Here is a 56,367-nt window from a genome sequence, read left to right on the forward strand (position 1 = left end):
ACAGTGCAATGGTTAACGCCCGGCTGCGCGGAGTCGTTGCTCCGTACGGTGCGTACTACTCCTGCCTCCCTGCGGGGAGTGCCGGGCGCTGCGTTGCTGACCAGGATGAATGCCATCGCGGCACTAGCCCTACTGCTGTCAGAAACGGAAGGGTTCCAGTGCGATTACACGACCGTCCGGCAGGGTCAAGCTGGCTTGCTCGGTGCTGCGGAAACTCATGACCAAGCTGCCTACATTGGGCTCGGTGACCGTGGGTGAACGGAAGGCACCCCGCATGGATTGGCCGTTGGCATAGCGCTGCCAGCGTCCGCGGAAGACCGTGGCGCCGTCCGAATCCGTCAATGTGCCATCGGCCAGAAACCAGACGGGTTCGCCATCGGCTTCGTAGGTAAAGGTCGCGATAAAGGCCTTGTCGCCTTGGAACTCGATGGCGAAGCCGCGTCCGCCCTCGGCGGGATTCCACCACCAATTGGCCAGCGAAGCCTGCTTGACCCCGTCGGCGACAACCGGGAAGCGCTCGATCGCCACCACGCCGCCCGGCCAGGTGAGCGTGCCGTGGTCCGGGCTGTTGAATTGCAGCCGCAATTGGCCCTGGCGGGTGCTGGTGGGCGTCTTGTAGCTGCCGGTCAAGGACTGGCCGCCACGATAGCGGTCGATGCTGCCGTCGCAATCGCCGGCGGCGCTGAGCTTGCATTGGCTGACGAACCAGGTGGCACGGCCGTCATCTTCATACAGAAAGCCCGCCATGAAGATCTGATCGCCCTGCCGTTCCAGCATAAAGCCGCGGCCGCCTTCGGCCGGGTTCCACCACCAACCCGATTCCGGACCGCCATAGCCATACTTTTCGGCTTTGATCCAGGTCCAGGCATTGGTGCGTAAGCTGGCGTAGCTGAGCGGCTGGCCATTGCGGCGGAACACCTGGGCAAAGGCAGTTTCGAAGGAAAGCCCTTGTTTTTGCAGTGCGGCCAGTTTTTGCGTGCTGTCGGCCAGGTCGTGGGCCAGCCCACCCTGCAAGGTTGGCGAGAACAGATAGCGGGCTAGCAACATGGCCGACTTGGGGCCATCCACGTAGCCATTCAATTGTCCGGGCGCCAGATTGAATACATTCAAGTTCGCGCTATCGAGGTAGGTGGACAGAACCGAAGCATTCATCGGGCCGGCGAACTCGGTACCCGCCACCCAGCGAGCGATGCCGAAGCTGTACCAATCGGGGCTTTGGCTGAATTGATTGACCGGCGCAGCGGTTCCGTTGACCTGGGCATTCAGCAGGCTCTGTACCAGCGCGGCCTTGAGCCGGCGGGTATAGCGGTTCGGCCGGGCGATGTCGGCATCCAGATTGCCGTGGCCATTGTCGGCAATGACGGCGATGCCGAGATTGCTGCTGTCGCTCAGCGATTTGCCGCTGCCGTTGCGCCGGCCATCTGCGCAGACATGCAGCTTTACCCCGGCCAAGCCCACGGTGGCGGCGGGGATGGCGAAGCGTTGCTTCACCTCGGCCAGCGCCGTTTCGGCCTGGCCGGCGACCTGTAGGTGGGTGGCATCGTTGATCCCGCTGGCGAATACCACCAGGTCGGCGGTTTCGGCCACGTTCTTGCTCAAGCTGCCGCTATCGCACCAGTTGGCGATGGACGGATCGTTCCGATAGCTGACCGGACCGGGGCCGCGATAAGCCTGGGTGCGCGGGCTGAGCGCCACGGTGGCGGCGGCCGCTGCCGGCGTTGCCAACGAGGCGGCCTTGACCGGCGGGGCCGTTTGCGCGGCGTTGGTATCGTCCTGGCAAGCGGCCAGGATGCTCGCCAAGCCGGCCAGCAAAAGCAAGGAACCCAGGCGGCCCGCACGGCCGGCTGGGTTGGAGGAATTATTTTTCATGTAACGCTGCTTGGATGGCCGGGAAAATCTGTTCGGCCGAGGAAAAAAGGATCGCGATTCTGCCACGGAAGCGCAGCAAAATCAGCCTGTTGGCAGTATTTTACAAACGCGGCTCAGATGCTGTGGTCAAGGGTTTACGGACTGGGCCTTGCTACCACTTCCGATTCGCGGCAATCAGCTCGGTGGCAGCCGTGGCCGGCAAGGGCCTGGCAAAGAAATAGCCTTGCGCAAAATCGCACCCCATCTCACGCATCGTCGCCAATTGCTCGGCCGTTTCCACGCCTTCGGCAATCACCACCCCGCCTAGGCAACGTGCGAGCAGCACAATGGCGCGGATGATCTCGCGGCTGAGAGGGACCTTGTGGGCTTGGCGCACGAAGGAGCCGTCGATCTTCAGTGCATCGGATGGAAAGCGGTGCAGGTAGGACAGCGAGGAATAACCGGTACCGAAGTCGTCCAGCAGGATCTTGATGCCGCGGGCGCGGATCGCTTTCAGCGTGGCAATGACGGCATCGGTGTTTTCCATCAGGATACTTTCGGTAATCTCCAATTCCAGCCTGTCCGGTTCGATGCCGGCTTCCGCGATGGCGGCATCGATCTGTTCGACCAGGTCGGGCTGGCCGAACTGCTTGCTCGAAAGATTGACACTGACCCGCAGCTTTTGGTCGGGAAAAGACCGCTGCCAGGTGGCGATCTGCTTGGCCGAGGTTGCCAGCATCCGGCGGCCGATTTGATTGATCAGGCCGATTTCCTCGGACAAGGGGATGAATTCGGCCGGGCTGACCAGTTTGCCGTCCGGTTTCTGCCAGCGTGCCAAGGCTTCGAAGCCGGCAATGAGGCCGCTTCGTAAATCGACAATGGGTTGGAAAAAGGGCAGGAATTCATGGGCTGCCAGGGCAAGGCGCATTTCCTGTTCCAGCTTCAGCGCCCGCAGCATGGTGCCCTGCATTGTCCGGTCGAACACCTCTATGGTGCCTCGGCCGCGCTGCTTGGTCCGGTGCAGGGCGGTATCGGCGTCCCGAATCATTTCTTCGGGGTGGGCGTAGCCGCCCGACGACAGGGCGATGCCGACACGGGCACCGGGGTAGACTTCGTGGCCTTCCAGGTCGATTGGCTTGGCCAGCCCGGCCAGCATGGCCTCGGTGAAACGCTTGGCTTCGGCTGGCTCGGCGATGGCGTCCAATAGGATGCCGAACTCGTCGCCGCCGTAGCGTGCCACCACATCGCCGGGCCGTTGCGCTTGGGCCAGGCGTTCGGACGTGACTCTCAGAATACGGTCGCCGGCAGCACGGCCAAAGCTGTCGTTGATATAGCGGAAACGCTCCAGGTTCAGGCTGAGCACCGCGCACAGATAATGGCTGTCAAGGTTGGCGCGACCCAGGGCGGATCCGAGCAATTCGGTAAGCAAGGTCCGGTTGGCCAGGCCGGTGAGCTTGTCGTGCAGGGCGTCATTGCTACCCTGGATGGATAGTTCATAGCGCTCCAGGCTTTCGCACGGGGCCGACGTTCGGGATGGGGATTGCGCGGCTTGCTGGTCACGAGCCCGCGCTTGTGCGCCGCTGTCGCCGATTTTTTTAAAGCTCGGAACCAGCATTGCCAGCATCGGATCATTGTCCGCTACACGTTGAATCGATTGATGCACTGCTTGATCGGCAAGGGCCTCCTCTTGTACTGCCCGGTTCGGTGTGGATGTACGGGATAAAGAAGTCATTGCGGGCAGCATCATTTTCTCTCCTGGATTGACAAGGTTCGATCATGGCGAATGCGGCAAACCCCGCCGCGCGGGATGGGCGGTCAGTTGGCAATGCCCAACTCAGTCCTTTTTTACAACGGTCTTTAGTCCGGCCAGTGCCAGGATGGTTCGTCCAGCCGGCCTTGGCCGACCACCAGCGTTTCGCCGAAGTCCTTGTCCAGGACGATGCGATTGCAATCGCGCGCCTGTTCCAGGGCGGCGATCAGGCGGCTGGCATGGGAGACGACCCAGATCTGCGTGTGGGCCGAGCAGGCAATGATCAGACGGGCCAAGGCCGGCAAAAGATCGGGATGCAGGCTGGTTTCCGGCTCGTTGAGCACCATCAGGGTTGGGGGGCGAGGTGTCAGCAGGGCTGCCGTCAAAAGCAGGTAGCGTAGCGTGCCATCCGACAGCTCGGCGCCGGAGAGCGGGCGCAATAGCCCATGCTGGTGAAACAAGAGGGCGAATCGACTGCCCGACTGGAAATCGATGCCGAGGTGGGAGCCGGGAAAGGCGTCGCTGATGGCCGCATCCAGTGCTGCGCCGTCGCCGATCTCGCGGATGGTCTGCAGGGCGGCCGCCAGGTCGCGGCCGTCATGGTGTAGTACGGGTGTGCGGGTACCGAGTTGTGGCTGCCGGGCCGGCGCGTCGCTATCGGTGCGGAAGTGATCGTAAAAGCGCCAGCTACGGATGGCTTCGCGGACCTGCAGTATTTCCGGGCTGCCGCGCAGGCTGCCCAACTCGCTGAAGAGACTGTCGTGCAACGGTAGATGCTGGCTTGCCACCTCCCAGCGCTTGTCGGCGCGCAGGCGGACGACCGCGCCGGTCCGTTCCACCAGCAAGCTGGCCGGGCGGCAATAGCTACCGGCCCAGATTGCTTCGTGTTTGATCTCGGGATCAAGGCGAAAGGCGGTTTCGTCCGGGATAGGCAAACCGAGAGCGATGGCATAGCCGTAGTCCTCGCCGGCAAACCCTAGCCGCAATCGCATCGGACTACTGCGTGGTCCGCCCTGGACCGGCAGTTCACCCCGGCGTACCGCTGCGGACAAGCGCTCCGGCCCGGCCCAGAAAGTGGAGCCCAGACCGCCTTCGCGGGCCAGGGCATTGATCACGCCACCCTGGGCGGTCTCGGCCAGCAGGCGCAGGGCGCGATATACATTGGATTTACCGCTGCCATTGGCGCCGGTAATCACATTGAGCCTGGCCAGCGGCAGGGTGAGTTGCTTGGCGGAGCGGTAGTTTGCGACAGAGAGTGTGGTCAGCATGCGTAAGAAAGAGATTGGCGATTTCGACGCGTATGGGAGGGACAAATCGGCTTCGGTTCACGTTAACATGGTCGCCCCCGTCAATGCCATGCAAAGCCCACCATGAATCCATTGCTTCAAGTCCGGCCGCTGGGCCAACGAATCTGGCTCGATAATCTATCGCGCGAATTGCTGGCAGGCCCCCTGCAACAGCTGATCGCCGAGGATGGCCTGGCCGGTTTGACCTCCAACCCCGCCATTTTCCAGAAATCGATTTCCAGTGGTGCCGGCTATGGCGCCGATCTGGCTCGCCTCAAGACGCTGCCGCTCAGTACCGAGCAACGCTTCGAAGCGCTGGCCGTGCCGGATGTGCAAGCGGCGTGCGACCTGTTCGCCCCGGCTTACCGCGAATCCGCCGGCCTCGATGGTTATGTGAGCCTCGAAGTGTCCCCTTACCTGGCGCGCGATACCGCCGGTACGCTCGCGGCGGCACAGCGGCTGTGGAACGATATCGGCCGGCCCAATGCCATGATCAAGATCCCGGCCACCGCCGAGAGCCTGCCCGCCTTTAGTGCCGCCATTGCGGCCGGTATCAATGTGAATGTGACCTTGATGTTCGGCCAGCGTCATTGCGATGCGGTGTTCGATGCCTATGTGGGCGGCCTGCGCCAGCGCTTGGCGGCGGGTGGCGACTTGCGCGCTGTCCGTTCGGTGGCCAGCCTGTTCCTGTCGCGCGTCGACGTATGGGTGGACGGCAAGCTCGATACCATGGGCGGCGAGGCCTCGGCGCTCAAGGGCAAGGCGGCCATTGCCGTGGCGCGGCAGGCTTATGCGCGCTGGATGGATCGCTGGAACGGCCCCGAGTGCGCCGACCTGCGTGCCGCCGGCGCGAATATCCAGCGTCTGCTGTGGGCCAGTACCGGCACCAAGAATCCCGCTTATTCGGCCGTGATGTATGTCGATGAGCTGATCGGCGCCGAGACCGTCAATACCCTGCCGGACGCCACCCTGGCAGCATTCCGGTCGGAAGGTTCGGCCAAGCCGCGCCTGCTGGAAGGTTTGGCCGACGCGCAAAGCGCGCTGGCTCGGCTGGCGGCGCTGGGTATTTCGCTGGATGGTGCTGCCGAGCAGTTGCAGGTCGATGGCTTGAAGCTGTTTGACGATGCTTTCGACAAGTTGCTGACCTTACTGGCTTAAGTCGCTTGTTCCCGCAAAACGCCCCGGCCGCCACAGCTTGCCGGGGCGTTTTGCGTATCGGGCCTTACATTTCCACCTGCGTACCCATTTCCACCACGCGGTTGGGTGGAATGCGGAAGAAATCGGTGGGGCGCTGGGCATTGCGCTGCATCCAGGTAAACAGCTTGAGCTGCACCCAGTGCATTTCGTAGGCCTTGGCGGGCTGGCGGTCGCAGATGATGGTCTCCCGCGACAGGAAGTAGGAGGTCGTCATTTCGTCGCACACAACCCCGTGGTCGCGCTCGGCCAGGCGCAGGATGTTGGGGACCGAGGGATCCTCGGTAAAGCCATAGGTGGCGATGATCTGCCAGAACGAGTCGGACAGGCGGGTGACCTTCAGCTTCTGCTTTTCCGGCACCCTGGGGATATCGGTGGACTGGATGGTCATGAAGATCACCTGCTCATGCAGCACCTTATTGTGCTTGAGGTTATGCAGGAGAGCGTGCGGCGTGCTGTCGGCGCTACCGGTCATGAAGATCGCGCAGCCTTCCACCCGGTGAGGCGGATTCGCTTCGATGGACTGGACGAACATGGACAGCGGCAGTTCGCCGTCATGGATGCGGTGGAAAAGCTGGCGGCGTCCCCGCTTCCAGGTGAACATCATCCCCAGCATGATCAGGCCGATGGCGACGGGGAACCAGCCGCCGTCGGGAATCTTGGGGATATTCGCGGCCAGCAGCGCGATATCCACCACCAGGAAACAGCTGAGCAGGCTACGGATGGCCAGGTTGCGGCGCGGGTTGTCGCTGCGTTTAAGCGCCACGAAGGCGCACAGCGTGGTCATCATCATGATGCCGCAGATGGCGAAGCCATAAGCAGCCGCCAGATTGCTGGAGGAGCGGAAAGCCACCACCAGCAGCAGTACGGCGATGCACATGGTCCAGTTGATGCCGGGAATATAGATCTGGCCGATCTCGTCGTCGGAAGTGTGGATGATGTCCATGCGCGGCATATAACCGAGCTGGGTAGCCTGGCGGGTAATCGAAAATACCCCGGAGATCAAAGCCTGCGAGGCGATGACGGCCGCAGCGGCGGACAGGATCACCAGCGGCAGCACCAAGGGTTCGGGCGCCAGCAGGAAGAACGGATGGGAAGCGGCGCTAGGGTCGTGCAGGATCAATGCTCCCTGGCCGAAATAATTGAGCAGCAAACCTGGCAGTGCCAGGCCGAACCAGCCGATCTGAATGGGTTTTCGACCGAAGTGGCCCATATCGGCATAAATGGCTTCGGCGCCGGTTACCGCAAGAACCACGGCACCCAGCGAGAGAAAAGCCGGTAGGGGCTGAGCCAGGAAGAAGTCCAGCGCATAGCCGGGCCATAGGGCGCGCAGTACCGAGGGGTCATGCAGGATGCCGCCTATGCCCAAAATACCCAGCGACAGGAACCACAGCACCATGATGGGACCGAAAAAGCGGCCCACCCTGCCCGTGCCGTGCCGTTGCACCGCGAACAAGGCCACGATGATGACCACGGAAAGCGGCACGATATAGCGCTCCAACGCCGGGTTGAGCACCTTCAACCCCTCCATGGCGCCCAATACCGATACTGCGGGGGTGATGATGCCGTCACCGTAGAACAGCGCCGCGCCGGCGATGCCCAGCAGGATAAAAATGGAAAACTGGCCGCGCTTGCGCTGGGTATTGCGCAGCGCCAGGGCCATCAAGGCCAGAATGCCGCCTTCGCCGTTGTTGTCCGCGCGCAACATGAAGAAAACGTACTTGAAGGACACGATGAACAATAATGCCCAGGTAATCAGCGAAAGGATGCCCAGGACATTGCCCGGCGTGGCCTGCAGGCCGTGCTTGGCGTCGAAGCATTCCGCCATGGCATAGAGCGGGCTGGTACCGATGTCGCCGTACACCACACCCAGCGCGGCCAAGGTGGTGAGGGCGAGTTTTTTCGGGTCTTGCTGGTCGTTTTGGACGCTCATGGCGACACTTTCTATTTAGAACCAGAGGGGAGTGGCGGCGGATTATAAGCCTGCGCTACCCAACAGGGAATCGCTTCATGCTGCAATGCAGCAAAATCAGACGGTCGGCGCGCCACCCACGGCTTCCCAGTCGAAGAACGGACCGGGATCGGTTTTGCGCTCCGGTGCGATATGGCAGTGGCCAAGCAGGTGCCGGATGGGAAAGTGCTGCGCCAGCTGCGCCAGTATCAGTTTAAGGCTCCGGTACTGAGCCGCTTCATAAGGCCAGTCATCCCCGCCCTCCAGTTCGATGCCAATGGAAAAATCATTGCAGCGTTCACGCCCTTGCCAGCGCGACACGCCGGCGTGCCATGCGCGCTGCCGGCAAGGTACGAACTGGACCAGTTCGCCGTCACGGCGGATAAAGAAATGGGCCGAGACGCGCATATGCTGCAACTCCTCGAAGCAAGGGTCCGCCGCCGGGTCGCAGCGATTGGTGAACAGCCGCTCCACCCCGTCGCCGCCGAAGCGGCCCGGCGGTAGGGAGATCGAGTGGATCACCACCATGTCGACCACGCTGCCCTCGGGTCGTTCATCGCAATTGGGCGAGACGATGCGCCTCGCACCACTCAGCCAGCCCTGGGCATCGATGGCAGGTGTCATATCGCCTTAGCCTTGTAATCACACAAATCATTCACGATACAGCGCATGCACTCCGGTTTGCGTGCCTTGCACACGTAGCGGCCATGGAGGATCAGCCAATGGTGGGCATCCAGCAGGAATTCGCGTGGGATCACCTTCATCAGTTTGTCCTCGACCGCCCGTACATCCTTGCCCGGCGCCAGCCCGGTGCGGTTGGCCACCCGGAAGATATGGGTATCGACCGCCATGGTGGGCTGGCCGAAGGCCGTATTCAACACGACATTGGCGGTTTTGCGGCCCACTCCGGGCAACGCTTCCAGGGCAGCGCGATCGGCGGGGACCTGGCCGTCATGCTCTTCCAGCAACATGCGGCACAGCTCGATCACGTGCTTGGCCTTGCTGCGGAACAGGCCGATGGTAGCGATATGGCTTTCGAGTCCGGCTTGGCCCAAGGCATAGATCGCCGAGGGCGTATTGGCGATCGGGTAAAGCTTGCGGGTGGCCTTATTGACGCCCACGTCGGTGGCTTGGGCGGACAGTACGACGGCAACCAGCAGTTCGAAGGGGCTGCTGTATTCCAGTTCGGTACGCGGTTCGGGATTGTGGGCGCGCAGGCGTTCGAAGAATTCGCGGCGACTGTCTTTGTTCAAGATGGGGTCTCTGGCTAGCCGGCGGTCTGCTCGACATGACGGATGAAGGATTCGATCAGTTCCGCGGTACTGCGGGGTTCCGAGACGAAATCGAGAAAGGCCAGGCCGATATGGAAACGTCCGGCCAGTTCGGCCGGCCGGCAAGAGGCGATACGGCAACGGGCCTGTACGATATTTTCACGGCCGTTCAGCGGCAGCATGAAGTAGACATGGCAGTCCACCTCGGTCTGTATCACGCGGTCATGCTCGATACCCAGGCCCGATGTGGAGATATCCTCGATATTGCTGAGCAATCCCGGCCCCTGCTGGGGGATGACCTTGACCCAAGTCTTGAAGCGGATACGGCTATGCAAGCGGGTATTGAGTTTCATGATGGCTCACGAGGCACGGCGCTGGCGCAGTGCGGGATATCACACAGTCGGGCTTCTCGCTATCGCGAAGGGCGACTGGGCTTTTTTTTTGGAACCAGCAAGGTTTCGTCCACTTGCCATTGGCGTGCTTCGCGTTCGCGGGCTTCGGCCACGAAGCACCAAATACGCCAGGCACCCCATAACACGGCTGCACCCAGCAACATCATGGCCATGGAAAAGAGGCCTGCCTGTATCAAAAGGATAAACAGGAAGGCTCCGACGACATAGCCTAGTTTAGCGAGATTCATGCTTATTTGCCTTTGCTAGCGAGAGGTTGGGCCAGCCGCTCGGCGGCGCGGGCCATGATGCTGTCCAATTTGGCACGGCGGGCGGCGGCCGCCTCGTCCGGTGCCGCTGCCGGTGGCTGAAGCGCGGGTACGCGTTCGGCCAGCGCGGCGGTAATTCTGGCCTGTTTCTCCGGGGCGGCAAAGTGCGGGTCATCCCGCTTCGCCAGCGCCTTGGATTTCAGCCGGGAAACCCGCTCCTGTCGCTCGCGTTCGGTACGGGCCTGGCGCTGGATATGGCGTTGGCGCCAGTGATCGGCTTGGACAAGCCGGACGCTTGCCGCGGCTGGGCGGCTGGCCGGCACCATGCTGATGCAGTCGACCGGGCAGGGGGCGATGCATAACTCGCAGCCGGTACACTCGGCCGCGATAACGGTATGCATCTGCTTGACCGCGCCGAGGATGGCGTCCACCGGGCAGGCCTGGATGCACAGGGTGCAGCCTATGCAATGGGTCTCGTCGATCAAGGCCAACGCAAACGGCTTGGTGGCGCCGTGCGCCGGGTTCAGTGGAATCACCGGCTTGCCGGTCAGGGCGGCCAGTCCGGCGATGCCGGCTTCGCCCCCCGGGGGGCACTGGTCTATCCCGGCCTCGCCGTCCGCGATCGCCTCGGCATAGCGGCGGCAATCGGGATAGCCGCATTGCGTGCACTGGGTTTGCGGCAGGATGGCGTCGAGGCGGTCGGCGAGCGAGTGGTTCATGGTCAGTGTCCCTACCGCTGCAACTCGCGAATGGCATGGACGGATTCGCCGATCAGGGCGGTGCCGCGATAGATCAGGCCGCTATAGACCTGGACCAGCGAGGCGCCGGCTTCGATTTTCTCGGCGGCGTGCTGGCCTTCGAGAATGCCGCCTACACCGATGATGGGGACCTGTCCGCCCAGTGCCTGCGCCAGGGCACGGACCACGGTCAGCGATTTGGCGCGCACGGGGGTGCCGGAAAGTCCGCCGGTTTCCTTGCCATGCTGGATATGTTCCACGCCGACGCGCGACAGGGTGGTATTGGTGGCGATAACGCCATCGAACCGATACTCGATCAATAGCCGGGCAATCTCGCTGATCTGCTCGCTCTCCAGGTCCGGGGCGATCTTGAGCGCCATCGGCACATAGCGGCCGTGCTCGCCGGCCAGGCGGGTCTGCTCCTCCTTCAATGCGGCCAACAGCCTCTCCAGCTCGTCGCTCTGCTGCAGTTGCCGCAGGTTCTTGGTATTCGGCGAGGAAATATTGACGGTTACATAACTGGCGTAGGGATAGACCCGGGTCAGGCAGCGCAGGTAATCATCATTGGCCTGTTCGATAGGCGTATCGAAATTCTTGCCGATATTGATGCCGAGGATGCCACGGTACTGGGCCGACTCGACATTCTTTACCAGCGCATCCAGCCCGCCATTGTTGAAGCCCATCCGATTGATGATGCCCTCGGCCGCCGGCAGGCGGAACAGGCGTGGTTGCGGATTGCCGGGCTGCGGGCGTGGCGTGACGGTACCGATTTCGATAAAGCCGAAGCCGAGATCGGCCAGTGCGTCGATATGTTCGCCATTCTTGTCCAGGCCGGCGCCCAGGCCGACCGGGTTGGGGAAATTCAGCCCCATGCAGCTCACGGGCAGATCTTCCTCACGGCTGCCGATCACACGGGCGAAGCCCAGCGCATGCAGGGCTTCCAGGCCGGCGAAGGTGAATTTGTGGGCCGTTTCGGGTTCAAGGGCGAACAGCAAGGGGCGCAGCAGGGGGTAAAGCATGGGCGGCTCGATTCAGGGGTTCAGGTTGACGCTGGCGTCGAAGGTATTGCGCATCAGCATGGCGATGGTCATCGGGCCCACGCCACCCGGGACGGGCGTGATCCAGCTGGCGCGCGTGCGTGCGATATCGAATTGCACATCGCCGCACAGCTTGCCGTCCGCCTGGCGGTTGATGCCCACGTCGATCACGATGGCGCCTGGCTTGATCCAGTCGCCCTGGACAAAGTTGGGGATGCCGACGCCCGCCACCACCACATCGGCTGCGCGCACCTTGTCGGCCAGGTCACGGGTGCGGCTATGGCAAATGGTCACGGTCGCCCGCGCCAGCAACAGTTCCAGCGCGGCCGGCCGGCCGACGATATTGGAAGCACCGATCACCACGGCATCCTTGCCCACCAGGTCCACGCCGGTTTTTTCCAGCATCACCATCACGCCATGCGGCGTGCAGGGACGCAGCAAGGGCATCTTCAGGGCAAGGCGGCCGAAGTTGTAAGGATGGAAGCCGTCCACGTCCTTCAATGGGTTGATGGTTTCGATCACCCGCTCCGCGTTCATATGGCTGGGCAGCGGCAACTGCACCAGGATACCGTCCACCGCCGGGTCTTCGTTCAGGCTGCGGACCAGGTCCAGTAGCGCGTCTTCGCTCAGGCTGGCCGGAAATTCGTAGGACAGCGAGCGGATACCGGCGCTTTCGCAGGCTTTTTTCTTGTTTCTGACATAAACGGCCGAGGCGGGATCGTCGCCTACCAGCACCACGGCCAGGGCTGGCGCACGAAAAGCGTTGGCAACGCGAAAATCCACCTTGCTCCGGACTTCGCCGATGATTTCCGTTGAAATCTGTTTGCCATCAAGTAATTGCGCGCTCATGCCGGTACTCCCAATTGGTGCAAAAGAGCCAGATTCTCTCATTAATTGCAGATCGGCCCAAGCTTTGGCTTGACAGCCCGGATCTGCCAACCTATTATGCCGTCCTCGTCGGGGCGTAGCGCAGCCCGGTAGCGCACCTGGTTTGGGACCAGGTGGTCGTGAGTTCGAATCCCACCGCCCCGACCATAGTTTTCACCGGCAGTACAATCAACCCAATTGGCCCCGTGTAGTGCCCGTAGCTCAACTGGATAGAGCAACGGCCTTCTAAGCCGTAGGTTACAGGTTCGATTCCTGTCGGGTGCGCCAACGCTTATGTTATAAGCTGTAGGCCAAAGCAAGTTTCAGTGGTGGCTGTAGCTCAGTTGGTAGAGTCCAGGATTGTGATTCCTGTTGTCGTGGGTTCGAGCCCCATCAGTCACCCCATCAGTACAAGTAAAAAGCCCGGTCGAAAGACTGGGCTTTTTGCGTTCTAGTGCTCCCGGCCAGCAGTAGGGGCGAGGTAGAAGTTTCTTTAGAATTCGGCCGAGGTTTTGCGGGGTATACATAACAAACCCCGCTGGCGCGGGGTTTTTCGATTAGCCGAACTGTAATTTCTTCTTCGGAATTGCCGGCGTAGCGCTTGTCGGCTCGCCAAAACGCGCGCGGGCCTTGCGCTCGAATTCGCGCAAAATCGTCGCCTTGGGTTGCGGCTTGAGCACAGTCGCCACATCGATGGGTACTTGCTTCGATTTCATAGAAGGACTCCACGTTCGGCAAGATAGGCATCCAGGACGCGCCAGTTTCGCTTGCCGTCGATATCGAAAAACATTGTACGCCCGGTACCATTGGCTTTCCCAGAGGCGGTTGCCGCTTACAACGTGCCTGATAATGACGTTTCTTGTCTCCGCCGGCGAGCAATCCAACCGCCCGCCGCCCGACAAGCGATTCCAATATCAGTGATGGTGGCCGTGTTCGCCATGCACGTGCTGGTGGGCGATTTCCTCGCCCGTGGCTGCGCGCACGCTGAGCACCTTGACCGTGAAGCGCAGTGTCTTGCCGCTCAGCGGGTGGTTGCCGTCGAGCAGCACCACCGGGCCTTTGATCTTGGTGACAAAGTAATAACGCGGTTCGCCATCCGGACCGGGGCGGGGGATTTGGCCGCCGACTTTGACGCCGGCCGGGAATTCGGCCTTGGGCATGGTTGTCACCAACGCTTCGTCGTATACGCCGAATGTATCCTCTGCCGCCAGTTCGAGGGTCGTCTGGAAGCCGGCCTCCTGTCCTTCCAGCACGGCTTCAAGCTTGGGAAACAGGTTGTCGTAATCGCCATGCAGGTAGGCGACCGGCTGTTTTCCGTCGTCATACACCGCGCCATTCGCGTCAGCGACCTTCAAACTCAGGGTGACGGCGGTATCTTGGGCAATTTTCATGGGGAGCTTCGCTTTTCTTCTGTAACTTAGGGAAAGAATAAGGGCGACATTTTGAACGCGATGTCGCGGGGCCGCCAGCATCGGGGCGCAGGCTTTTGTCTTTGCTCCCCGTCCCGGCGATAATCGCGGCATATTCTAGCTATCGGATGACTATGGACGACGCTGTGAATGTGCTTGGCTTGCCCTTGGTGGCCTGCAGTTTCAATCCGCTGACCGGTTTCTTCCGGGATGGCTGTTGCAATACCAGCCCGGCCGATAGCGGCCGGCATACCGTCTGCGTGCAGGTAACGGCGCAGTTCTTGGCATTTTCCATCGCGCGCGGCAACGATTTGACGACCCCGCGCCCCGAATACGGCTTTCCCGGCCTTACGCCGGGTGATCGCTGGTGTTTGTGCGCGGCCCGTTGGGTCGAGGCACTGGTCGAGCAGATGGCGCCCCCCATCCTGCTGGCCGCCACCCACGAAGACGTGTTGGAGCTGGTCTCCCTGGAGACCTTGGTGGAACATGCGCTCGATCGACCAGGAAGACCTTGATGCACCAAAACTTAAATCATCTATTTGCCAATAATCGCCAATGGGCGGAGAGCGTCAAGGCCGAGCAGCCGGATTTCTTCGAAAAGCTGGCGCGCCAGCAAAACCCCGAATACATGTGGATAGGCTGCGCCGACAGCCGGGTGCCGGCCAACGAACTGATCGGACTGTTGCCCGGTGAAGTATTCGTGCATCGCAATGTGGCCAATCTGATCGTCCATTCCGATCTGAACTGCCTATCCGCCCTGCAATACGCGGTGGATATGCTGCAAGTGAAGCACCTGATCGTCTGCGGCCACTATGGCTGTGGCGGGGTCAAGGCGGCGCTCAACGATACCCGCATCGGCTTGGCCGACAATTGGTTGCGGCATATCCAGGATTTGCGCCGGGTTCATAGCCGCTGGCTGGATAAATTCCCGCCGGAAATGCACGCCGACAAGCTGTGTGAACTCAATGTGATCGAACAAGTGGTCAATGCCTCCCAAACCACCGTGGTACAGGATGCTTGGACGCGCGGCCAGGCCGTTACCGTGCATGGCTGGGTCTACCGCCTGTCCGACGGGCTGCTGCACGATATGCAGATATCGCTGGATTGCCAGGATGCCCTGACGGAGCACTATCGCGATTTCTTCAAGCGTGATTTGCCCTAGGGGACGTCGCTAATCAAGCGAAATGTCCCGGCTTAACATCCTGATCCTGATCGGAAAACTGGACATTGTTGCGCTTCTTGCGTAGCATCCGCGCCCTTTTTGCCGACAGAATCACGCCCATGAGTCAGCTTTCCGCCCGCGCCTGCGGTATCGATTTCGGCACGTCCAATTCCACTGCCGGCTGGCTTGCGCCGGGCCGGCAGACCCTGCTGGGGCTGGAGGACGGCAAGCTGACGCTGCCTTCCGTGGTGTTCTTCAATGCCGAGGAGGATTCGGTCGCGTTCGGCCGGCAAGGCCTGGCCGAATACCTGGACGGCTATGAAGGACGCCTGATGCGTTCGCTCAAGAGCCTGCTGGGTTCCAGCCTGATCGATGGCCAGACCGAGGTGTTGGGCCGCGCCCTGCCATTCCGGGAACTGCTGGCGCGGTTTATCGGCGAACTGAAGGCCCGTGCCGAAACCTCGGCCGGGCGGGGCTTCGACACGGCGGTCTTCGGCCGGCCGGTGCATTTTGTCGATGACGACGAAAAAGCCGACAAGCAGGCCGAGCAGACCTTGTTGGAGACAGCTCGGGCGGTTGGCTTCAAGGAAGTCAGCTTCCAGCTCGAACCGATCGCCGCCGCTTTCCATTACGAACAGACGATCACCCGGGAAGAACTGGTATTGATCGCCGATATCGGCGGCGGTACCTCGGACTTTTCATTGGTACGGCTGTCGCCCGAGCGCACCCGGCTGGTGGAGCGGCGGGACGACCTGCTGGCCAATGCCGGGGTGCATATCGGCGGTACCGATTTCGACAAATACCTCAGCCTGGCCGGACTGATGCCCTTGCTGGGCTACAAGAGCCGTCTCAAGGGCAGCTCCGAGGTGCCCTCCAGCTATTTCTTCAATCTGGCGACCTGGCACACCATCAACTTCACCTACACCCGCAAGATCTGGATGGAACTGCAGGAGGTCTATCGCGATTCGGTCGAGCGCGACAAGCTGGATCGCTTGCTGCGCCTGATCGAGCAGCGCGCCGGCCATTGGCTGGCCATGCGGGTGGAGGAGGCCAAGATCGCCTTGTCCGACCAAGCGTCGACCACCTTGCAGCTGGACCGCATCCGCGAAGGTCTGACCCACGATATCGACCGCGCCACCTTCGAAACCGCCACCGGCATGCTGGTCGACGATGTGGAACGGACGGTGGCGGGCCTGCTGGTGGACGCCGGCGTACGGGCCGAGCAGATCGATACGGTCTTCTTTACTGGCGGCTCCAGCGGCATTCCCATGCTGCGCCAGCGTATCGCCGCCCTGCTGCCACAGGCCAGGGCCGTGGAGGGCGATCTGTTCGGCAGTATCGGTGCCGGCTTGGCGGTGGAGGCGATGCGGCGGTACGGCACGGTCTAGCGCTCGGAATTTTACAAGCTGCCGAAAGCGTTTGGACGAGTGGTCTGGTAGGGCATCGTTTTAGCTGTACGCAGCTGGGAACTGACGACTTTGCTACTTCGGGTTCTCAGCGTCGTTTTTGGATTTTCGCGTCGATGGCAGAAAATGTGTATGGGCAACGGCTATCATAGGTTTCATGATGCCTACGTCCATGCAGATGGGCAATTTTTCGATTTACGATCAGCCCGCGCAGCCGGCTGATATGTCGACGCCTTTGAAGTCGGCAGTGGTGATGTTCGAGGACAGTGTCCGTTATGACCAACTCGAAACAGGTGCTTTCTTTGACCGAAATGGCACCAAACTTTTGTCGAAACAAGGAAAGCCAAGACAAGTCACGTTCTCGCTCAGTGACCTGGCCAACATGCAAGGAACGATCTTTGCTCACAACCACCCTGGTGGCGGCTGCTTTTCCCCTGTCGACGTTATGACTGCTTGCGATCTGCAACTTGTAGAGCTTAGGGTGGTTACCGATCAGTTCAGATTCTCGTTTCGATGCGGAGGAGGAGCCTGGCCGGCGAGCACTGAAATCGTACCGGCGATAGCCAACTTCAGTGCGTCTGCCAGGAATGAAGTCAAGCATATGCAGCATACGGGACAATTACCGAGGCAACACCAGCAGGCTGAGCTAGAATTTCGATTATGGTTGCGCGTGGCTTTTCACTTCGGGCTGATTTTTAATAGAGAGAGATCATGAACCCGACTCAACTGTTTATCGCTGAATCCCAGGAAGTTATTGACAAGAGCAGGCGCGAAGGCGTTGTTGTGTTTGACGATGGTCCGTACGAACGCCTTGTTCAGGCCTTGTGTAGCGACCTCGACGAAGAGATTGAGCAGGCCGGTGGTGTGGATTTATGGCGCGAAAAGCAAGAAGTGATAACGCGCTGAGCCTGGCATCAATCCATTGTGCCCTTTAGCCGTGCAAGGCTAGGCGTTTTGCCTGCCCTGTGTCTATCACAAGGTCAGACAAAACCTCTCTGTCCTGGCGCTACTATCGCTGGATTTGTCGAGCATCAGACTTCCCTGTGTTCGCTTTGGAGCAGACACTAGGAAATACTCAGGCGCTCCATCCGATACCGTAGCGAGCGGAAGGTCACGCCCAGGATCTTTGCCGCCTGAGTGCGATTGAAACGGGTCTTGTCCAGGGCCTCCAGGATGGCTTCCTTCTCCATCCGGTCTAAATAGTCCTGCAGCGGGTATTTGTCGCCGATGGCGGCCGACGGGGTTGATTCGTCGCTGTCGCTGCGGCTCAGCTGCAGGTCGGCCAGGCGGATCTGCTTTCCGTCGCAGAGCGCCAGCGCCCTTTCCAGGATATTTTCCAGTTCGCGCACATTGCCGGGGAAATCGTAGGCGGCCAATGCCTGCAAGGCATCGGGACCCAGCTTGGGTTCATCCATGCCGTTCTGGCTGGCCAGCCGCGCCAGCAAGCCATGCGCAATCCCCGCCACATCCTCGCGCATCTCGCGCAAGGGAGGCATCTTCAGTTCGATCACATTCAAGCGGTAATACAAGTCCTGGCGGAAGCGGCCTTCGTCCACGCACTTGGCCAGGTTCTGGTGGGTGGCGCAGATGATGCGCACATCGATGGCGGTTTCCTTGGTGTCGCCCAGTTTGCGCACGTGCTTTTCCTGGATGGCGCGCAATAGTTTGACCTGCATGGCCAACGGCAGGTCGGCGACCTCGTCCAGAAAGAGTGTGCCACCATGGGCCGCCTGGAAAAACCCGTCCCGCTCGGTATCGGCGCCGGTGTAGGCGCCTTTCTTACTACCGAAGAACTCGCTTTCCATCAGGTTTTCCGGGATAGCGCCGCAGTTGACCGGGACAAATGGCTGGCTGTTCCGGTTGGACTGGCTATGAATCAGCCTGGCAGCCCGTTCCTTGCCGCTGCCCGACTCGCCGGTGATATAGACCGGGGCCTGGCTCTTGGCCAGGCGGTCTATCAGTTGCAGTGCGTGGCGAATGGCGGGCGAGTCGCCGATAAAGGTGCGATCCGCACTGGTAGCGGGTTTGCTGCCGGCCGGTTTATCCAGTTCCAGGGCCGAGCGTACCAGGGTACGCAGCTGCTCCAGCGAGACTGGCTTGGCCAGATAGTCGAACGCGCCGGCTTTAAGCGCTTCCACCGCATTGTCCAGGCTGCCGTAAGCGGTGATGACGGCGACGGGGATGTCGTAGCCGCGCGCCTCGATATGGCGTACCACGTCCAGGCCGGAACCGTCGCCCATGCGCATATCGGTCAGGCATAGGTCAATGCCGCCCGCGTCCAGGCGGGCCTTTGCCGCGGCCACGCCATCGGCCATGTCGACGTCCAGGCCCATCTTGAGCAGGGTCAATTCAACCAGTTCGCGTAGATCGGGCTCGTCATCGACGACCAGGATACGAGGGGGCTTATTGTTGCGTTTGCTCATGTGGGGCGGGCCGGAAAGATAATTCGGAAGCAGGCACCCGTTTGCTTGGCATGCGACGGCGCGGCGACGTATTCCAGCACGCTGTCATTGCCGGCGCAAATCTCGCGGGCGATAAATAGGCCTAAACCGGTGCCTTTGGCTTCGGTGGTAAAAAAGGGTTCGAACAACTTGGCGATATCGTCCGGTGCGATGCCCGGGCCGTTGTCATGCACGTCCAGGGCCCAGGCATCGTCCAGCCTGACCACCGCCAGTCCCAGGGCACGGTCCTGCCGGTCGCTGTAGCGCCAGCCATTGCGGCAGAGATTCCAAAGCACCTGATGCAATTGTCCTTCATCGAAACGGGCAATGGCGCCTTGCGGGCATTCGACATGAATGGTCGCTGCAATGCCTTCCACCTCGCGGAATTCCGCCACGAAGCCGTTGAGCCAGTCATGCAGGCGCAGATCGACCGGTTCGGCCCGGTCGCGGCGGTTCAGATCCAGTACCGCGCGCACGATCTTGTCCAGCCGGCGGCTATTTTCCACCATGATGCGGGTCAAGCGCAGGCTGGCCGGGTCTACCGCCTCTTCCGCCAGCAATTGCGCGGCATGGCCGATGGCGGAGAGCGGGTTGCGGATCTCATGGGCGATATTGGCGGTCAAGCGGCCCAAAGCGGCCAGCTTGAGTTGCTGGGCTTCGCGCCGCAATCGTTCGATATCCTCCAGGAAGACCACCGTGCCGCTGGCGGAAGCACCGACCTGTACCGGCATAAAGCGCGGCCGCACGGCCTGGCGGGTGACCTCCAGATCGACCGGTAGCAGGCTATAGCCGGCCTTCCAATTGGATAGCGCCCCGGCCAGCAAGGGATTGAAATCGGCCAGGCGGGTCTTGCCGGCGATCATGCCGAAGCCCAGCAAGCGTTCCGCCTGCTGGTTGAATTGACGCACCACGCCTGCTTCATCCAATACCAGCACGCCATCGGAAACATCCTGGATCACCAGCCGGTTGATCTGCGCCATATTGGCCAGTTCGCTGCCGCGCCGCTCGGCCAATCTTTCCGATTCGGTGGCGTAGCGGGCCAGTCTATGGGCCAGCCAGGCGGTGGCAAAGCAGGCGATGGACAGCATGGCGGCCTGGAAGAAATCGGCGCTGCCATTGTCGGAAGAAGCGAATTGCAGACCCTGCTGCAGCAGTAAAGCGATGCTGGCCAGCGCGGCATGGAAGAGGGTGGCCCGGCCCCGGCTGATCAACCCGGCGCCCGCCAGGTAGGGCAGCAGCATCAGGCCGACACCGGTCTTCATCCCGCCCGCCACATGCATCACGCCAACGATAAAGGCGATGTCGCCTGCCACCTGGACCGTCAACAGTAGCCGAAAGCTGGGCCAGCGCCCGCGCAGGCAAAGCGCGTAGATGGCCGCCAGCATCAGATAGCTGGCCGATAGCCAGTTGAGCGCCAGCCGGTCGGCGACGTCCGGGAACAATCTGCTTTGCAACCACCAGCTGACCACCACCAAGGCGATGGCCATCAGGGCGCGAAACAGATTGAACACCTTGGCGGAGCGCCATAGATCGTTGGAAATCAGATTGCGAGGATCAGGCATAAGCCAAGTTTATAGCCGAGGACAGGGGGTTCAGCGGGAATAACGCGGCGGCGCGGCATGGACCGTTACCGCCATATGCGAACGGCATGGCGCGCAGGGCGGCATTCTTATGGTGAATGAGCGCAACGGCAAGATATATATGCGCGTGACCGAACATGCGTGTTTTATGACGGTGGTAAGCTCGACCCTATCATGAATGCACGCCACACCTTGCTTATCCCCCTTTGTCTCGCGGCTACCTGGCTGGTTTGGGGTTCGACCTATCTTGCCATCAAGTACGCGCTGCCCAGCTTTCCGCCCTATGTCCTGTCCGGTACCCGCTACCTGCTGGCCGGCGGCCTGCTGCTCGCCTTCCTCAAATGGCGGGGCGCGGCCTGGCCTACCGGCCGGCAGCTCGGCAATACCGCGCTGATCGGTTTCTTGATGCTGACCCTGGGCAACGGCATGACCTGCATGGCCGAGCAGACCATGCCGTCGGGTGCGGCAGCCCTGATCGTGGCCGGTACGCCCTTGCTGACGGTGGTCCTCAGCCAGTTTCTCGGTGGCCGGGCTTCGAGGCTGGAATGGTGCGGTATCGCCCTCGGCATGGTGGGCATGGTGCTGATCAATCTGGATGCCAGCCTGGCCGAAGACCCGCGCGGGGTGGGCTTGATGCTGGCCGCCTGCCTGGCCTGGGCCATCGCCTCGGTGCTGATGCCGCGCCTCGACCTCCCCGCCGGCCCCATGTCGGCCGCCATGCAGATGCTGGCGGGCGGCCTGATCTCGCTACCGCTGGCCCTGCTGGGCGGCGAACGCTTTCCCGAGTCGCCGCAGCCGCAAGCGATCGCCGCGTTGGCCTACCTGATCGTATTCGGCTCCATCGTGGGCTACTCCGCCTTCGTCTGGCTCCTGCGCAATGTACGTCCCTCGCTGGCCAGCAGTTCCAGCTATGTAAACCCGGTGGTGGCCCTGCTGCTGGGCGGCCTGGTGGCCGACGAGGCGGTGGGCTGGCCCTTGCTGGCCGGCATGGGTGTCATCCTGGCGGGCGTGGCGCTGATCGGGTGGGCTTCGGCACGGCGGGCGTAGTCCATGCCGCCACGGCGCTTACCCCAAAGCAGCCTCCGGCGCGTCATCCAGCGCATCCTCGCAGAGAAATCCACCTGATTGATGCGCCCACAGGCGAGCATATAAACCACCGCGCGCCAGCAAGGCCTGGTGGTCGCCCTCTTCAACGATGCGGCCTTGGTCCAGCACGATCAGCCTGTCCATGGCCGCAATGGTGGAAAGGCGGTGGGCAATGGCCACCACCGTCTTGTTCTGCATCAGCTGGTGCAAGTTGGACTGGATGGCGGCCTCCACTTCGGAGTCCAGCGCGCTGGTGGCTTCGTCCAGCAACAGGATGGGGGCATCCTTCAGCATGACCCGGGCAATGGCTATACGCTGGCGCTGGCCGCCAGACAATTTGACGCCACGCTCGCCCACGTGGGCGTCGTAGCCGACACGTCCGGCGGTGTCGCGCAGGCCAAGGATGAAGTCATGGGCTTCGGCGCGCCTTGCGGCCGCGATCATATCGGCGTCGGTGGCGTCGGGTCGGCCGTACAGCAGATTGTCCCGCACCGATCGATGCAGTAGCGAGGTGTCCTGGGTGACCAGGCCGATCTGCCGGCGCAAGCTGTTCTGGCTGACCTCGGCGATATCCTGGCCGTCCATGCGCACCTCGCCGGATTCGAGATCGTGGAAACGCAGCAGTAGATTGATGATGGAAGACTTGCCGGCACCCGAGCGGCCGACCAGGCCGACCTTTTCTCCCGGCCGGATGTGCAGGGACAGATCCTGGAACACCTTACGCTCGCCGCCATAGCTGAAGCACACCTTGTCCAGCCGGATATCGCCGCCTTGCGCCAGCCGTAGTGGCTTGGCTGACGGTACGTCCAGCACGGCGCGGGGGCTACACAGGGTGTTGATGCCGTCCTGTATGGTCCCGAACTGCTCGAACAGCGTGGCCATCTCCCACATGAACCAGTGCGACATGCCGTTGAGGCGGACGGCCATCGCCGTGGCGGCGGCCACCGCGCCTATGCCCAGATGCCCGTGTGACCAAAGCCCTAGCGACAGGCCGGCACTGCACAGGATCAGCAGCATGTTCAGGCAGTGCAAGGTCACATCCAGGCGGCTTGTCAGCCGGTGGCGCTGGCAATCGCCGGCCAGGAAGTCCTGCATGGCGTGCTTGGCGAAGCCGGACTCGCGATCGGCGTGCGAGAACAGCTTCACCGTGGTGATATTGGCATAGGCATCGGTGATGCGACCGGTCAGCAGGGAACGCGCATCGGCCAGTGATCTAGCCTGGCGGGTCAAACGCGGTACGAAGTAGGACAGTGCCACCCCGTAAAGCGTTAGCCAAGCCGCGAATGGCAGCAACAGCCATACATCCAGACGAGTAGCGAAGACCGCCATGGTGACGAAGTTGATCAGGACGAATACCAGGACGTCGAACAAGATCATGATGACCTCTCGCACCGCCTGGGCGGTTTGCAGCACCTTGGCGGAGACACGGCCGGCGAATTCGTTCTGATAGAAGGCCATGCTCTGGTCCAGCATCAGGCGGTGGAAGAGCCAGCGCAGCCGCATGGGCAGGTTGCTGCCCAGGATCTGATTCCTGTTCAATACGCAGAGCAACAGCAGCAGCGGACTGAACAGAATCATGCTTGCCATCCACAACAAGCTGGCCGGGAAATCGCGCCAAAGGTGCGCGGGGTCCAGTCTGCCCAGGCTATCGACCAGGTCGCCCAGCATCCCCAGCAGGGCGGCATCGAAGGCGCCAACGATGGCGGTGCACAGGGCCATTGCCAGGATGTAAGGGCGGGAGCCGGCGGTACAGGCCCAGAGGAAGGCCAGGAGCCCGGGCGGTGGGATCGTGGGGGTGGTATCGGGAAAGGGATTCAGACGTTTTTCAAAGAAATTGAACATTTATATTCCTGCGGAACGCATTGCAAGTCCCTTAGTCACAAGAGCGGCTCCGCTTGGACGCGAGGCCGCGTTAGGACGTACTTGGACCTAAACCGGCAATGGTGCTTAACCTTGTTCGTGGCAGCTTCCGCAAATGCCGTCGCCGCTATCGAGAACCTCGCAAGATTTTCAATCCAGAGGTGAGTCCCTGGGCTGTCATGCCGGCAACGGTTCTGCGCGCGATAGCCGGTCAGCGGAACCAAACGCTAGCCTGCCCCTCCCAATTCCTGTTAGCTTCCTCCCTCCCGCCGCCTCAAAAAGTTCTGCGCCATGCTCGCTACCGATTATCTGGAACGCATCCTTACCGCCCGCGTCTATGACGTTGCCATCGAAACGTCGCTGGATGAGATGACGAATCTCTCGGCCCGCCTGGGTAACCGGATCCTGCTCAAGCGCGAGGATATGCAGCCGGTGTTTTCCTACAAGCTGCGTGGCGCCTACAACAAGATGTCGCGGCTCAGCGCCGAGCAGCGTGCGCGCGGGGTGATTGCCGCCTCGGCCGGCAACCATGCGCAGGGCGTGGCCCTGTCTGCGCAGAAGCTGGGTTGCCGCGCCACCATCGTGATGCCGGCCACCACGCCCCGCATCAAGATCGATGGCGTGACCCGCCGCGGCGGCGAGGTGGTGCTGCACGGCGATTCCTTCAGCGAGGCCTACCAGCACGCCATGACGCTGGTGGAGGCCCACGGCCTGACCTATGTGCCGCCCTTTGACGATCCCGATGTGATCGCCGGGCAGGGCACGGTGGGCATGGAAATCCTGCGCCAGCATGCCGACCCCATCCGCGCCATTTTCGTCCCGATCGGCGGCGGCGGCCTGGCGGCGGGTCTGGGCGCCTATGTGAAAAGACTGCGGCCCGATATCCGCCTGGTCGGCGTGGAGCCGGTCGATAGCGATGCCATGCGCCGCTCCATCGCGGCCGGCCAGCGGGTGACCCTGGAGCATGTGGGCCTGTTCGCCGATGGCGTGGCGGTCAAGCAGGTGGGCGAGGAAACCTTCCGGCTATGCCGCGAGGTATTGGACGAGATCATCGTGGTGGATGCCGATGCGATGTGTGCGGCCATCAAGGATGTGTTCGAGGATACCCGCTCCATCCTGGAGCCTTCCGGTGCGCTGGCGCTGGCTGGCCTGAAAGCCTGGGCGGCGCGCGAAGGGGTGCGCGACGAAACCCTGGTGGCGGTGGCCAGCGGCGCCAATATGAATTTCGACCGTCTGCGCCATGTCGCCGAGCGGGCGGAGATAGGCGAAGCGCGCGAGGCCATCCTGGCCGTGACGATTCCCGAGCGGCCGGGCAGTTTCCGCGCTTTTTGCGAGCTGCTGGGCAGCCGCGCCATTACCGAATTCAACTATCGCGCCGCCGATCCGCAGCAGGCGCATATCTTTGTCGGGGTGAAGATCCACGCGCGCCAGGAGGCGTTCGACCTGGTCAATCTGCTCAACGCCGCCGGCTTGACCGCCGTGGACCTGACCGACAACGAGATGGCCAAGCTGCATATCCGCCACCTGGTGGGCGGGCGGGCTTCGCAGGTCGAGCATGAGCTGGTCTACCGCTTCGAGTTTCCCGAGCGTCCCGGCGCGCTGCTGAATTTCCTGACCCATATGGGCAAGGGCTGGAATATCAGCCTGTTCCACTACCGCAACCACGGCGCCGACTTCGGCCGGGTGCTGGTGGGCATGGAGGTGCCGCCGGCTGACGAAGGCGCATTCCAGCAATTCCTGGGCGAGCTTGGCTACAGTTATACCGACGAGCGCGACAATCCGGCCTATGCGCTGTTTCTGGCTTGAACCGCGGGCTTCGCAGCTTTATGCGTGTAAAATGGTACGATTGTCCTGTAATTTCATCGGCATGTTCTAGGGCGTTTGCTGTGAAACGTGGTTTTTACTGTTCCCTGTTGACCGTGGTCGCCAGTACAACCGCATCCGCCGGGGCGGATGAGCGGATGGTGTATGAACTGACCACCCCGTTTATCCTCAAGCCGCTCAACCTGCATCTGAAGGAGTATGCCGCGCCGACCCAGCCGGCACCCGCGACGGCGGTATCGCCCATCCTGCGCATCACCGTGCAGCCGATGGCCAGCGGCAAGCCCCTGCAGGATCTGCACGTGCCGGCCGAAGAGCTGGCCGCCGAGCAGATGATACGTTCCATGGAGCAGCAGGCCTGGCAGGCCAGCGCCAATAGCGGGGTCTGTTTGAATCCCGAGGGCAACGAGTCGAGCGGCGGCGGCATCAACTGGTCATTGCAGGATGGTTTTGGCTTTTATGTGCAGGGCAAGGGCTTCAAGCCGCTGCAAAAATTGATGAAGCGCACCGATGTCTGCCGCCCGGGCGATCCCAGTCCCATGTGCAAGACCATGCCCAAACAGATATGCAATTGACGTTAACGTCAATGTTGGTTTGCTAGTCCGCTGTTTTTATTCGAGTTTTTTTGTAGGCTGGCCGCAACGGCCGGTTGTCGCGATGTTCGATGCAGCGCAACATTTCAGCTAGAATCAGTTCCCCCCGATCCCCGCCGTTACTGGATTCAAAGCCACCATGGCCGATGCCCCCCGCTTGCGCGAAATACCCTACAACTACACCTCGTTTTCCGACCGCGAGATCGTTATGCGCCTGCTCGGCGCGGACAGCTGGCAAGTGCTGGACACCCTGCGCGGCGAGCGCAGGACAGGCCGCTCCGCCCGTATGCTGTTCGAAGTGCTGGGCGATATCTGGGTAGTACAGCGCAACCCCTATCTGCAGGACGACTTGCTGGAGAATCCCAAGCGCCTGACCGCCCTGACCGAGGCCATGCGGCACCGTCTGCGCGAGATCGAAACGCGGCGCGGCGAGAACGGCCAGGTCAATGAGCTGCTTGCCCGCGCCCGTGCCGCCATCGATGCATTCGCCCGTTCCTTTCCGGAGACCGCCGAGCTGCGCCGCAAGGTGATGCGGCGCATGAGCGCCTTTACCCGCAAGGACAATATCTGCTTCGACGGCCTGGCCCGCGTCAGCCACGTGACCGATGCCACCGACTGGCGGGTCGAGTATCCCTTCGTGGTCCTCAATCCGGATAGCGAAGAGGAGATGGCCGCTCTGGTCAAAGCCTGTATCGAACTGGACCTGACCATCATCCCGCGTGGCGGCGGAACCGGCTACACCGGTGGCGCGGTACCGCTTACGCCGATGTCGGCCGTCATCAATACCGAGAAGCTGGACCGGCATGGCGGTGTCGAGTACATCGAGCTGCCGGGCGTGGAAGGCAAGGTCGCCACCATCAACTGTGGCGCCGGCGTGGTGACCAAGCGGGTCATGGAGGCGGCCGAGGCGGCCGGCCTGGTGTTCGCGGTGGACCCCACCTCGGCCGAGGCCAGCTGCATCGGTGGCAATGTGGCCATGAATGCCGGCGGCAAGAAGGCGGTGTTGTGGGGTACGGCGCTGGATAACCTGGCCTCGTGGAAGATGGTCGATCCGGACGGCAACTGGCTGTTCGTGGAGCGCATCAACCATAACCGCGGCAAGATCCATGACGTGGAGGTCGCCACTTTCCGTCTGCGCCGCTTCCAGCCCGATGGCCGCACGCTGATCGGCGAAGAAACCTTGAACGTACCCGGCCCGCAGTTCCGCAAGGTCGGGCTCGGCAAGGACGTCACCGATAAATTCCTGGCGGGTCTGCCCGGTGTGCAGAAGGAGGGCTGCGACGGCATCATCACCTCGGCGCGCTTTATCCTGCACCGGCTGCCGGCCCACAGCCGCACCGTTTGCCTGGAATTCTTCGGTACGGTGGCGCAGGCCACGCCGGCCATCGTCGAGATCAAGAATTATCTGGACGCCCATCCCAAGGCCATCCTGGCCGGCCTGGAGCATCTGGATTGGCGTTATGTGCGCGCCGTGGGCTATGCCACCAAGGCCAAGTCCAAGGGGCGGCCGAAGATGGTGCTGTTGGCCGATATCGTCTCGGACGACGAGAACGCGGTGGGCGAAGCGTCCTCGCATGTGGTGCGGCTGGCCAATGCCCGCCATGGCGAGGGCTTTATCGCCGTGACCGCCGAGGCGCGCAAGAAATTCTGGCTGGACCGCAGCAAGACCGCCGCCATCGCCCGCCATACCAACGCCTTCAAGATCAATGAGGACGTGGTGATTCCGTTGCCGCGGCTGGGTGACTATTCCGACGGTATCGAACGCATCAATATCGAACTGAGCATCCAGAACAAGCTGCAATTGCTGGAACGGCTGGATACCTTCTTTACCGCCGGCCGCTTGATGGTGGATGCCGGCGACACCGCCGTGTCGCACGAAGAACTGATCGGCGAACGCCGCGCCGCCGCGCTACAGGCGGTCCGTGCGGTGCAGACGCGCTGGGCCTGGCTGCTGGAACACCTGAACGACGCGTTCGAGCAATACCCGGCCCAGTTTCCCAATGCCCCGCTGGAACCGGCCACCGATATCGATCCGCCGCAATCGGTGTTCCATGCGATGCGCGACTTTGCCCTGCGGGTTTCCTGGAAGCGCGAGCTGCTGGTCGAACTGGACGCCTTGTTCTCCGGCGAAGCCGATGCGCCCATCCGCGCGGCGGTTCGGGCCATCCACCAGAAAACCCTCAAGGGTCGCGTTTTCGTCGCCCTGCATATGCATGCCGGCGACGGCAATGTGCATACCAACCTGCCGGTCAACTCCGACGATTACGCCATGCTGCAGACCGCCCACCGGGCGGTGGCGCGGATCATGGCGCTGGCGCGGGGACTGAACGGGGTGATCTCGGGCGAACACGGCATCGGCATCACCAAGCTGGAATTCCTGCACGACGATGAAATCCGGCCCTTTATCGAGTACAAGCAGCGGATCGATCCGCAAGGCCGTTTCAACCGCGGCAAATTGCTGCCCGGCGCCGACCTGCGCAACGCCTATACGCCTTCGTTCGGCTTGCTGGGCGCGGAATCGTTGATCCTGGAACAGTCCGACCTGGGGGCCATTACCGAGAGCATCAAGGACTGCCTGCGCTGCGGCAAATGCAAACCGGTCTGCGCCACCCATGTGCCGCGCGCCAACCTGCTCTATTCGCCGCGTAACAAGATCCTTGGCGTGGGTTTGTTGACCGAGGCCTTCCTGTACGAGGAACAGACCCGGCGCGGCGTCTCGCTCAAGCACTTCGAAGAGTTGGGCGATGTGGCCGACCACTGCACGGTCTGCCACAAATGCCTGAACCCCTGCCCGGTCAAGATCGACTTCGGCGATGTCACCGTGGCCATGCGCAATTTCCTGCGCAAGACCGGCCACAAGAAATTCAACCCCGGCACCGCCGCGGCCATGGCCTTCCTGACCGTCAAGGATCCGGCCACCATCAAGACCTTGCGGGCCGGCATGATGGGGGTGGGCTACAAGCTGCAACGCATGGGTAACCGAGTGCTGAACGTGGCCGCCAAGGCGCAGACCGCGGCGCCGCCGGCCACTGTCGGCAAGCCGGCCATGCGCACCCAGGTGATCCACTTCATCAATAAGAAGATGCCCGGCAATTTGCCAAAGAAGACGGCGCGGGCCTTGCTGGACGTGGAAGACGCGGAAGTGATCCCGGTGATCCGCAACCCCAAGCTGGCGGCGGAGGATTCGGAAGCGGTGTTCTACTTCCCCGGCTGCGGCTCGGAGCGGCTGTTCTCGCAGGTTGGTCTGGCCACCCAGGCCATGCTCTGGCATGTCGGCGCCACCACGGTACTGCCGCCCGGCTATCTGTGCTGCGGCTATCCGCAGACCTCGTCCGGCTTCGCCGACAAGGGCGAGCAGATCACCACCGAGAACCGGGTGCTGTTCCATCGCCTGGCCAATACGCTGAACTATCTCGATATCCGTACCGTGATCGTCTCCTGCGGCACCTGTATGGATCAGTTGAGCAAGTACCAGTTCGAACAGATCTTCCCCGGTTGCCGGCTGCTGGATATCCACGAGTATCTGCTGGAGAAGAATGTCCGGCTGGCCGGCGTCGAGGGCACGCGCTATATGTACCACGACCCCTGCCATACGCCGATCAAGACCATGTCGCCGATCAAGCTGGCGAATGAGCTGATGGGCGGTGACGTCGCCCTGAACGAGCGCTGCTGCGGCGAGAGCGGCACCCTGGCGGCTACCCGGCCGGATATTTCCACCCAGGTCCGCTTCCGCAAGGAAGAGGAAATGCGCAAGGGCGCCGACCAGCTGCGCGCCGGCAGCAACGACAAGGTCAAGATCCTGACCTCGTGCCCGTCCTGCCTGCAAGGGCTCAGCCGCTACGACGACGATGCCGGCACCAGCGCCGACTACATCGTGGTGGAGATCGCCAAGCATGTACTGGGTGAAAACTGGTTGCCGAACTATGTCGAAACGGCACGCAATGGCGGCATCGAGCGGGTCCTGCTGTAAGGGCGGCGGCATGACGCGCTGACCCTCGCCCTCGGGACGAATTGGCTGTTTCACGGTCTTTCAAGTTAAGCTCCCGTCCAAGCGGCGCCACAGGTGTGGCGCCGCATCTCCTTGGCCTTCCGTACATGTTCCTGCTGCGTCTCCTTAAAATCATCCGCATCGTGTTCGCCTACGGGCTGGACGAATTCATCCTGGGACACGAGCGGGTACGCGGCCTGGAAACCCTGGTGCGGACCGTGCTGTTCTGGCGCCGCTTCAGCGACAGCCGGGCGGTGCGGCTACGCCTGGCGCTGGAAAAGCTCGGCCCCATCTTCGTCAAGTTCGGCCAGGTCCTGTCTACCCGGCGCGATTTGTTGCCGGCCGACCTGGCCGACGAGCTGGCGCATTTGCAGGACCGGGTGAAGCCCTTTCCTTCGCAGCTGTCCGAGCAGGTAATCGAAGCGGCGCTGGGCCGCCCGCTCGCGCAGTTGTTCAAGCGTTTCGACAGTGTGCCGGTGGCCTCGGCCTCGGTGGCCCAGGTGCACTATGCCGAACTGCCCAATGGCCGCCGCGTGGCGGTCAAGGTTCTGCGCCCCAATATCCTGGCGGTGATCGAGCAGGACCTCGCCTTGCTCAAGGTGATCGCCTGGCTGGTGGAAAAGCTGTTTTCCGACGGCAAGCGCCTGAAACCGCGCGAGGTGGTGGCCGAATTCGACCGCTATCTGCACGACGAACTGGACCTGCAGCGCGAAGCCGCCAATGCCAGCCAGCTGCGGCGTAATTTCCACGGCAGCGACAAGCTGATCGTGCCCGAAGTGTTCTGGGACCTGACCTCGCGCAATGTCATGGTGATGGAATGGATGGACGGCATACCCATCTCGCGCATCGAACAGATGCGGGCAGCCGGCATCGATCTGAAGAAGCTGGCGGTCTACGGGGTGGAAATCTTCTTTACCCAGGTGTTCCGCGACGGTTTTTTTCACGCCGATATGCATCCGGGCAATATCTTCGTGGCGCCCGACAACCGCTATATCGCACTGGACTTCGGCATTGTCGGCAGCTTGTCCGACTTCGATAAGCGTTATCTGGCCATCAATTTCCTGGCTTTTTTCCAGCGCGACTACAAACGGGTGGCAACCGCCCATATCGAATCGGGCTGGGTGCCGAAGGGCACGCGGGCGGAGGAACTGGAGGCCGCCATCCGCACCGTCTGCGAACCCATCTTCGATAAGCCCTTGGCCGAGATTTCGCTGGGGCAGGTGCTATTGCGCCTGTTCGAAACCTCGCGCCGCTTCCAGGTAGAAATCCAGCCGCAACTGGCCCTGTTGCAAAAAACCCTCTTGAATATCGAGGGGCTGGGCCGCGAACTGGATCCGCAGCTGGACCTATGGGCGACCGCGCAACCTTTTCTGCAGCGCTGGATGAATGAGCAGATAGGCTGGCGCGCCCTGCTGCGGCAGTTGAAGCAGGAAGCACCCTATTGGGCCGAAACGCTGCCGGCCCTTCCCCGTGCCATCGCCAACCTTGCCGACCCGCAACGACAGGCTAAGCTGGTTGAAGCGACTGAGCATCTGCTCGAAAGCCAGCGGCAGCGCAATGAATGGTTGGCAACCATCGCCGGATTGCTGGCGGCGCTGCTGGTCGTGTTGGCGCTGGTACTGCGCGGCGGCTAAGCACCGTATCTGGCCTTGTGCCATCCATGCCGACGCAGGGCCGACGCACGGTTTCGGGCATCCCACCTGCAACGCATGGAGAGTGACATGCAAAATCTCAAGCCTCTCGCCTGGGCGGTTCTGCTTGGGCTGTCGGCCAGTCCCCTGGCCGACGATTCAGCCTTCAGCTTTTCCGGATTCGGTACAGTCGGCGTGGTCCGCAGCAACACCGACGACGCGCAGTACCGCAATAATTTCCGCCAACCCGACGGCGCGGATAAATCGGCCTCCCTGAAGGTCGATTCCAAGCTTGGCTTGCAGCTGAGCGGCAAACTCTCCCCCGCCTTCTCCCTGACGGCGCAATTGCTGGCCCAGCAGAACGACGAAGACAAGTTCACGCCGGAACTGGAATGGGCATTCGGCAAGTACGCTGTCACCAGCGATTTATCGCTGCGGCTGGGCCGTATCGGTATGCCGGTCTTCCTGATCTCCGACTTCCGCAACGTGGGTTATGCCAATACCTGGGTGCGTCCACCGGTGGAGGTCTATGCCCAGGTGCCCCTGGCCACCTTCGATGGCGTGGATTTCGTCTGGAGCAAAGCGATAGGCGACAACACCCTGACCTTGCAGCCCTATGCCGGCAGTACCAAATTCGACCTGGTCGGCAATCTCAAGGGCAAGGGCAAGCGCCTGATGGGCGTCAATGCCACCTACGAGGTCGGTTCATTGCTGCTGCGCGCCGGCTATGTCAAAACCCGCTTCTATCTGGAAGGCGCGGACACGGCCCGGCTCTTCGGCGGCATGCGCCAGGTAGGCGCCGTATTGCCGGGCTGGACGGCGGCCGCGAACGATATGGAAGCCAAGGACAAAGCCGCCAGCTTCGCCGGCATCGGCGCTACCTGGGACGACGGCAAGCTGGTGTTGCAAGGCGAGTACACGCAACGCCGCACCAAGACCTATGTGGAGGACACCGATGCCTGGTATGGCACGGCCGGCTACCGTTTCGGCAATCTGACGCCCTATATCAGCTACGCCACCACCAAGACCAAGCACAACGACGTGGCCGACCGCTTGTTCGCCCCACCGCCGCAAGCCTCCTGTGCCGTGGCGCCGACCCAGCCGATCTGCATCAAGGGCGCCGCCATGAGCGCCATGTCCGGTGCCGATCAGCACACCACCAGCCTGGGGGTGCGCTGGAACGCCTACAAGAATATCGCCCTGAAAGCCCAGTTCGACCGCGTCCGCGCCGATGCGGGCAAGGACAATTGGTTCAATACCCCGGTGGGCAAGCCCGGCGTGGCGGGCAAGTCGGTCAATGTCTACAGCCTCGCGGCTGACTTTATCTTCTGAGGAGGGCGCCATGAAAGCAGCTTGTTTCGCCCTGATATTGCTGACCGGCGCCGCCCAGGCGGCGGATCTGGCCGTGATCGTCAATCCCAAGGCCGGTGTGGACACCTTGTCGCCCGAGCAGATCGCCAACCTCTTCCTCGGCAAGGCCACCAGCTTCCCGGGCGGTGCGGCAGCCACGCCGGTAAACCAGAACGAAGGCGCCTTGCGCGAAGAATTCAGCAACAAGGTCCTGAAAAAAGACGGCAATGGCGTCAAGGCGCACTGGGCCAAGATGCAGTTCACCGGCAAGGGCTCGCCTCCGAAGGAAGTGGGCGGGAGCGGCGACGTGAAGAAATTCGTGGCCGGCAATCCCGGAGCCATCGGCTATGTGGAGAAGGGCGCCGTGGACGGTAGCGTCAAGGTGGTTGGCACTTTCTAGGCGTCGTTCGAGGCCATGCGGCAAGGCATGGGATTTGCCTGGTGTTCACCTGCTGAAATTCAAACAAGGCGCTTACCGCGCCTTGTTTGAATTCATGTCCCGGGTGCATCGACGCGCTGTAGTGCCACACTATTTCCCTACGCTCGTTCCGTGCATTAATCTCGGGGTCATACCGCAGTGTCCCGTCGACGAGAGAGAATATGGCCCTATACGATAACGCTACCGCCAAGGACCTACCGCTGGAGCAGGATCTTGCGCTGCTGGCCAGCCTGCTGGCGGATACCATCCGCACCGAAACCGGCGACGACACGCTCAAGCAGATCGAAGCGATCCGTGAGCTGGCGGTACGTTTTGTCTGGGAGGCCGACACCGGCGCGGCCGACGAGCTGGCCGCCACCTTGTCCACCCTGTCGCACGACAACACCGTGGCACTGGCGCGGGCCTTCAGCTATTTTTCCCACCTATCCAATATCGCCGAGGACCTGCACCACAATCGGCGCCGCCGCTATCACCGTATCCAGGGCAGCAAGCCGCAGCGCGGCAGCCTGGCCCATTCGCTGGATGACCTGGTGGCGCGCGGCGTGCCGGCCGAGGCGATCAAGAACCTGCTGGCCGCAACCTTGATCGCCCCGGTCCTGACCGCCCACCCCACCGAAGTGCAGCGCAAGACCCAGCTGGACTGCGAGCGGACCATCGCCCGCACTTTGCGTATGCGTGATCGCGAAACGTTGACGCCGGAGGAATTGGAAGAAAACGACGCGGCCCTCAAGCGGGTGGTGCTGACCTTGTGGCAGACCCGGGAGATACGCGCGTTCAAATTGTCGGTCAAGGACGAGATCGAAAATGGCTTGTCCTATTTCCGTACGACCTTTCTCAAACAGCTGCCACGGATTTATATCGAGCTGGAAGACCGGCTAAGTGCGCTGATGGGCGAGCCGGTGGAGCTGCCGACCTTTATGCACGTGGGCTGCTGGATAGGCGGCGACCGCGACGGCAATCCCTTTGTCACGCCCGATGTCACTTTGCACGCCATTGCCCGCCAGGCTGCGGTGGCTTTCGACTTCTATTTCGAGGAAGCCACCAAGCTGGAGGGGGAGCTCAGCCTGTCCTCACGGCTGGTGCAGGTTTCGGACGCCGTGCTGCGGATTGCCGCCGGCGCGCCCGACCAGCCCGCCAGCCGCGCGGAAGAGCCTTATCGCATGGCGATGGCGGCGATCCGCCAACGTATTCTGGCCACCGCCCATTTGCTGGGTAAATTCCGCGGCGGCATCCTGCCCTTCGCCGGTGCCGAGGCCTACCCGAATGCCGCCATGCTGGTGGACGAACTGCGCGCCATCGCCACCTCGCTGGCCGGACATGGCTCCGCCATCCTGGCCAGCGGCCGCTTGCGGCGGCTGATCCGGGCGGTGGAAGTATTCGGATTCCACCTGGCGCCGCTCGATATGCGCCAGCACAGCGGCGTGCATGAACAAGTCGTCGCCGAGCTGCTGGCAAAGGCCGGGCTGGAGGATTATCTGGCCTTGGACGAAGCCGGGCGGCAGCAGGTACTGCTGCGCGAGCTGGCCAGCGCGCGCCTGCTCTTCACGCCCTATGTCGAATATAGCGAGGAGACGGCCAAGGAACTGGCCATCACCCGCACCGCCGCCGAAGTACATGCCAAGTACGGCGCGGCAGCCTTGCCCAACTACATCATCTCGAACGCGCAGAGTGTTTCCGATCTGCTGGAAGTGGCCATCTTGATGAAAGAGGTAGGCCTGTTGTCCTTGGCGCACGCACCCCGCTCGGCCATCAATATCATTCCGCTGTTTGAAACCATCCCCGATCTGCGCGGCTGCGCCGATATCGTGCGCGAGCTATTCGCCCTGCCGCAGTGGATGCAACTGGTCGGGGTAAGGGCCGGCGTGCAGGAAATCATGCTGGGCTATTCCGACAGCAATAAGGACGGCGGCTATCTCACCAGCAACTGGGAGCTGTACAAGGCCGAAGTCAAACTGGTCGAGGTTTTCAAAGCGGCCAATGTCCAGATGCGGTTGTTCCACGGCCGCGGCGGATCGGTGGGACGAGGCGGCGGCCCAAGCTTCGACGCCATCCTGGCGCAGCCGGCCGGCTCGGTGGACGGACAGATCCGCATTACCGAGCAAGGCGAGATCATTGCCGCCAAGTATTCCGACGCGGAAGTGGGCCGGCGTAATCTGGAGACCCTGTTGGCCGCCACGCTCAGCGCCAGCTTCCCGCCGCAACAGGCCATGGATGCCGATTCGGCCGAACGGCTGGCGCTGATGGAGAAACTCTCCGGGCTGGCCTACCGCGAGTTCCGCCAACTGGTCTACGAAACACCGGATTTCCTCGTCTACTTCCACGAGGCCACCCCCATCTCGGAAATCGCCAAGCTGAATATCGGCAGCCGGCCGTCCAAGCGCAAGGCCACCGGCAGCATCGCCGATCTGCGCGCCATCCCCTGGGTATTCTCCTGGGCGCAAAGCCGCTTGATGCTGCCCGGCTGGTATGGCTTCGGCACCGCGATCGCCAACTATCGGCAGGAACACGGCGAAGAGGCGATCGAAACGCTGGCCGCGCTCTACCGGGATTGGCCTTTCTTCCGCGCCACCATCAGCAATATGGAGATGGTGCTGGCCAAGAGCGATATCCAGATCGCCAGCCGCTATGCCGCCCTGGTCAAGGATGCCGAGGTCGGCCAGCGCATCTTCGGCCGTATCAAGGCGGAATGGCGCCGCTCGGTCGATGCCGTGCTGGCCATCACCGGCCATATGGGCTTGCTGGGCGACAATCCACTGCTGGCCCGCAGCCTGAAAAACCGCCTGCCTTATCTCGACCCGCTCAATCACTTGCAGGTGGACCTGATCAAACGCTTCCGCGAGGGAGACGAGAGCGAGGACGTGCTGTATGCCATCCATCTCACCATCAACGGGATCGCTGCCGGTTTGCGCAACAGTGGCTAGGGGCCAGGCACGCGCGCATCGCGCACTGCTATCGGCCGTGCTGGCGATGTACTCCAGCGTAGCCTTCGCCTTGCCGACCGATTTCAGCGACAAGCTGGAGGCGGCCTTGTTGTGCCGCTCGGAGTGGAGCACGTCCTTCTGGAACGACTACTTCAACACGCACTTGCAAACCAGCCTGCGCGATTGGGGCGAAGCGCGCTGGTGGAACTCGCAGGGGGCGCAACTGGGCGGCGCGGTTACCCTGGAAGTCTTCGCCAACCTGGACGAAAGTCGGGCGCTGATGGTGGGAGCGCTGATTCCGCAGCCGGTGGAATCGGTGCGGCAGACGCTGGAGCAGAATCTCAAGCTGAGTTTCCGGCCGGTCCAGACGCCGACCGGCCTGCGTTACGTCAGCGATACGCTATCGGTGCTGGTGGAGACCACCAACCAGCAGACCAAATGGTATTGCGCCAAGTGGAGCTTGGGGAATCGCGAGCGGGTGAAGCCGTTGGCGCCTTAGCGTGTCCTTAGCGATAGCGGCGGTAGTTGGAGCGTGTTCCATTTGTTCGTTGAATTCATATAAATGACGAAGAAAAGGAACACTCCGTCTCAATGAGGCCGCAGTTGTCTTCACGCATGCTTCCAAGCCGCTGCCGCGTTAGTCCGCGTGAATTGCCTTGATTCATCGCTCCCCCGGCGCGACCGTTCGTAAATTTCTTAACAAAGCGCTAAACATTTCTCCCGCTCATCCGGACCCATGGTTGTAGTGCGGCCGAACCGATCTATTTTGGTCGGCGGCTTCACCCGGCATTTCTTAACATGGATACGGATGCTCCGCGCTCCGGGAGATTTACCAGCATGGCCACCATCGTCTTCGGCAATCAACTCGGCATTCCCTCGCGTCAGCTGCTGGCCGCGCAAGACGGCTTGGGCCAGATGGGAACAGGGATCTATCTCAATGCCGCGACCGGCAACCTGGCCGTGCAGGACCGGGACGAGTTGCTGCTGGGGCGTGGCGGCGGGATGCGGGTGCTGCGGACCTACAATAGCCAGGGTGGCCTGGACGGCGACAATAACGACAACTGGCGGATCGGCGTCTATCGCCAGGTTCGCCTGGAGGCCGGCGTGGCCGGTCAGCCGGGTAGCAGCCTGATCCGGGTTGGCGAGGATGGCGCCGAGCTGCGCTACCGCTTCGACGAAGCGGATGGCAGCTACCGCGCCGAAGGGCAGTTGGACAGCATCGCATTGGCCGGCGGCGAATGGCGCTGGCGCAGCGAAGACGGCAGGCTGACCGAGCGCTACAGTGTGGCACAGCAAGGCCGGCTGACCGCGCAGGAAGACGCCGACGGCAATGCCAGCCTGTACGAATATGCGGCCAATGGCTTGATCGGCAGGATCCAGTCCGTCAGTGCCGGCGCGCCCTCCGAAAGCCTGCACTTCGACTACCAAGGCAATCAGCTGGTGCAGATCCGCAAACTGCTGGCGGATGGCAGCCAGTCCAGCCGCAGCCGCTACGATTACGACAGCCTGGGCCGCCTAAGCCGGATGACCGTCGATCTCAGTCCGGCGGACAATAGCGTGGCCGATGGCCAGGTCTACACCAGTGAATATGAGTACGACGGTAACAGCACCCGCCTAAGCCATCTGAAGCAAAGCGACGGGTCCGAGCTGCGCTTTGCCTATATCGAGTATCGGCCGGGCGAGTGGCATATCAGCGAGCTGCGCGATGGCGAGGGCCGCCTTACCCGCATCGTCCACGAGGATCTGGATGCGCGCGACCGCTTTACCGCGGTGGCGGTGCAAGCCAGCGCGCTGGCGGCCGATGGCAGCTATACCGTGCAGGCCGGCGATAGCTGGCAGCTGATCGCCAAGCGGCTGTATGGCGAGGGCTTGGCCGGCGGGGCGCTGCAAACGGCGCTGGGTTCGCCCGATCTGCTGGCCGGCGCCAAGCTGACGCCGCCGCCCAGCCTGCTGCTCCGTGCCTTGGCCGGCCAAGGCGGCCGTACCAGCATCACCGATCCGCTCGGCCAGACCACCCGCTACCAGTACGATGGCGCGGGCCGGCTACTGGCCGTGCGCCAGGACGTCGGCGCCGCCGATGGCAGTTGGTCCAGGCAGGAACAGCGCAGCTATGAATACGACGAGGCCGGCCATCTCGGCAAGCGGATCGATGGGCAGGGCAACACCACCCGATATGTCCACGACCGCGCCGGCAATCTGGTCGGACAACACGAGGCCGACGGCCAATATATCAACCGGCGCTATTCGGCCGACCACCGTTTGCTGGCCGAAACCCGTTACGCCCGTAGCGCCGATGCGGAGCTGGGTGCAGCGGCATTGGGCCAGGCCAGTACCCGCCGGCTGATTTACGATGCCGCCGGCCACCTGCGCTTTACCGTCGGTGCCGCCGGCCAGGTGGTGGAATATCGCTATGATGCCGCCGGCCAGCGCATCGCCCAGATCGCTTATGGCGCCGCTGCCTATCCGCTGGATGGCCTGGCCGCCGATGCCGACCCGACCCTCGCGCAATTGCAGGGCTGGCAGGCGCAGCAGCCGGCCGCCCAGCAGGAGCGTATCGATTATGGCTATGACTTCCGTGGCCAGCTGGCGTCGGAAACCCGTTACGGCAACGGCGGCGCGGCGGAGCGCAGCGACTATATCTACGATGCCGCCGGCCAGCTTTTGGCCAAGGTGGACCCGAATGGCGCCCGCAGCAGCTATGTCCATGACGGCTTGGGCCGGCTGAGCGTCGGTACCGATGCCGGCGGCGCCGTCACCCGGATCCGCTACGATGATTTGCAGCATCGCATCAGTACCGAACTGGCCGACGGCAGCGTGCGCAGCGAACGTTACGACGGCAACGGCCAGTTGCTGGAAAGCATACTGCGTGATGCCGGCGGTCAACCATTGCGTAGCGAGCGACGCTATTACGACCCGGCCGGCCAGTTGCGGGTGAGCGAGGATGCGCAGGGACTGCGGCACTGGTATTTCTACGATGCCGCTGGCCGCAAGAGCGCCGAAGTGGATGGGGCGGGCACGGTCACCGTGTTTTCCTACGACCGGGCAGGCCGGCTTAACCATAGCCAGCGATACGCCAAGGCGGTCGATATGGCGGCAGCCGGCTGGCGCCTGCCGGACGGTAGTCCTGCCCTGGACAAGCCGCTTACCGCCTTGCTGCCGGCGGCCGATGCTGCCGACCAGCACGAATGGTGGTTGTACGACCAGGCTGGCCGGCTGGCCAGCCATATCGACAATGGCGGCAGGGTCACCGCTTGGCGCTACGACAGCCAAGGCAGGCAACTGGCCGAGGTCCACTACGCCTTGGCCATCGTTACCAGCGCCATGCGCAAGCTCCCGGCGGGCAGCGATCAGTGGGAGTTGGCGCGGATTTCCGTCAGCACCTCGGCCGAGGACCGCATCAGCCGCGATGTGCTGGACCGCCAGGGCCTGGTGCTGGCGCATATCGATGCCGGCGGCCGGGTGACCGAGTATCGCCGCGATGCGCTGGGCCGGGTGCTGGAACAGATCCAGCGGGCCAACACGCTGGCCCCGGCCAGTCTGTTGGACGAGCAGGCGTGGCGCGACCCCGTCGCCGCGCTCGGCCTGCTGCCGGCAGCGTCGGGGCAGGATCTGCACAGCTACCGCCAGTACGATGGCAAGGGCCAATTGCGGGCCAGCCTGGACGCCGAGGGCTACCTGGACGAATTCAGCTATGACGGTGCCGGCAATAAGCTGAGCCAGCGCCGCTATGCCAACCGCGTCACCGGCCAGCCCGGTATCGATTTGCTTGGGCAGCAGCGTCCTCCGGCCAGCGCGGACGATCAATTGACCCTGTACCGCTATGACGGCAATCAGCGTTTGATCGAACAGATCGACGCCGACGGCGGCATCAGCCGCTACCGCTACGATAGCCAGGGGCGCCTGGTGCAGACCACCCGCGCCGCCGATAGCGACGAAGCGCGTTGGCAGACCCGCCGCTACGATGGTGCAGGCCGCCTTGTCGCCGAACTGGATGGCGAAGCGTCGCAGTTGCTGGCCGCCGCCGCTACCACGGCCGCCATCGAACAGATCTGGGCCAGCCGGGCCACCCAATACCGCTATGACCTGGCGGGCCGCAAGATCGCCATGCGCGATGCGGAGGGCGCGACCACCCTGTTCTACTACACCCCGGCCGGGCAATTGAGCCACACGGTCAACGCCTTGGGCGAAGTCAGCGCCAATCGCTACAACGCCCTGGGGCAATTGCTGGAAAGCGTGCAGTACGCCCGCCGTATCGCCACCGACGGCCTGGCCGGCGGCTTGGCGGACGGCGTGCTGGGCAGCCGCCTGCAAGCGGTGCAGGGCCCGGACGACCGGACGATACGCTATGCCTACAATGGCGCCGGCCAGCTGGAGGCCACCACCGATGCCTTGGGCTACGTCACCACTGCCCTGTTCGGCGTTCACAACAACACCCCCGACTGCCTTTTGCCCTCAAGATTTTGCGAGGGCAAGGGTAGTTTGGGCCGAAAATCAGCTTAAAACTGACCAAATTTTAAGCAGAAAGCACGCTTCTTAGCGGTGTTTTGCCTAAAATTTAAGCAGTTTTTACGCTGTCGACGTGACACGTCCCGAACGCCGCCGTTCGTCCTGTCCTTCTACGCCCGAAGGATAATCTCAGAATCGCAAGTAATACCCTTTCAATAATCCATCCCACCCCTCGAACGGGGTAACGGATAGCGGCGTGGTGTTGTAAGGATTTACGCCATTCCATGCTTCCCATGGCGTATGGCCATGTAAATGCTGATGCGGCCGGACAGCGTTGTACCAAAGCCGGAATTCCGCCAGTAGATTGTCCAGACAGGCGTTATCGCTGGGAACGATGCGGTCCAGCTTCTGCTTGAGCGTCAGAAAGAAGCGCTCGATTCGGCCATTCTTCCAAGGCTGGCCGGGCGGTATGAATTTGTGCCAAATACCCCGTTGGGTCATTGCTTGGCGGAAGGCTTTGCTACGAAATACCGAGGCGTTGTCGGTAATGATTTTGTCGGGGGAGCCGAACTGCGCGATGGCCCCATCCAGCTGCTCGACGATCTGTTTGGTATTGGCCCGTTCCAAGCGGGTCAATGCAACATTCAGCCGAGTACCGTGATCGATGATGCCCAAAATCACCTGATCACCCTTCCCGGTCATATCCAAACCCCAGCAGCGGTTCGCTGGGATAGGCTTGGGCAGGCGATTACGGGTGTATCTCTTCGCTGAAAGCGCTTGGTGGCTGTATCGCTTGACCCAGCCATATACCGTCGATATCCCGACGGATATCCCCTGCCGGGCGTACAGGCGATTCAGATTGTCGCGGATAGACCGGATGCTATGCGATCCGCAAGCGAACAATTCCAGGGCGGCTTCTTTGACCCACGGGGGTTTGGGTTTGCCGCCTGTTCGGCGTGGTGGCGCGGGACGGTAGCGCCCGCTGGGGAGATGCTGGCTCGTTTCCGGTATTAAAATATCTGTTAAGCAGCTGATCCATAGCAATAATTCACAAAAATGCACCAGCAGGTCAGCGAGCCGGCACCACAGCAAAAAGGTCATGGCAACAAGGGTGGAGTTTTGCAATATATCCACTTCAGTCGCTACGGCTGGTATGCCGCCAAGCGCAGCGTCAGCATCTACAGCAGCAATAACCGCAAGCTGTACAGCAACGAACAGAGCCTGGTCGAAGTGCGGGTCCAGAAGGTCGAGCTCGAAGGGAGTTTCTCTTTCTGGTACCAGCAGATGAACAGCAACAAGAGCTTTGTCCTGGCCCAGAACCAGGCCACCCTGATCGACTACGACCGCAGTGGCCGTCTCACCGACATGAAGCTGATGACCTACGCCGAGCACCGGTTGACCGGCCTGTTTACCGGCGCCGCCCTCGGCGGAGTCCAATCGCTGCGCAGCTACTGGCGCGACGGCCTGCCCGACCAGGATGTGCGTGCCGACTACCGGGAATATCTGTTCCACCACGACTACCACGCCGATGGCTGAACCCGCCGTATCGGCGGCAGCGGCCCCAAGGGCGGTTCCGCAATAGCGACTTCGAATACGACATCAAGGAGAGGTTGGTGCGCCAGCTGCAAGGCAAGGCCTGCCGGACCCAACTCAGTCTGTCGAGCACCGTTACAAGCGATGGCTGTAAACGCCCTACGGCCATTCGTTTGCCGCCCTACCGGATGCGAGTCGTAGCCTGCCATCAACCGCGATATCAACATGTACCTCGGGAAGCAGGTGCATTCCTTTCACGCGCGAGCCGGCCTGGCGAATAAGGCATGTAAGAAATTATCACAAAAGGCATAATTGTGCCTCTTGACAAGATAAACGACTATCTATCGCCCTAAATCTGCCTATTGTGTAACTTGTTCTTATGGTGGGTTGCCCATACAGTAGAGGCACAAAAAGGTAGTTTTCTATTACCTTTATATGTGTAGAGGAACTTTAAGGGCGCTTCTGCATCAGGAGGTTACACCATGGACAATGGTCAGACGCTCGACGAGCTGGAAATCGACCTCGGCGAGAAGCTCAAGCGGCTCCGGCTCAATAAGAACTGGGACCAGAAGACACTTGCCGCCCGCGCGGGTGTGAGCGTGCGTGCCTTGCGCAACATCGAGGCCGGCCAAGGTTCGACCGTCAAGACGCTGCTGAGCGTCGTACGGGCGCTTGGTCGTGAGTCATGGCTTGACACGGTGGCGCCGGTGGCGACGGTCAATCCATTGACCTTGACGAGCCGCGCATCGCAGCGCGTGCGCGCCACCAGCCCCGCAGTCAAGATCAATGCTGCCCGACGCCTAATTGCGATAGCCGAGCAGGCCGGGGGGGAGGAGCAGGGGAAGCTGCGTATCTCCTCAGCCCAGCTGAACGCTGCCCGGCGTCTGATTGCGACTGCGAATCAGGCCGGCGACAAGCCTGTGAAGATGCCCACCAAATCTCGCAAAAAAACTGAGTAACGCTAGCGTACCCTCGAAGGAATCGTATGGCCACCAGGAAAACGGCAGCGAAGAAGGCATCGTTCAAGCATGTGAGGGTCGTCGAAGTGCACATGTGGGGCACCCATATCGGCTCGGTGACGCTCGACCCGGCTTATGGCTTCTACGTGTTCAGCTATACGCCCGAATTCGCCGACACCGGCATCGAGCCATCGCCGTTGCAGATGCCGCTCGCGGACGAGGCTTACATCTTCACGGATTTGCCCGAAGCGACGTTCAAGAAGCTGCCGGCCATGCTCAGCGATGCGCTGCCGGATGACTTCGGCAACGCGCTCATCAACCGCTATATGTCAGATCAGGGTATCGCTGCCCAGAACATCACGCCGCTAGACCGGCTTGCCTACATGAGCAATCGCGCGATGGGCGCGCTGGTCTTCAAGCCCGCGCGCGGGCCTGCGGCGCACAAGCCGACGCCCATCGAACTCAGCTCGCTCGTCGAGCAGGCGCGGCAGGCAATAAAGGGCACCATGGGCGACGACGACCAGGCGAACACCGCGTTGCGTAACATCATCGAGGTGGGCACGTCCGCCGGCGGCGCGCGGGCGAAAGCCGTGATTGCCTGGAACCCGGAGACCGAAGAAATCCGCTCAGGCCAGCTCGAGGCACCGGAAGGCTTCGAGCATTGGTTGCTCAAGTTCGACGGAATGGGCGCGGACCACGAACTAGGCGCTTCACAGAACTATGGTCGCGTCGAGTACGCCTATCATCTGATGGCCCGCGAGGCCGGCATTGAAATGACAGAATGTCGCCTGCTTAACGAGAATGGCCGCGCTCACTTCATGACCCGGCGCTTCGACCGCGAGGGGCGCGGCGGCCGCAATCACATACAGACGCTTTGCGCGATGTCGCACGTCGACTATAAGAAGAAGGGCGCTAATGCTTATTCCCAGCTCTTTCAGGCTATGGTGCAGCTCAACCTACCGTACCAAGACATGGAAGAAGGGTTCCGGCGGATGGTGTTCAACGTAATGGGCCGCAACTGTGACGACCATACGAAGAATTTTTCCTTCCTGCTCCATGAAGGTAGTTCGGCGTGGGAACTCGCACCGGCCTACGACGTGACCTTTGCACACAACCTGACGGGCGAATGGACGAGCCAGCATCTGATGTCCGTGAATGGCAAGTTCAAGGGCATTGCCGTTGAAGACCTACTGGTGGAAGCGGACCGGTTCAAAATCGGCACAGCGCGCAACGTCATCGAACAGGTGCGCACAGCCATCGAGAAGTGGCCGCAGTTTGCGGCGGCTGCCTACCTGCCCGAAAACGAGATGGTTGAGCGGCAGAGGCAGCTCCTGCTGCTTGACTGAGCGAAGGAAAAGGCCCATCGAACAGGAATCATTGGGTTAAGCTCCGACGGCATTTGTTACGAATACGGCATCGGGCAGGCCGGCAATCAACTGGTCCCGCTCCCCCGCCTGGCGAACTGGTGCAATCACCGACTACCAGCACGACAGCGGCTACGGCTAGTATGCCGCCAAGCGCAACGTCAGCATTTACAGCAGCAATAACCGCAAGCTGTACAGCAACGAACAGAGCCTGGTCGAAGTGCGGGTCCAGAAGGTCGAGCTCGAAGCGGGTCTCCCTTCCCGGTACCAGCAGATGAACAGCAACAAGAGCTTCGTGCTGGCCCAGAACCAGGCCCCCCTGATCGACTACGACTACCGTGCCGTTTATACGGTGCGCTATGCGACGGCGGTGTATGTACTGCATTGCTTTCAGAAGAAATCGACCAGTGGTATCGCTACACCCAAGCCGGATATGGAGTTGATCGAAGCTCGTTTGAAAGCGGTTGCGGCACGGGAAAAGGGGTAGGAATATGAACGAGTTAGAAATCATCGACGACATCAGCATCGAGCAGGGCAGCGATAACCCCTACGCCGATCTAGACCGACCTGACGCCGACGAAATGCTGATTAAGGCCGAACTGGCACGCGAGATCGCCCAGATCATCAAAAGCCGGCACCTGACTCAACTGCGGGCGGCCGAACTGTTGGGCATGCCGCATCCGAAGCTCTCCGAAATGCTGCGTGGCAAGTTCCGTGGTATCAGTCAGGCCAAGATGATCGAATGTTTGAACAGGCTGGGCCTCGATTGATGATTTGATCGACAAAAGCAATGCCAGCGGAACCCGGTTCAGCCGTGCGGACTTGTTGAACGTGGTCGAGACCAGCGATAAAAAGCGATTCTCGCTATCGGATGACGGACAACGCATCCGCGCCGCTCAAGGCCATTCCGTTACAGTGGAACTTGGCCTGATTGCGCAAGAACCACCCCAAATCCTCTACCACGGAACCGCCACGCGTTTTGTTGACGCGATCTTGGCCGATGGCCTGAAGCCGCAATCTCGCCAGCAAGTACATCTGTCCGCTGACGAAGCGACCGCATACAGCGTGGGGCAGCGCCATGGCAAGCCGACCATCCTGAAAATTGAAGCCCTCCGCATGCATGCAAAGGGCTTCAAGTTCTTCCTTGCCGACAATGGCGTTTGGTTGACCGATCATGTGCCGGCCGAATTTTTGGCGGCAAGTTCGCCACTGCGTTAGCGCCGGCTTCGGCGCCCGTTTAGTGCGAGCAGAGATTTATCCGCGAGTTGGCTTTGCCTCGTCTAGTTGGAATGCTCATGATGGACTAGACTAACAAGACTTAGTTTACTCGGGACATGGCCATGCACACCGTGAACATCCATGAGGCCAAAACCCATTTGTCGCGCCTCGTTGAAGAAGCCGCAAAGGGCGAATCATTCATTATCGCCAAGGCCGGTACGCCTATGGTAAAGGTCACCGCGCTTGATACGCCGGCGGCAGGGCAAGTTCGCCGCCTGGGCTACATGATCGGTGAAATCGCCGTGCCCGACGACTTCGATCACATGGGGAGCCGGGAGATCGAACAGCTTTTCGGTGGTGGTGCATGAAGTTGCTTTTGGATACCCATCTGCTGCTATGGGCTGCTGGGCAACTCGAGCGGCTATCGAATGCGGCGCGGGCGTTGCTCGAAGACCCTCTCAACGAGCTGTATTTCAGTTCGGCCAGCTTGTGGGAAGTGTCGATCAAGCGTGGACTTGGACGCGATGATTTCCGCGTGGACCCGAGATTATTGCGCCGAGGCTTGCTCGACAATGGCTATCTTGAGTTGCCGATCAACAGCGAACATGCGGTTTTTGTAGAGGGTCTTCCAGCTATCCACAAGGATCCTTTCGACCGCATCCTCGTTGCGCAATCGATGGTCGAAGGCATCCTTCTTTTGACAGCAGACCCGCTAGTTGCGCAATATCCAGGGCCGATCCGAAAGGTTTAAGCGTTTGACCCGCCGGGTTGCGGTGAACGCTACTCGGCGGAGCCTCAGGTCGTGCTGGTTAGCGTGATGTACCGCAAGCAGATTTATCCAACAGCCCCGGCCAGATCCGCAAAATCAACGCATCCACCGACAGCTTGCCCGGCCCATGCCCGATCAGCAGCGCCAGCAGCAAGCCCCAGTTCAAATGATGCGTCAGGGAAGCAGCCTGTTCCGGCAGCCCCAATACATGCCAATACGAAACAACGGCCATGATATTGACGCCAAACAGCCCAATCGCCCCTATCCGTCCCGCCAGTCCCAGCGCCAGCAACACTGGAAAAAACAACTCACCCGCCGTCCCCAATACAGCAGCCGCTTCAGGCGGCAGCAGCGGAGTGCGATATTCGTCGGTGAACAGGGCGATAGTAATATCCCAATCATCCAGCTTGGTCAGCCCCGAGCTGAAAAACACCCGGGCAAGATAAAGGCGGGCGACCAAATCGGCCACCGGCGCGAACCAGCGTTCGATCAAGGTGGTGGCGCAGCGTCCATAAGCCAGGCCGGATTGCAGGATGGTTTTCATATCAAAGCTTCCTAATCGAAATCAACGATCACTTGGTCGCTTATCCAGCCCTGTAATGACAGGCCCAGATCAAATTCCATATCTTCATCCATGGCGCGCTCCAGGGCCTCGGCGAGCGGTAGCCCCGCTTGGCAGGCGCGCAGGAAGGCGTGTTCGGCCGGCATCAGCCGGCGCACCCGTACCCGGTTGTGGCCATTGCGCCAGACCAGCGCGTTTTCGCTGCCCTGGTCGGGCGAGGGGAAGTCCCCTGCGTTCGGTTGGTGGGCCAGCCACAGGCTGGCGATCGGCCATCTTGAGCCTAGCAGGCCAACCGCGGGCGCGAGTAGCAATCGTAAGCCGCCCTGCTTTTCCGCCGGCACCTCGGCGAGCAGCGCCAGGCTGAATTCAGCATGGTCCGCAGCGTAATAAGCGCAGTGGCAGAGCCAGTCCAAGCGCGCGGTATCCGGTAGATAGGCCAGTTCCCTGGCTGGAGCAAAGTCGGCGATAAAGTCGGCGAAATCCACGCCATACCGGTTCAGGTCGCCGGAGCGTGAGGGGGTGACCCGTGCGTAGGCGCGGGCCATGCCGCCGAAGAATTCTTCACCGACCAGTTGGAGAACGACCGGGTAGGCTTCGGAGAGCGCATCGGCCCGGTTGAGCAGGGCATTATTGGCATAGGCACTGGCGCCGCCGGCACTGCGGCCGAACAGGGTCTGCGCGGCTTGCGGATCATGCATGGCCTGGACGAAATCCTGCTGTAGGCGGTCGAGCGGGATACTTTGCCGGGATGGCCGATTTGCAGGCTTGCTCATGACTTTTCCCCAAGCCGTTGCAGGGCGAGCTGGGCGCGGGCCGCTTCGGCTTGTAGTTCGGCGAAGGCCGGTAGATTGCTGTCGCGCTCGAGCAAGACCGGTACCGGTCCGAAGCGCGCCAGGGCATCGTCGAGCAGGCGCCAGACTTCCTCGCGCACCGGTGTGCCGTGCGAGTCCAGCCAGAGTTCGTCGTCGCGCACTTCGAACCCGGCGATATGGATCTCGCCGACCGCGTCGGCCGGCAAGGCCGCCAGCGCCGCGCGGGCGTCGCGGCCGAGATTATGTTCGTTCACATAGAGATTATTGACGTCCACCAGCAGCCCGCAGCCGGTACGGCGCACCAGCTCGGCCAGGAACTCGCCCTCGGCGATGGCATCGTCGGCGAATGCGACATAGGAAGACAGGTTCTCCACCAGCAAGCGGCGTCCCAGTGCTTCCTGCGCCATGGCGACTCGCTCGGCCATATGTTTGAGCGCGGCCTCGCTGTAAGGCAGGGGCAAGAGATCGTTAAAGCATTCGTCGGTGGTGCGGTTCCAGCACAGATGTTCCGATACGCAGGCGGGTTCCAGCCGCTCGATCAGCCGGCGGAAATGGGCCAGGTGAGCGGCGTCCAGCGCGGTGACGGAACCCAGGCCCATGCCGACCCCATGCAAGCTGAGCGGATAATCGGCGCGTACTGCCTGCAAGGCGGCCAGATTGGCGCCGCCGCCGAAGAAGTTCTCGGCGTGCACTTCGAACCAGGCCACGGCCGGCCGGGTATCCAGTACTTCGCGTATATGCGGCAAGCGCAAGCCGATACCGGCGGCGCGGGGGAGGGTGGTGAGCATGCGCTTTCCAGGACTGCAATGGAAAACGGGCGGCAATTGCCGCCCGCGAATACCAAGCCTAAAGGGCGTGGCTTACTTTTTCTTGCCGGCTTCGGTGCTGCCGCCCATCTTGTCGCAAGTACCCTTGGCGACGTACTTCCAGTCGTTTGGATCGTTGTCGATCTTGGTCTGGGCGGCGCAGCTGTGGCTGCCGTTGGCGGAGGCACAGTCATTCTTGCCGGCCTTGGCGACGCCGTAGCATTTTTCCTTAGCGGCCTTTTCGTCGGCCATCGCGCCGCCGGAGAGGCTGAGGGCGATCAGGCTGGTGAGGGCGCCGGCGATAAGAGCGTGCTTCTTGTCCATGTTCATGACTCCAAGTGTTGACCAAATAAAGGTTGGCGGTGGTTACCGTGAGCCTTGGTCGAGAATAGCTCAGGATTTCTTACATGCCAGTCTTGCGTGGGAATCATTCTGGCATGGCCGTGTGAATGTCCGCTGAATGTTCCGTCCGCTTCGTAGGGGCAACTATTCACCATCGAGGCAGGGGGCACGGAGCGCGATATTAGCGATCCCGGCCCGGTTTGGGAAAGTATCGAACAAGATGGCCAAGCTTGGGCTTGATCCTTCTCGCTATAATGCCGACTCGCTTCCCCGGCTATCTATATGTCATTGAATGATCTTCCGCTTCCGTCGGCTTGCGACCTCGCACCGCTGCATACCCTCGGCCTGGTATCGCAGGCCCGCGCCCTGCATGTGCTTGAACGTGCCGAGCAATTGCCGGCCATTCTGCAGTCCGGCTCGGGACCATTACATATACTGGGCGGCGGCAGCAACCTGGTGCCGGCGGCGCAGGTGGAAGGTACCGTGCTCAAGGTCGAGCTGAAGGGCCGCACGCTGCTGGGCGAGGATGAATACGCCTGGTATGTCGCCGCGGCAGCCGGCGAGAACTGGCACGAGTTTGTCATGTGGACGCTGGCGCAAGGCTGGCCCGGCCTGGAGAACCTGGCGCTGATTCCCGGCACGGTGGGGGCCGCCCCCATCCAGAATATCGGTGCCTATGGCGTTGAGTTGAAGGATCGCTTCTGCGCCCTGACTGCGCTCAGCCTGGAGGACGGCGCCAGCTGCGTATTCACGCCCGAGCAATGCGCCTTCGGCTACCGCGACAGTATTTTCAAGCAGGGGCAGGCGGGGCGCTGGCTGATCAGCGAGGTGCTATTCCGGCTGCCCAAGCGCTGGGAAGCCAAGCTGGATTATGGCGACCTGGCTGCGCGCCTGGCCGGGCAGACACCAACAGGGCAAGCGGTGGCCGAAGCCGTCATGGCCGCCCGCTCCAGCAAGCTGCCCGATCCCGCCCAGCTGGGCAATGCCGGCAGTTTCTTCCACAACCCTATCGTCTCGGCCGAGCTGGCCGCCGACTTGGCGTCCGCACATCCCGGCATGCCGGTCTTTCCGCAGGCCGGTGGGCAGGCCAAGCTGGCAGCCGGTTGGCTGATCGAGCAGGCCGGCTGGAAGGGGCGCCGGCTGGGACCGGTGGGGATGTACGAAAAACAGGCCCTGGTACTGGTCAACCATGGCGGCGCCGATGCAAGCCACGTGGCCGCGCTGATGGCGGCGGTGCAAGCGGATGTGCTGCAACGCTTTGGTGTTGCGCTGACGCCCGAGCCGGTGTGGTGGTGAGGCCGGTCAATCTTTTTGCATACAGTGCAACCACTATTTCATGCCGTAAAAACAGTGGCTTGGACCTAGGGAAAACCCTGCTGTGGCACAAACCACAGTGTATTCGATAGTAGACAACCGGTCATTGCCGTTCGCGACACCCGCGCGGTAACATCGCGCGCTTTTCCACCCCCGGCCCCACTTTCTTACTGGCCCACCAGAGGGTAACCCCATGTTTTCTTTCTTCCTGAGGAAACTGGCGACGGTCATTCCGACCTTTATCGGCATTACGCTGGTCGCCTTTGCCCTGATACGCCTGATTCCCGGCGATCCCATCGAAGTCATGGTCGGCGAGCGCAAGCTCGATCCCGTCATGCATGCCGCGGCGATGCATCGCTTGGGTTTGGACCTGCCCCTGCACACGCAGTACTTCAATTATCTGGGCAACCTGGCGCATGGCGACCTGGGTATCTCCCTGGTGACCCGCGAGCCGGTGACCAAGGAATTCTTCACGCTGTTCCCCGCCACCATCGAGCTGGCCATGTGCGCGTTGGTGTTCGCCCTGGTACTGGGCCTGCCGGCCGGGATGATCGCCGGGCTCAAGCGCGGATCGATCTTCGACCATACGGTGATGGGCTCGGCGATGACCGGGTTTTCCATGCCTATTTTCTGGTGGGGGCTGATCCTTATCATGTTCTTCTCGGTCAAGCTGGGCTGGACGCCGGTATCGGGCCGTATCGATATCGAGTTCGATATCGCCCAGAAGACCGGTTTCCTGCTGATAGACAGCTGGCTGTCGGGTGAAGAGGGCGCCTTCAAGTCGGCCGCCATGCACCTGATCCTGCCGACCATCGTGCTGGGCACCATCCCCTTGGCGGTGATCGCCCGGATGACCCGTTCCTCCATGCTGGAAGTGCTGCGCGAAGACTATATCCGTACCGCCCGCGCCAAGGGCCTGGCGCCTACCCGCGTGGTGGTGGTGCATGCCTTGCGCAATGCCTTGATTCCGGTGATTACCGTGATCGGCCTGCAAACCGGCACCCTGCTGGGTGGCGCGGTGCTGACCGAGACGATATATTCCTGGCCAGGCATCGGCAAATGGATCGTCGATTCCATTTCGCGCCGCGATTACCCGGTGGTGCAAGCCGGCATCCTGATTTCGGCCACCATTTTCATCGTGGTGAACCTGTTCGTGGACCTGCTCTACGGCGTGGTCAATCCGCGCATCCGTTCGGCCAAGTGAGCACGCGAAGATGACAACGCAAATTATCGAAACCGTTCCCAGCTACCCGAGTCCATTGAAGGAGTTCTGGCACAGCTTTTCCGCCAACCGGGGTGCGCTGGTGGCCTTGGTACTGTTTTCCATTACCGTTTTCTGCGCGCTGTTCGCCGGCTGGCTGGCGCCGCACGATCCGATCGAGCAATACCGCGACCATATGCTGACGCCGCCTTCCTGGGATGCCGGCGGGCTATCGACCTTTGTGCTGGGTACCGATGAGCTGGGACGCGATATTCTGTCGCGGCTGATCTTCGGTGCGCGGGTCTCGCTGTTTATTGCCCTGATGTCGGTGCTGATGTCGCTGATCCCCGGCGTGGTATTGGGCCTGCTGGCTGCTTTCTTCCAGAAGCACTTGAGCCCGGTCATCATGCGGCTGATGGACATCATGCTGGCCTTGCCCGGCATTCTGCTGGCCATCTGCATCATCACCATTCTCGGACCCGGCCTGGTCAACACCATGCTGGCCATCGCCATCGGCACCTTGCCCAGCTACACCCGCCTGACCCGGGCCGCCGCCATGGCCGAGATCAATAAGGAATACGTCACGGCCAGCCGCGTGGCCGGCGCCGGTACGCTGCGGCTGATGTTCCTGACCGTGCTGCCCAATTGCATGGCGCCGCTGATCGTGAACGCCACGCTGGGTTTTTCTTCCGCCATCCTCGAAGTCGCCGCCCTGGGCTTCCTTGGCCTGGGCGTGCAACCGCCCACGCCGGAGTGGGGCACCATGCTGTCGGCCGCGCGCGATTACATCGAGCGGGCGCCGTGGGTCGTGACCATGCCCGGCCTGACCATCCTGATCTCGGTGCTCTCCATCAACCTGATGGGTGACGGTCTGCGCGATGCGCTCGACCCGCGCCTGAAGCGTGCCGCGTAAGGGGTTGCAAGTGTCGCTTAGTTCTTCCCGCCACCCGGCCGCGCCGGGTGCCAGCGTCGTGCTGACTGCCTCCATTCCCCCGGCCATTGCGGCCGCCAGGGGGATTCTATTTGGCGCTTCCTTGAGGAACGCGGTATGAGCCTGTTGAGTATCAAGAATCTGCGCGTCGAGTTCGGCTCGGTAGCGCATCCATTTCCCGCCGTGGATGGTCTGGACTTCGAGATCGACCGTGGCGAATTGGTGGGTATCGTCGGCGAGTCCGGCTCCGGTAAATCGGTGACCATGATGGCCCTGATGGGCCTGATCGACTTGCCCGGCCGCGTGACGGCCGATCATCTGAGCTTCGATGGCCACGATCTGCTGAAGATGAGCGCGGGCGCGCGGCGCAAGATCGTCGGCAAGGACATCGCGATGATCTTCCAGGATGCCCTCAGCAGCCTTAACCCGTCCTATACGGTCGGATTCCAGCTGAAGGAATCGTTGAAGGTCCATCTGGGATTGCGTGGCGCCGCGCTGGAAAAGCGCGCGCTGGAGCTGTTGGAACTGGTCGAGATCCCCGACCCGAAGAATCGTCTGAACGCCTATCCGCACCAGCTGTCGGGCGGCATGAACCAGCGGGTGATGATCGCCATGGCGATCAGCTGCAACCCCAAGCTGCTGATCGCCGACGAGCCGACCACCGCGCTCGATGTGACCATCCAGGCGCAGATCATGGATCTGCTGGAGCGGCTGCAGAAAGAACACAATATGGGCTTGATCATGATTACCCATGATCTGGCGGTGATCGCCGAAATGGCCAAGCGCATCTGCGTGATGTATGCCGGCCAGGTGGTCGAAGCCTCGCCGGTCGCCGAACTGTTCAAAGCGCCGCGCCATCCCTATACCCAGGCCCTGTTGGCCGCCATCCCCGAGCACAGCAAGGGCGCCAGGCGCCTGTCGGCCCTGGCCGGCATCGTGCCCGGACACTACGACCGGCCCAAGGGCTGCCTGTTATCGCCACGCTGCCAGTATGTGCAGGACCGCTGCCGCGTCGAGCGGCCGGACTTGACCTCCGGTGTACGCTGCTTCTTCCCGCTGGATGCTGAAGGAAAACCGAGCCATGGCTAATGCAAATGCGGTTACAGCGCAGCCCGAACTGCTGCTGGCCAAGGATCTGACCCGCTACTACGAAGTGAGCCGGGGTTTTCTCAAGGGCCATGCCATGGTCAAGGCCCTCAATGGCGTGTCGTTCAGCCTGTCGGCCAAGAAGACGCTGGCGGTAGTGGGGGAGTCGGGTTGCGGCAAGTCCACCCTGGCCCGCCAGCTGACCATGATCGAGCCGGCCACTTCCGGCGTGCTGAGCATCGACGGCGTCAACGTGGCCCAAGCCGATGCCGCCACGGTGAAAGCCATGCGCGCCAAGGTGCAGATGGTGTTCCAGAATCCTTACGCCTCGCTCAATCCGCGCAAGACCATTGCCGCCACCCTGGACGAGCCGCTCTATATCAATACCAGCTTGAGCAGCGCCGAGCGGATGGAAAAGATCAAGGCCATCGTGGCCAAGGTCGGTCTCCGTCCCGAGCATATCCACCGCTACCCGCATATGTTCTCCGGCGGCCAGCGGCAGCGTATCGCCATTGCCCGCGCCATGATCCTGAACCCGCGCATCCTGGTGGCCGACGAGCCGGTATCGGCGCTGGACGTGTCCATCCAGGCGCAGATCCTCAATTTGTTCATGGATTTGCAGGACGAGTTCGAGACGGGCTACGTCTTTATCTCGCATAACTTGAGCGTGGTGGAGCACGTCGCCGACGATCTGCTGGTGATGTATCTCGGCGCCACGGTGGAATACGGCGCGAAGACCACGATCTTCGGCAAGCCCTTGCATCCCTATACCAAGGCCTTGATCAGCGCGACGCCGGCTATCCGTGAAGAAGACCGGCGCATCCAGATCAAGATCACCGGCGAACTGCCCAGCCCGCTGAATCCACCCAGCGGCTGCACCTTCCACAAGCGCTGCCCCTTCGCCACCGACCGCTGCAAGCAGGAAGTGCCGCAGTTGCGCGAGATCGATAGCCGCATGGTGGCGTGCCACCACGTGGAAGAGATCAACGCCTGAGCTTTGCAATACGGCCGTTCCGGGGCTTGCCCCCGGAACGGCCGCCTTTACTTCGACAACTCGCCCTTCTGGTTGGCGATGGTCAGTTCGACAAAGTGCGATCCGCTACGCTGGTTCGGCCCGAAGCTTAGCCGGAACCCGCCGTAATTCACCTCCCCCAAATTATCCAGTGCCTCATAGACCTTGGCTCGGCTAGGGTTGGGGCCGGCTTTGCCGATGGCATCGGCCAGCAGTTTGGCGGTGATATAGCCCTCCAGCGCGGCGTAGCCTGGTGGCGTGGAGGAAGGGGCGAACGCGGCCAGCGTGCTGCGGAATTCCTTGATCAATTTATTCTGGTTATCGCCCGGATAGGGATAGACCTGGGCGATAGCCAGCCCATGGACCAGGTCGGGACCGATATCGCGGACCAGCTCGTCGAAGTCCACCGTCGAGGTGTGATAGAGCGCGGCGTCCGAATCCAGCCGGCGAAAGGCCTTGATGAACAGGCCGGATGGCTTGGTGATGGAAATCATCAGGATGGCCGGTGGATTGGCATCGGCCAGGCGTTTGACCGCGGTATTGACGCTCAGGGTGTTGGCGGGATAGCTGGCGCTTGCGGCGATCACGATACCGGTGCTTTTCGCTTCTTCCTGGGCGGCGGCCAGACCATCCTGGCCAAAGCCATCGTCCTGGTAGAACACGCCGATACGGGCGATCCCCAGCCGCTTCATCTGTGCCATCAGCTTGGCGATTTCCTCGCGTTGGCTGGCGCGGGTATGGAACAGGAAGCGCGATCCCGGCTCGCGCACCGTGCGCGCGCTGCTGCTCACGCCCACCAAGGGCACCCCGCCGCCATCCAGCCAACGGCGGCTGACGATGGAAGCGGTGGCATCGGAGCTGAAATAGCCCATCAGCGCGACGACCTTGTCCTCGGCCAGGAGTTTGCGGGTGTTGGCCAGGGTACGGGAGAAGTCGAAGCCGTCATCGTATTGGACGTATTTGATCTGCTCGCCATGGATGCCGCCGGATTGCTTGTTGAGCCAGTTGAAGTAGGCCTGTGCCCCCTGCGCCATATTGCGGCCATACTCGCCGGCAACGCCGCTGAGCGGCACGCTCTGGCCGATGACGATGTCTGCCCGCGCGCCCAGGCCCAGCAGGCATAAGGTCAACCACAGCATGCGTATCCATTTGCCCATTGCTTACTCCCTGTTATGTTGTAAGGCGTAGATTAGCCTGTGCTGATGATTTGGTTTGTAATGACGGGTGTGCAATTTGTGCACACTGTGGCATTTACCCCCAATTCGTTGCAGAGGCTCGCTGTCGCGGCTTAGCGGATTTGTCCCCGGCTTACCGAATATGAACCAGGAAATCCTCTGTGCGGTTCATCAAACGTTCAGCACTTACCCTTGTTCAGATCCTCCCTAGTAGAATGGGCGCCCCAATGCACAGGAATGCCATACGATGAAACGCGCGGTCTACGCTGGCAGTTTCGACCCGGTCACCAATGGCCACCTTTGGATGATAGAACAGGGCTATGAACTGTTCGACGAGATGATCGTCGCCATCGGCGTCAATCCGGATAAGCGCAGCACGTTCACCGTCGAGGAGCGGGAGCAGATGCTGCATGAATGTACCCGCCATCTGCCTAAGCTGCGGGTGGCGCATTTCGAGAACCAGTTCCTGGTCAATTATGCCCAGTCGGTCAACGCCAACTTTATCCTGCGCGGTATCCGCACCGCCAGCGACTATGAGTTCGAGCGGACCA

Annotated in this window: 52 protein-coding genes and 3 tRNA genes (1 of these 55 running past the window's edge); 33 read left to right on the forward strand and 22 right to left on the reverse strand. The window is 61.8% G+C overall.

What is annotated here, in order from left to right:
* Positions 1-138 precede the first annotated feature (138 nt).
* The 3 genes from FNU76_RS13375 to FNU76_RS13385 all read right to left on the reverse strand — a co-directional run bounded on the left by FNU76_RS13375 (position 139) and on the right by FNU76_RS13385 (position 4,866).
* A complete protein-coding gene (locus FNU76_RS13375; protein ID WP_144278668.1) occupies positions 139-1,869 on the reverse strand; it encodes a hypothetical protein in 1,731 nt (576 codons plus the stop codon).
* A 151-nt stretch (positions 1,870-2,020) separates the two neighbouring features.
* Complete coding sequence (locus FNU76_RS13380; RefSeq protein ID WP_179958111.1) at positions 2,021-3,463, reverse strand: putative bifunctional diguanylate cyclase/phosphodiesterase; 1,443 nt, start codon at positions 3,461-3,463, stop codon at positions 2,021-2,023.
* Positions 3,464-3,705: 242 nt separating this feature from the next.
* The gene (locus FNU76_RS13385) at positions 3,706-4,866 is read right to left on the reverse strand and encodes an AAA family ATPase (protein ID WP_144278670.1); all 1,161 of its coding nucleotides are present in this window, start codon (positions 4,864-4,866) and stop codon (positions 3,706-3,708) included.
* A 102-nt stretch (positions 4,867-4,968) separates the two neighbouring features.
* Here FNU76_RS13385 and tal point away from each other — a divergent pair, with 102 nt between their 5' ends.
* Entirely contained in the window at positions 4,969-6,042 is a 1,074-nt protein-coding gene (gene tal, locus FNU76_RS13390) for a transaldolase (RefSeq protein WP_144278671.1), read from the forward strand.
* A 64-nt stretch (positions 6,043-6,106) separates the two neighbouring features.
* On the opposite strand, the gene FNU76_RS13395 is transcribed toward tal, so the two are convergent.
* The 8 genes from FNU76_RS13395 to folD all read right to left on the reverse strand — a co-directional run bounded on the left by FNU76_RS13395 (position 6,107) and on the right by folD (position 12,581).
* Positions 6,107-8,011, reverse strand: a complete 1,905-nt coding sequence (locus FNU76_RS13395) for a potassium transporter Kup (RefSeq protein ID WP_144278672.1) — start codon at positions 8,009-8,011, stop codon at positions 6,107-6,109.
* Positions 8,012-8,107: 96 nt separating this feature from the next.
* Positions 8,108-8,653, reverse strand: coding sequence for a 1,6-anhydro-N-acetylmuramyl-L-alanine amidase AmpD (gene ampD / locus FNU76_RS13400; RefSeq protein WP_144278673.1), 546 nt, complete (start codon positions 8,651-8,653; stop codon positions 8,108-8,110).
* On the reverse strand, positions 8,650-9,282 hold the full coding sequence (gene nth / locus FNU76_RS13405; protein ID WP_144278674.1) for an endonuclease III: 633 nt from the start codon (positions 9,280-9,282) through the stop codon (positions 8,650-8,652). The genes ampD and nth overlap by 4 nt, the downstream gene beginning before the upstream one ends.
* Before the next feature lie 14 nt (positions 9,283-9,296).
* A complete protein-coding gene (locus FNU76_RS13410; RefSeq protein ID WP_144278675.1) occupies positions 9,297-9,653 on the reverse strand; it encodes a PilZ domain-containing protein in 357 nt (118 codons plus the stop codon).
* Between the two features lie 59 nt (positions 9,654-9,712).
* A complete protein-coding gene (locus tag FNU76_RS13415; protein ID WP_144278676.1) occupies positions 9,713-9,940 on the reverse strand; it encodes a hypothetical protein in 228 nt (75 codons plus the stop codon).
* 2 nt (positions 9,941-9,942) lie between these two features.
* A complete protein-coding gene (rsxB, locus tag FNU76_RS13420) occupies positions 9,943-10,677 on the reverse strand; it encodes an electron transport complex subunit RsxB (protein WP_144278677.1) in 735 nt (244 codons plus the stop codon).
* Between the two features lie 11 nt (positions 10,678-10,688).
* Positions 10,689-11,714: a quinone-dependent dihydroorotate dehydrogenase gene (locus FNU76_RS13425; protein WP_144278678.1), complete on the reverse strand. Its 1,026-nt coding sequence runs from the start codon at positions 11,712-11,714 to the stop codon at positions 10,689-10,691.
* A 12-nt stretch (positions 11,715-11,726) separates the two neighbouring features.
* Positions 11,727-12,581 (reverse strand): bifunctional methylenetetrahydrofolate dehydrogenase/methenyltetrahydrofolate cyclohydrolase FolD, encoded by an 855-nt coding sequence (folD, locus tag FNU76_RS13430; protein ID WP_179958112.1) that lies wholly within the window; start codon positions 12,579-12,581, stop codon positions 11,727-11,729.
* Positions 12,582-12,690: 109 nt separating this feature from the next.
* Here folD and FNU76_RS13435 point away from each other — a divergent pair.
* The 3 genes from FNU76_RS13435 to FNU76_RS13445 all read left to right on the forward strand — a co-directional run bounded on the left by FNU76_RS13435 (position 12,691) and on the right by FNU76_RS13445 (position 13,004).
* Positions 12,691-12,767 (forward strand) — tRNA-Pro (locus FNU76_RS13435).
* A 43-nt stretch (positions 12,768-12,810) separates the two neighbouring features.
* Positions 12,811-12,887: transfer RNA gene (locus FNU76_RS13440), tRNA-Arg, on the forward strand.
* Positions 12,888-12,928: 41 nt separating this feature from the next.
* A tRNA-His gene (locus FNU76_RS13445) sits at positions 12,929-13,004 on the forward strand.
* A 152-nt stretch (positions 13,005-13,156) separates the two neighbouring features.
* Here FNU76_RS13445 and FNU76_RS24125 read toward each other — a convergent pair.
* Together FNU76_RS24125 and FNU76_RS13450 are read right to left on the reverse strand one after the other, a co-directional pair.
* Positions 13,157-13,315, reverse strand: a complete 159-nt coding sequence (locus FNU76_RS24125; RefSeq protein WP_179958113.1) for a hypothetical protein — start codon at positions 13,313-13,315, stop codon at positions 13,157-13,159.
* A gap of 198 nt (positions 13,316-13,513) precedes the next feature.
* The gene (locus FNU76_RS13450) at positions 13,514-13,990 is read right to left on the reverse strand and encodes an FKBP-type peptidyl-prolyl cis-trans isomerase (protein ID WP_144278680.1); all 477 of its coding nucleotides are present in this window, start codon (positions 13,988-13,990) and stop codon (positions 13,514-13,516) included.
* 152 nt (positions 13,991-14,142) lie between these two features.
* On the opposite strand from FNU76_RS13450, the gene FNU76_RS13455 reads away from it, so the two are divergent.
* The 5 genes from FNU76_RS13455 (at position 14,143) to FNU76_RS13475 (ending at position 17,482) form a co-directional block, all read left to right on the forward strand.
* Positions 14,143-14,523 carry a DUF2237 family protein gene (locus FNU76_RS13455; protein ID WP_144278681.1) on the forward strand — a complete coding sequence of 127 codons (381 nt, stop codon included), beginning with the start codon at positions 14,143-14,145 and terminating at the stop codon, positions 14,521-14,523.
* Positions 14,523-15,170 (forward strand): carbonate dehydratase, encoded by a 648-nt coding sequence (gene can, locus FNU76_RS13460; protein WP_144278682.1) that lies wholly within the window; start codon positions 14,523-14,525, stop codon positions 15,168-15,170. The genes FNU76_RS13455 and can overlap by 1 nt, the downstream gene beginning before the upstream one ends.
* Positions 15,171-15,289: 119 nt before the next feature.
* Positions 15,290-16,558: an Hsp70 family protein gene (locus FNU76_RS13465; RefSeq protein ID WP_144278683.1), complete on the forward strand. Its 1,269-nt coding sequence runs from the start codon at positions 15,290-15,292 to the stop codon at positions 16,556-16,558.
* 190 nt (positions 16,559-16,748) lie between these two features.
* Complete coding sequence (locus tag FNU76_RS13470; RefSeq protein ID WP_144278684.1) at positions 16,749-17,291, forward strand: hypothetical protein; 543 nt, start codon at positions 16,749-16,751, stop codon at positions 17,289-17,291.
* Entirely contained in the window at positions 17,288-17,482 is a 195-nt protein-coding gene (locus FNU76_RS13475; protein ID WP_144278685.1) for a hypothetical protein, read from the forward strand. Before FNU76_RS13470 ends, FNU76_RS13475 begins: the two co-directional genes overlap by 4 nt.
* Positions 17,483-17,640: 158 nt before the next feature.
* Here FNU76_RS13475 and FNU76_RS13480 read toward each other — a convergent pair whose 3' ends face one another.
* Both FNU76_RS13480 and FNU76_RS13485 read right to left on the reverse strand, forming a co-directional pair.
* Entirely contained in the window at positions 17,641-18,999 is a 1,359-nt protein-coding gene (locus FNU76_RS13480) for a sigma-54-dependent transcriptional regulator (RefSeq protein WP_144278686.1), read from the reverse strand.
* Positions 18,996-20,579, reverse strand: coding sequence for a two-component system sensor histidine kinase NtrB (locus tag FNU76_RS13485; protein ID WP_144278687.1), 1,584 nt, complete (start codon positions 20,577-20,579; stop codon positions 18,996-18,998). Before FNU76_RS13485 ends, FNU76_RS13480 begins: the two co-directional genes overlap by 4 nt.
* 192 nt (positions 20,580-20,771) lie before the next feature.
* Between FNU76_RS13485 and yedA the strand changes: the two genes are divergently transcribed.
* On the forward strand, positions 20,772-21,644 hold the full coding sequence (gene yedA, locus FNU76_RS13490) for a drug/metabolite exporter YedA (protein WP_144278688.1): 873 nt from the start codon (positions 20,772-20,774) through the stop codon (positions 21,642-21,644).
* An 18-nt stretch (positions 21,645-21,662) separates the two neighbouring features.
* Here yedA and FNU76_RS13495 read toward each other — a convergent pair whose 3' ends face one another.
* Positions 21,663-23,525, reverse strand: coding sequence for an ABC transporter ATP-binding protein (locus FNU76_RS13495; RefSeq protein ID WP_144278689.1), 1,863 nt, complete (start codon positions 23,523-23,525; stop codon positions 21,663-21,665).
* 309 nt (positions 23,526-23,834) lie between these two features.
* Between FNU76_RS13495 and ilvA the strand changes: the two genes are divergently transcribed.
* The 9 genes from ilvA to FNU76_RS13540 all read left to right on the forward strand — a co-directional run bounded on the left by ilvA (position 23,835) and on the right by FNU76_RS13540 (position 40,786).
* Positions 23,835-25,349, forward strand: a complete 1,515-nt coding sequence (gene ilvA / locus FNU76_RS13500; protein ID WP_144278690.1) for a threonine ammonia-lyase, biosynthetic — start codon at positions 23,835-23,837, stop codon at positions 25,347-25,349.
* A gap of 80 nt (positions 25,350-25,429) precedes the next feature.
* Positions 25,430-25,939 carry a hypothetical protein gene (locus FNU76_RS13505; RefSeq protein ID WP_144278691.1) on the forward strand — a complete coding sequence of 170 codons (510 nt, stop codon included), beginning with the start codon at positions 25,430-25,432 and terminating at the stop codon, positions 25,937-25,939.
* Positions 25,940-26,096: 157 nt separating this feature from the next.
* Positions 26,097-29,927 (forward strand): DUF3683 domain-containing protein, encoded by a 3,831-nt coding sequence (locus FNU76_RS13510; protein WP_144278692.1) that lies wholly within the window; start codon positions 26,097-26,099, stop codon positions 29,925-29,927.
* Positions 29,928-30,052: 125 nt separating this feature from the next.
* Positions 30,053-31,579, forward strand: a complete 1,527-nt coding sequence (gene ubiB / locus FNU76_RS13515) for a ubiquinone biosynthesis regulatory protein kinase UbiB (RefSeq protein ID WP_144278693.1) — start codon at positions 30,053-30,055, stop codon at positions 31,577-31,579.
* Positions 31,580-31,666: 87 nt separating this feature from the next.
* The gene (locus FNU76_RS13520) at positions 31,667-32,908 is read left to right on the forward strand and encodes a porin (protein ID WP_179958115.1); all 1,242 of its coding nucleotides are present in this window, start codon (positions 31,667-31,669) and stop codon (positions 32,906-32,908) included.
* Between the two features lie 10 nt (positions 32,909-32,918).
* On the forward strand, positions 32,919-33,326 hold the full coding sequence (locus tag FNU76_RS13525; protein ID WP_144278695.1) for a type 2 periplasmic-binding domain-containing protein: 408 nt from the start codon (positions 32,919-32,921) through the stop codon (positions 33,324-33,326).
* A 200-nt stretch (positions 33,327-33,526) separates the two neighbouring features.
* Positions 33,527-36,286 (forward strand): phosphoenolpyruvate carboxylase, encoded by a 2,760-nt coding sequence (gene ppc / locus FNU76_RS13530; protein ID WP_144278696.1) that lies wholly within the window; start codon positions 33,527-33,529, stop codon positions 36,284-36,286.
* A gap of 46 nt (positions 36,287-36,332) precedes the next feature.
* Positions 36,333-36,785 (forward strand): hypothetical protein, encoded by a 453-nt coding sequence (locus FNU76_RS13535; RefSeq protein WP_144278697.1) that lies wholly within the window; start codon positions 36,333-36,335, stop codon positions 36,783-36,785.
* A 338-nt stretch (positions 36,786-37,123) separates the two neighbouring features.
* Entirely contained in the window at positions 37,124-40,786 is a 3,663-nt protein-coding gene (locus FNU76_RS13540) for an RHS repeat domain-containing protein (protein WP_179958116.1), read from the forward strand.
* A 135-nt stretch (positions 40,787-40,921) separates the two neighbouring features.
* Here the strand turns inward: FNU76_RS13540 and FNU76_RS13545 are convergent, their stop codons facing one another.
* Positions 40,922-41,857 (reverse strand): integrase core domain-containing protein, encoded by a 936-nt coding sequence (locus FNU76_RS13545; protein WP_144278699.1) that lies wholly within the window; start codon positions 41,855-41,857, stop codon positions 40,922-40,924.
* Here FNU76_RS13545 and FNU76_RS13550 point away from each other — a divergent pair.
* The 8 genes from FNU76_RS13550 (at position 41,852) to FNU76_RS13585 (ending at position 46,557) form a co-directional block, all read left to right on the forward strand.
* The gene (locus FNU76_RS13550) at positions 41,852-42,268 is read left to right on the forward strand and encodes a hypothetical protein (protein WP_144278700.1); all 417 of its coding nucleotides are present in this window, start codon (positions 41,852-41,854) and stop codon (positions 42,266-42,268) included. The two genes, FNU76_RS13545 and FNU76_RS13550, sit on opposite strands and share 6 nt — an antisense overlap.
* Before the next feature lie 479 nt (positions 42,269-42,747).
* Positions 42,748-43,224, forward strand: a complete 477-nt coding sequence (locus FNU76_RS13555; protein ID WP_144278701.1) for a helix-turn-helix domain-containing protein — start codon at positions 42,748-42,750, stop codon at positions 43,222-43,224.
* 26 nt (positions 43,225-43,250) lie between these two features.
* Positions 43,251-44,570: a type II toxin-antitoxin system HipA family toxin gene (locus tag FNU76_RS13560; protein WP_144278702.1), complete on the forward strand. Its 1,320-nt coding sequence runs from the start codon at positions 43,251-43,253 to the stop codon at positions 44,568-44,570.
* Between the two features lie 292 nt (positions 44,571-44,862).
* On the forward strand, positions 44,863-45,075 hold the full coding sequence (locus tag FNU76_RS13565) for a type II toxin-antitoxin system RelE/ParE family toxin (RefSeq protein ID WP_144278703.1): 213 nt from the start codon (positions 44,863-44,865) through the stop codon (positions 45,073-45,075).
* A 4-nt stretch (positions 45,076-45,079) separates the two neighbouring features.
* Complete coding sequence (locus FNU76_RS13570) at positions 45,080-45,358, forward strand: helix-turn-helix domain-containing protein (protein ID WP_144278704.1); 279 nt, start codon at positions 45,080-45,082, stop codon at positions 45,356-45,358.
* Between the two features lie 4 nt (positions 45,359-45,362).
* A complete protein-coding gene (locus tag FNU76_RS13575; protein ID WP_223879014.1) occupies positions 45,363-45,806 on the forward strand; it encodes an RNA 2'-phosphotransferase in 444 nt (147 codons plus the stop codon).
* A gap of 122 nt (positions 45,807-45,928) precedes the next feature.
* Entirely contained in the window at positions 45,929-46,174 is a 246-nt protein-coding gene (locus FNU76_RS13580) for a type II toxin-antitoxin system Phd/YefM family antitoxin (RefSeq protein ID WP_144278706.1), read from the forward strand.
* Positions 46,171-46,557 (forward strand): type II toxin-antitoxin system VapC family toxin, encoded by a 387-nt coding sequence (locus FNU76_RS13585; protein WP_144278707.1) that lies wholly within the window; start codon positions 46,171-46,173, stop codon positions 46,555-46,557. The genes FNU76_RS13580 and FNU76_RS13585 overlap by 4 nt, the downstream gene beginning before the upstream one ends.
* A gap of 58 nt (positions 46,558-46,615) precedes the next feature.
* On the opposite strand, the gene FNU76_RS13590 is transcribed toward FNU76_RS13585, so the two are convergent.
* The 4 genes from FNU76_RS13590 to FNU76_RS13605 all read right to left on the reverse strand — a co-directional run bounded on the left by FNU76_RS13590 (position 46,616) and on the right by FNU76_RS13605 (position 49,079).
* Entirely contained in the window at positions 46,616-47,119 is a 504-nt protein-coding gene (locus FNU76_RS13590) for a DoxX family protein (RefSeq protein ID WP_144278708.1), read from the reverse strand.
* Between the two features lie 11 nt (positions 47,120-47,130).
* A complete protein-coding gene (locus tag FNU76_RS13595; RefSeq protein ID WP_144278709.1) occupies positions 47,131-47,910 on the reverse strand; it encodes an HvfC/BufC family peptide modification chaperone in 780 nt (259 codons plus the stop codon).
* Entirely contained in the window at positions 47,907-48,737 is an 831-nt protein-coding gene (gene bufB, locus FNU76_RS13600; protein ID WP_144278710.1) for an MNIO family bufferin maturase, read from the reverse strand. The genes FNU76_RS13595 and bufB overlap by 4 nt, the downstream gene beginning before the upstream one ends.
* Before the next feature lie 72 nt (positions 48,738-48,809).
* Positions 48,810-49,079: a BufA1 family periplasmic bufferin-type metallophore gene (locus FNU76_RS13605; RefSeq protein ID WP_144278711.1), complete on the reverse strand. Its 270-nt coding sequence runs from the start codon at positions 49,077-49,079 to the stop codon at positions 48,810-48,812.
* A 300-nt stretch (positions 49,080-49,379) separates the two neighbouring features.
* Here FNU76_RS13605 and murB point away from each other — a divergent pair, with 300 nt between their 5' ends.
* From murB to FNU76_RS13630, 5 genes are all read left to right on the forward strand, one after another.
* Positions 49,380-50,393, forward strand: a complete 1,014-nt coding sequence (gene murB / locus FNU76_RS13610; RefSeq protein WP_144278712.1) for a UDP-N-acetylmuramate dehydrogenase — start codon at positions 49,380-49,382, stop codon at positions 50,391-50,393.
* Between the two features lie 211 nt (positions 50,394-50,604).
* Positions 50,605-51,615, forward strand: coding sequence for an ABC transporter permease subunit (locus FNU76_RS13615; RefSeq protein ID WP_144278713.1), 1,011 nt, complete (start codon positions 50,605-50,607; stop codon positions 51,613-51,615).
* Positions 51,616-51,625: 10 nt separating this feature from the next.
* On the forward strand, positions 51,626-52,525 hold the full coding sequence (locus tag FNU76_RS13620; RefSeq protein ID WP_144278714.1) for an ABC transporter permease subunit: 900 nt from the start codon (positions 51,626-51,628) through the stop codon (positions 52,523-52,525).
* Between the two features lie 135 nt (positions 52,526-52,660).
* The gene (locus FNU76_RS13625) at positions 52,661-53,632 is read left to right on the forward strand and encodes an ABC transporter ATP-binding protein (protein WP_144278715.1); all 972 of its coding nucleotides are present in this window, start codon (positions 52,661-52,663) and stop codon (positions 53,630-53,632) included.
* Entirely contained in the window at positions 53,625-54,623 is a 999-nt protein-coding gene (locus tag FNU76_RS13630) for a peptide ABC transporter ATP-binding protein (RefSeq protein ID WP_144278716.1), read from the forward strand. Before FNU76_RS13625 ends, FNU76_RS13630 begins: the two co-directional genes overlap by 8 nt.
* Before the next feature lie 47 nt (positions 54,624-54,670).
* Here FNU76_RS13630 and FNU76_RS13635 read toward each other — a convergent pair whose 3' ends face one another.
* Complete coding sequence (locus FNU76_RS13635) at positions 54,671-55,798, reverse strand: ABC transporter substrate-binding protein (protein ID WP_144278717.1); 1,128 nt, start codon at positions 55,796-55,798, stop codon at positions 54,671-54,673.
* Positions 55,799-56,063: 265 nt separating this feature from the next.
* Here FNU76_RS13635 and coaD point away from each other — a divergent pair, with 265 nt between their 5' ends.
* A protein-coding gene (gene coaD / locus FNU76_RS13640) for a pantetheine-phosphate adenylyltransferase (protein WP_144278718.1) crosses the window boundary here: on the forward strand, positions 56,064-56,367 show its 5' portion. It continues 191 nt past the right edge of the window; 304 of the gene's 495 nt are visible here — the first part of the coding sequence; the start codon lies at positions 56,064-56,066; the stop codon falls past the right edge of the window.

The organism is Chitinimonas arctica (genome assembly GCF_007431345.1).
In the GTDB taxonomy this organism is placed as follows: domain Bacteria; phylum Pseudomonadota; class Gammaproteobacteria; order Burkholderiales; family Chitinimonadaceae; genus Chitinimonas; species Chitinimonas arctica.

What these genes read in the sequence shown, in the direction of transcription:
- FNU76_RS13635 (WP_144278717.1), bottom strand. Translation starts at nt 55,798, where the DNA reads ATGGGCAAATGGATACGCATGCTGTGGTTGACCTTATGCCTGCTGGGC.
- FNU76_RS13375 (WP_144278668.1), bottom strand. Translation starts at nt 1,869, where the DNA reads ATGAAAAATAATTCCTCCAACCCAGCCGGCCGTGCGGGCCGCCTGGGT.
- FNU76_RS13495 (WP_144278689.1), bottom strand. Translation starts at nt 23,525, where the DNA reads ATGTTCAATTTCTTTGAAAAACGTCTGAATCCCTTTCCCGATACCACC.
- FNU76_RS13475 (WP_144278685.1), top strand. Translation starts at nt 17,288, where the DNA reads ATGAACCCGACTCAACTGTTTATCGCTGAATCCCAGGAAGTTATTGAC.
- FNU76_RS13605 (WP_144278711.1), bottom strand. Translation starts at nt 49,079, where the DNA reads ATGGACAAGAAGCACGCTCTTATCGCCGGCGCCCTCACCAGCCTGATC.
- FNU76_RS13560 (WP_144278702.1), top strand. Translation starts at nt 43,251, where the DNA reads ATGGCCACCAGGAAAACGGCAGCGAAGAAGGCATCGTTCAAGCATGTG.
- FNU76_RS13465 (WP_144278683.1), top strand. Translation starts at nt 15,290, where the DNA reads ATGAGTCAGCTTTCCGCCCGCGCCTGCGGTATCGATTTCGGCACGTCC.
- ampD (WP_144278673.1), bottom strand. Translation starts at nt 8,653, where the DNA reads ATGACACCTGCCATCGATGCCCAGGGCTGGCTGAGTGGTGCGAGGCGC.
- FNU76_RS13470 (WP_144278684.1), top strand. Translation starts at nt 16,749, where the DNA reads ATGCAGATGGGCAATTTTTCGATTTACGATCAGCCCGCGCAGCCGGCT.
- FNU76_RS13625 (WP_144278715.1), top strand. Translation starts at nt 52,661, where the DNA reads ATGAGCCTGTTGAGTATCAAGAATCTGCGCGTCGAGTTCGGCTCGGTA.
- FNU76_RS13410 (WP_144278675.1), bottom strand. Translation starts at nt 9,653, where the DNA reads ATGAAACTCAATACCCGCTTGCATAGCCGTATCCGCTTCAAGACTTGG.
- FNU76_RS13580 (WP_144278706.1), top strand. Translation starts at nt 45,929, where the DNA reads ATGCACACCGTGAACATCCATGAGGCCAAAACCCATTTGTCGCGCCTC.
- FNU76_RS13395 (WP_144278672.1), bottom strand. Translation starts at nt 8,011, where the DNA reads ATGAGCGTCCAAAACGACCAGCAAGACCCGAAAAAACTCGCCCTCACC.
- FNU76_RS13415 (WP_144278676.1), bottom strand. Translation starts at nt 9,940, where the DNA reads ATGAATCTCGCTAAACTAGGCTATGTCGTCGGAGCCTTCCTGTTTATC.
- FNU76_RS13620 (WP_144278714.1), top strand. Translation starts at nt 51,626, where the DNA reads ATGACAACGCAAATTATCGAAACCGTTCCCAGCTACCCGAGTCCATTG.
- FNU76_RS13555 (WP_144278701.1), top strand. Translation starts at nt 42,748, where the DNA reads ATGGACAATGGTCAGACGCTCGACGAGCTGGAAATCGACCTCGGCGAG.
- yedA (WP_144278688.1), top strand. Translation starts at nt 20,772, where the DNA reads ATGAATGCACGCCACACCTTGCTTATCCCCCTTTGTCTCGCGGCTACC.
- rsxB (WP_144278677.1), bottom strand. Translation starts at nt 10,677, where the DNA reads ATGAACCACTCGCTCGCCGACCGCCTCGACGCCATCCTGCCGCAAACC.
- ilvA (WP_144278690.1), top strand. Translation starts at nt 23,835, where the DNA reads ATGCTCGCTACCGATTATCTGGAACGCATCCTTACCGCCCGCGTCTAT.
- murB (WP_144278712.1), top strand. Translation starts at nt 49,380, where the DNA reads ATGTCATTGAATGATCTTCCGCTTCCGTCGGCTTGCGACCTCGCACCG.
- FNU76_RS13615 (WP_144278713.1), top strand. Translation starts at nt 50,605, where the DNA reads ATGTTTTCTTTCTTCCTGAGGAAACTGGCGACGGTCATTCCGACCTTT.
- FNU76_RS13590 (WP_144278708.1), bottom strand. Translation starts at nt 47,119, where the DNA reads ATGAAAACCATCCTGCAATCCGGCCTGGCTTATGGACGCTGCGCCACC.
- FNU76_RS13630 (WP_144278716.1), top strand. Translation starts at nt 53,625, where the DNA reads ATGGCTAATGCAAATGCGGTTACAGCGCAGCCCGAACTGCTGCTGGCC.
- ppc (WP_144278696.1), top strand. Translation starts at nt 33,527, where the DNA reads ATGGCCCTATACGATAACGCTACCGCCAAGGACCTACCGCTGGAGCAG.
- FNU76_RS13380 (WP_179958111.1), bottom strand. Translation starts at nt 3,463, where the DNA reads ATGCTGGTTCCGAGCTTTAAAAAAATCGGCGACAGCGGCGCACAAGCG.
- FNU76_RS13385 (WP_144278670.1), bottom strand. Translation starts at nt 4,866, where the DNA reads ATGCTGACCACACTCTCTGTCGCAAACTACCGCTCCGCCAAGCAACTC.
- FNU76_RS13585 (WP_144278707.1), top strand. Translation starts at nt 46,171, where the DNA reads ATGAAGTTGCTTTTGGATACCCATCTGCTGCTATGGGCTGCTGGGCAA.
- FNU76_RS13535 (WP_144278697.1), top strand. Translation starts at nt 36,333, where the DNA reads ATGTACTCCAGCGTAGCCTTCGCCTTGCCGACCGATTTCAGCGACAAG.
- FNU76_RS13485 (WP_144278687.1), bottom strand. Translation starts at nt 20,579, where the DNA reads ATGCCTGATCCTCGCAATCTGATTTCCAACGATCTATGGCGCTCCGCC.
- ubiB (WP_144278693.1), top strand. Translation starts at nt 30,053, where the DNA reads ATGTTCCTGCTGCGTCTCCTTAAAATCATCCGCATCGTGTTCGCCTAC.
- FNU76_RS13455 (WP_144278681.1), top strand. Translation starts at nt 14,143, where the DNA reads ATGGACGACGCTGTGAATGTGCTTGGCTTGCCCTTGGTGGCCTGCAGT.
- bufB (WP_144278710.1), bottom strand. Translation starts at nt 48,737, where the DNA reads ATGCTCACCACCCTCCCCCGCGCCGCCGGTATCGGCTTGCGCTTGCCG.
- FNU76_RS24125 (WP_179958113.1), bottom strand. Translation starts at nt 13,315, where the DNA reads ATGAAATCGAAGCAAGTACCCATCGATGTGGCGACTGTGCTCAAGCCG.
- FNU76_RS13450 (WP_144278680.1), bottom strand. Translation starts at nt 13,990, where the DNA reads ATGAAAATTGCCCAAGATACCGCCGTCACCCTGAGTTTGAAGGTCGCT.
- FNU76_RS13525 (WP_144278695.1), top strand. Translation starts at nt 32,919, where the DNA reads ATGAAAGCAGCTTGTTTCGCCCTGATATTGCTGACCGGCGCCGCCCAG.
- can (WP_144278682.1), top strand. Translation starts at nt 14,523, where the DNA reads ATGCACCAAAACTTAAATCATCTATTTGCCAATAATCGCCAATGGGCG.
- FNU76_RS13425 (WP_144278678.1), bottom strand. Translation starts at nt 11,714, where the DNA reads ATGCTTTACCCCCTGCTGCGCCCCTTGCTGTTCGCCCTTGAACCCGAA.
- FNU76_RS13510 (WP_144278692.1), top strand. Translation starts at nt 26,097, where the DNA reads ATGGCCGATGCCCCCCGCTTGCGCGAAATACCCTACAACTACACCTCG.
- FNU76_RS13565 (WP_144278703.1), top strand. Translation starts at nt 44,863, where the DNA reads ATGAACAGCAACAAGAGCTTCGTGCTGGCCCAGAACCAGGCCCCCCTG.
- FNU76_RS13595 (WP_144278709.1), bottom strand. Translation starts at nt 47,910, where the DNA reads ATGAGCAAGCCTGCAAATCGGCCATCCCGGCAAAGTATCCCGCTCGAC.
- tal (WP_144278671.1), top strand. Translation starts at nt 4,969, where the DNA reads ATGAATCCATTGCTTCAAGTCCGGCCGCTGGGCCAACGAATCTGGCTC.
- FNU76_RS13570 (WP_144278704.1), top strand. Translation starts at nt 45,080, where the DNA reads ATGAACGAGTTAGAAATCATCGACGACATCAGCATCGAGCAGGGCAGC.
- FNU76_RS13520 (WP_179958115.1), top strand. Translation starts at nt 31,667, where the DNA reads ATGCAAAATCTCAAGCCTCTCGCCTGGGCGGTTCTGCTTGGGCTGTCG.
- FNU76_RS13480 (WP_144278686.1), bottom strand. Translation starts at nt 18,999, where the DNA reads ATGAGCAAACGCAACAATAAGCCCCCTCGTATCCTGGTCGTCGATGAC.
- FNU76_RS13540 (WP_179958116.1), top strand. Translation starts at nt 37,124, where the DNA reads ATGGCCACCATCGTCTTCGGCAATCAACTCGGCATTCCCTCGCGTCAG.
- folD (WP_179958112.1), bottom strand. Translation starts at nt 12,581, where the DNA reads ATGAGCGCGCAATTACTTGATGGCAAACAGATTTCAACGGAAATCATC.